General features: G+C 45.2%; 66 protein-coding genes (2 of these 66 only partly in view). 10 read left to right on the plus strand and 56 right to left on the minus strand.

What is annotated here, in order from left to right:
- Positions 1-110, minus strand: the 5' portion of a protein-coding gene (gene mce, locus BSI_RS16330; RefSeq protein WP_003236820.1) for a methylmalonyl-CoA epimerase. It extends 313 nt beyond the left edge of the window; the window shows 110 of its 423 coding nt (coding positions 1-110); it begins with the start codon at positions 108-110; its stop codon lies beyond the left edge, outside the window.
- An 89-nt stretch (positions 111-199) separates the two neighbouring features.
- Between mce and prli42 the strand changes: the two genes are divergently transcribed.
- Positions 200-292 carry a stressosome-associated protein Prli42 gene (gene prli42 / locus BSI_RS22645; protein WP_019258837.1) on the plus strand — a complete coding sequence of 31 codons (93 nt, stop codon included), beginning with the start codon at positions 200-202 and terminating at the stop codon, positions 290-292.
- Positions 293-312: 20 nt separating this feature from the next.
- On the opposite strand, the gene BSI_RS16325 is transcribed toward prli42, so the two are convergent.
- From BSI_RS16325 to brxB, 6 genes are all read right to left on the minus strand, one after another.
- On the minus strand, positions 313-846 hold the full coding sequence (locus BSI_RS16325) for a L,D-transpeptidase (RefSeq protein ID WP_003236823.1): 534 nt from the start codon (positions 844-846) through the stop codon (positions 313-315).
- A gap of 51 nt (positions 847-897) precedes the next feature.
- Positions 898-1,866 (minus strand): aromatic acid exporter family protein, encoded by a 969-nt coding sequence (locus tag BSI_RS16320; RefSeq protein WP_003236825.1) that lies wholly within the window; start codon positions 1,864-1,866, stop codon positions 898-900.
- 72 nt (positions 1,867-1,938) lie between these two features.
- Positions 1,939-2,661, minus strand: coding sequence for an arginine ABC transporter ATP-binding protein ArtM (gene artM / locus BSI_RS16315; protein ID WP_003236827.1), 723 nt, complete (start codon positions 2,659-2,661; stop codon positions 1,939-1,941).
- On the minus strand, positions 2,654-3,313 hold the full coding sequence (gene artQ / locus BSI_RS16310) for an arginine ABC transporter permease ArtQ (RefSeq protein ID WP_003236829.1): 660 nt from the start codon (positions 3,311-3,313) through the stop codon (positions 2,654-2,656). The genes artM and artQ overlap by 8 nt, the downstream gene beginning before the upstream one ends.
- An 80-nt stretch (positions 3,314-3,393) precedes the next feature.
- Positions 3,394-4,161 (minus strand): arginine ABC transporter substrate-binding protein ArtP, encoded by a 768-nt coding sequence (gene artP, locus BSI_RS16305; protein WP_003236831.1) that lies wholly within the window; start codon positions 4,159-4,161, stop codon positions 3,394-3,396.
- Positions 4,162-4,429: 268 nt separating this feature from the next.
- A complete protein-coding gene (gene brxB / locus BSI_RS16300; protein ID WP_003226477.1) occupies positions 4,430-4,867 on the minus strand; it encodes a bacilliredoxin BrxB in 438 nt (145 codons plus the stop codon).
- A gap of 160 nt (positions 4,868-5,027) precedes the next feature.
- Here brxB and BSI_RS16295 point away from each other — a divergent pair, with 160 nt between their 5' ends.
- The 3 genes from BSI_RS16295 (at position 5,028) to bmrR (ending at position 8,106) form a co-directional block, all read left to right on the plus strand.
- On the plus strand, positions 5,028-5,921 hold the full coding sequence (locus BSI_RS16295; RefSeq protein ID WP_003236833.1) for a YegS/Rv2252/BmrU family lipid kinase: 894 nt from the start codon (positions 5,028-5,030) through the stop codon (positions 5,919-5,921).
- A 106-nt stretch (positions 5,922-6,027) separates the two neighbouring features.
- Positions 6,028-7,197, plus strand: a complete 1,170-nt coding sequence (bmr, locus tag BSI_RS16290) for a multidrug efflux MFS transporter Bmr (RefSeq protein ID WP_003236835.1) — start codon at positions 6,028-6,030, stop codon at positions 7,195-7,197.
- Positions 7,198-7,269: 72 nt separating this feature from the next.
- Positions 7,270-8,106 (plus strand): multidrug efflux transcriptional regulator BmrR, encoded by an 837-nt coding sequence (gene bmrR, locus BSI_RS16285; protein WP_003236840.1) that lies wholly within the window; start codon positions 7,270-7,272, stop codon positions 8,104-8,106.
- A 61-nt stretch (positions 8,107-8,167) separates the two neighbouring features.
- Here the strand turns inward: bmrR and bfmBB are convergent, their stop codons facing one another.
- From bfmBB to BSI_RS16245, 8 genes are all read right to left on the minus strand, one after another.
- Entirely contained in the window at positions 8,168-9,439 is a 1,272-nt protein-coding gene (gene bfmBB / locus BSI_RS16280; RefSeq protein WP_003236842.1) for a branched-chain alpha-keto dehydrogenase complex dihydrolipoyllysine-residue (2-methylpropanoyl)transferase, read from the minus strand.
- Between the two features lie 21 nt (positions 9,440-9,460).
- Positions 9,461-10,444: a 3-methyl-2-oxobutanoate dehydrogenase subunit beta gene (gene bfmBAB, locus BSI_RS16275; RefSeq protein ID WP_003236844.1), complete on the minus strand. Its 984-nt coding sequence runs from the start codon at positions 10,442-10,444 to the stop codon at positions 9,461-9,463.
- Between the two features lie 13 nt (positions 10,445-10,457).
- Positions 10,458-11,450: a 3-methyl-2-oxobutanoate dehydrogenase subunit alpha gene (bfmBAA, locus tag BSI_RS22415; protein ID WP_003236846.1), complete on the minus strand. Its 993-nt coding sequence runs from the start codon at positions 11,448-11,450 to the stop codon at positions 10,458-10,460.
- Positions 11,451-11,471: 21 nt separating this feature from the next.
- Positions 11,472-12,896: a dihydrolipoyl dehydrogenase gene (gene lpdA / locus BSI_RS22420; RefSeq protein ID WP_003236848.1), complete on the minus strand. Its 1,425-nt coding sequence runs from the start codon at positions 12,894-12,896 to the stop codon at positions 11,472-11,474.
- Between the two features lie 20 nt (positions 12,897-12,916).
- Positions 12,917-14,008: a butyrate kinase gene (gene buk / locus BSI_RS16260; RefSeq protein WP_003236850.1), complete on the minus strand. Its 1,092-nt coding sequence runs from the start codon at positions 14,006-14,008 to the stop codon at positions 12,917-12,919.
- A gap of 18 nt (positions 14,009-14,026) precedes the next feature.
- Positions 14,027-15,121 (minus strand): branched-chain amino acid dehydrogenase, encoded by a 1,095-nt coding sequence (gene bcd, locus BSI_RS16255; RefSeq protein ID WP_003236852.1) that lies wholly within the window; start codon positions 15,119-15,121, stop codon positions 14,027-14,029.
- A gap of 11 nt (positions 15,122-15,132) precedes the next feature.
- On the minus strand, positions 15,133-16,032 hold the full coding sequence (gene yqiS / locus BSI_RS16250; protein WP_003236853.1) for a phosphate butyryltransferase: 900 nt from the start codon (positions 16,030-16,032) through the stop codon (positions 15,133-15,135).
- A gap of 124 nt (positions 16,033-16,156) precedes the next feature.
- Entirely contained in the window at positions 16,157-18,235 is a 2,079-nt protein-coding gene (locus BSI_RS16245) for a sigma-54 interaction domain-containing protein (protein ID WP_003236855.1), read from the minus strand.
- A 152-nt stretch (positions 18,236-18,387) separates the two neighbouring features.
- Here BSI_RS16245 and BSI_RS16240 point away from each other — a divergent pair, with 152 nt between their 5' ends.
- Positions 18,388-18,624 (plus strand): DUF2627 domain-containing protein, encoded by a 237-nt coding sequence (locus BSI_RS16240; protein WP_003236857.1) that lies wholly within the window; start codon positions 18,388-18,390, stop codon positions 18,622-18,624.
- Between the two features lie 42 nt (positions 18,625-18,666).
- Here BSI_RS16240 and prpB read toward each other — a convergent pair whose 3' ends face one another.
- The 9 genes from prpB to yqiH form a co-directional block, all read right to left on the minus strand.
- A complete protein-coding gene (gene prpB / locus BSI_RS16235; protein ID WP_003236858.1) occupies positions 18,667-19,572 on the minus strand; it encodes a methylisocitrate lyase in 906 nt (301 codons plus the stop codon).
- Between the two features lie 16 nt (positions 19,573-19,588).
- A complete protein-coding gene (locus BSI_RS16230) occupies positions 19,589-21,007 on the minus strand; it encodes a bifunctional 2-methylcitrate dehydratase/aconitate hydratase (protein WP_003236859.1) in 1,419 nt (472 codons plus the stop codon).
- Between the two features lie 21 nt (positions 21,008-21,028).
- Positions 21,029-22,147 (minus strand): citrate synthase, encoded by a 1,119-nt coding sequence (mmgD, locus tag BSI_RS16225; RefSeq protein WP_003236862.1) that lies wholly within the window; start codon positions 22,145-22,147, stop codon positions 21,029-21,031.
- Positions 22,148-22,178: 31 nt separating this feature from the next.
- On the minus strand, positions 22,179-23,318 hold the full coding sequence (locus tag BSI_RS16220) for an acyl-CoA dehydrogenase (protein ID WP_032731871.1): 1,140 nt from the start codon (positions 23,316-23,318) through the stop codon (positions 22,179-22,181).
- Between the two features lie 27 nt (positions 23,319-23,345).
- Entirely contained in the window at positions 23,346-24,209 is an 864-nt protein-coding gene (locus BSI_RS16215) for a 3-hydroxybutyryl-CoA dehydrogenase (protein WP_003236866.1), read from the minus strand.
- A 24-nt stretch (positions 24,210-24,233) separates the two neighbouring features.
- Positions 24,234-25,415, minus strand: a complete 1,182-nt coding sequence (gene mmgA / locus BSI_RS16210; RefSeq protein WP_003236867.1) for an acetyl-CoA C-acetyltransferase — start codon at positions 25,413-25,415, stop codon at positions 24,234-24,236.
- Positions 25,416-25,542: 127 nt separating this feature from the next.
- The gene (locus BSI_RS16205; RefSeq protein WP_003236869.1) at positions 25,543-26,274 is read right to left on the minus strand and encodes a glycerophosphodiester phosphodiesterase; all 732 of its coding nucleotides are present in this window, start codon (positions 26,272-26,274) and stop codon (positions 25,543-25,545) included.
- Between the two features lie 78 nt (positions 26,275-26,352).
- Positions 26,353-26,973 (minus strand): N-acetylmuramoyl-L-alanine amidase family protein, encoded by a 621-nt coding sequence (locus tag BSI_RS16200; RefSeq protein WP_080030792.1) that lies wholly within the window; start codon positions 26,971-26,973, stop codon positions 26,353-26,355.
- 19 nt (positions 26,974-26,992) lie between these two features.
- On the minus strand, positions 26,993-27,289 hold the full coding sequence (gene yqiH, locus BSI_RS16195) for a lipoprotein YqiH (protein ID WP_003236873.1): 297 nt from the start codon (positions 27,287-27,289) through the stop codon (positions 26,993-26,995).
- Between the two features lie 327 nt (positions 27,290-27,616).
- Here yqiH and BSI_RS22650 point away from each other — a divergent pair, with 327 nt between their 5' ends.
- Together BSI_RS22650 and BSI_RS16185 are read left to right on the plus strand one after the other, a co-directional pair.
- Complete coding sequence (locus BSI_RS22650; RefSeq protein ID WP_003236876.1) at positions 27,617-27,751, plus strand: hypothetical protein; 135 nt, start codon at positions 27,617-27,619, stop codon at positions 27,749-27,751.
- 72 nt (positions 27,752-27,823) lie between these two features.
- A complete protein-coding gene (locus tag BSI_RS16185; protein ID WP_003236879.1) occupies positions 27,824-28,942 on the plus strand; it encodes an NADH-dependent flavin oxidoreductase in 1,119 nt (372 codons plus the stop codon).
- A 60-nt stretch (positions 28,943-29,002) separates the two neighbouring features.
- Here BSI_RS16185 and BSI_RS22950 read toward each other — a convergent pair whose 3' ends face one another.
- The 29 genes from BSI_RS22950 to BSI_RS16035 all read right to left on the minus strand — a co-directional run bounded on the left by BSI_RS22950 (position 29,003) and on the right by BSI_RS16035 (position 52,308).
- Complete coding sequence (locus tag BSI_RS22950) at positions 29,003-29,137, minus strand: hypothetical protein (RefSeq protein WP_003236881.1); 135 nt, start codon at positions 29,135-29,137, stop codon at positions 29,003-29,005.
- 39 nt (positions 29,138-29,176) lie between these two features.
- Positions 29,177-29,356 (minus strand): hypothetical protein, encoded by a 180-nt coding sequence (locus BSI_RS16175; protein WP_003236884.1) that lies wholly within the window; start codon positions 29,354-29,356, stop codon positions 29,177-29,179.
- A 140-nt stretch (positions 29,357-29,496) separates the two neighbouring features.
- Positions 29,497-30,300 carry a sporulation transcription factor Spo0A gene (gene spo0A, locus BSI_RS16170; protein WP_003226427.1) on the minus strand — a complete coding sequence of 268 codons (804 nt, stop codon included), beginning with the start codon at positions 30,298-30,300 and terminating at the stop codon, positions 29,497-29,499.
- A gap of 275 nt (positions 30,301-30,575) precedes the next feature.
- Positions 30,576-31,856 (minus strand): SpoIVB peptidase, encoded by a 1,281-nt coding sequence (gene spoIVB, locus BSI_RS16160; protein ID WP_003236887.1) that lies wholly within the window; start codon positions 31,854-31,856, stop codon positions 30,576-30,578.
- A gap of 175 nt (positions 31,857-32,031) precedes the next feature.
- Complete coding sequence (gene recN, locus BSI_RS16155; RefSeq protein ID WP_003236888.1) at positions 32,032-33,762, minus strand: DNA repair protein RecN; 1,731 nt, start codon at positions 33,760-33,762, stop codon at positions 32,032-32,034.
- A gap of 35 nt (positions 33,763-33,797) precedes the next feature.
- A complete protein-coding gene (gene argR, locus BSI_RS16150) occupies positions 33,798-34,247 on the minus strand; it encodes an arginine repressor ArgR (protein WP_003236889.1) in 450 nt (149 codons plus the stop codon).
- 97 nt (positions 34,248-34,344) lie between these two features.
- Positions 34,345-35,190 (minus strand): TlyA family RNA methyltransferase, encoded by an 846-nt coding sequence (locus tag BSI_RS16145; protein WP_003236890.1) that lies wholly within the window; start codon positions 35,188-35,190, stop codon positions 34,345-34,347.
- On the minus strand, positions 35,187-37,088 hold the full coding sequence (gene dxs / locus BSI_RS16140) for a 1-deoxy-D-xylulose-5-phosphate synthase (protein ID WP_003236891.1): 1,902 nt from the start codon (positions 37,086-37,088) through the stop codon (positions 35,187-35,189). The genes BSI_RS16145 and dxs overlap by 4 nt, the downstream gene beginning before the upstream one ends.
- 180 nt (positions 37,089-37,268) lie before the next feature.
- Complete coding sequence (locus tag BSI_RS16135; RefSeq protein WP_003236893.1) at positions 37,269-38,159, minus strand: polyprenyl synthetase family protein; 891 nt, start codon at positions 38,157-38,159, stop codon at positions 37,269-37,271.
- Positions 38,149-38,403 (minus strand): exodeoxyribonuclease VII small subunit, encoded by a 255-nt coding sequence (locus tag BSI_RS16130; protein WP_003226409.1) that lies wholly within the window; start codon positions 38,401-38,403, stop codon positions 38,149-38,151. Before BSI_RS16130 ends, BSI_RS16135 begins: the two co-directional genes overlap by 11 nt.
- The gene (xseA, locus tag BSI_RS16125; RefSeq protein WP_003236894.1) at positions 38,400-39,746 is read right to left on the minus strand and encodes an exodeoxyribonuclease VII large subunit; all 1,347 of its coding nucleotides are present in this window, start codon (positions 39,744-39,746) and stop codon (positions 38,400-38,402) included. The genes BSI_RS16130 and xseA overlap by 4 nt, the downstream gene beginning before the upstream one ends.
- Positions 39,747-39,883: 137 nt before the next feature.
- Positions 39,884-40,735, minus strand: a complete 852-nt coding sequence (gene folD, locus BSI_RS16120) for a bifunctional methylenetetrahydrofolate dehydrogenase/methenyltetrahydrofolate cyclohydrolase FolD (RefSeq protein WP_003226403.1) — start codon at positions 40,733-40,735, stop codon at positions 39,884-39,886.
- Positions 40,736-40,746: 11 nt separating this feature from the next.
- Positions 40,747-41,142, minus strand: coding sequence for a transcription antitermination factor NusB (gene nusB, locus BSI_RS16115; RefSeq protein ID WP_003236895.1), 396 nt, complete (start codon positions 41,140-41,142; stop codon positions 40,747-40,749).
- 263 nt (positions 41,143-41,405) lie between these two features.
- Positions 41,406-41,813: a fatty acid biosynthesis protein YqhY gene (gene yqhY, locus BSI_RS16110; RefSeq protein WP_003236896.1), complete on the minus strand. Its 408-nt coding sequence runs from the start codon at positions 41,811-41,813 to the stop codon at positions 41,406-41,408.
- 20 nt (positions 41,814-41,833) lie between these two features.
- Positions 41,834-43,186 (minus strand): acetyl-CoA carboxylase biotin carboxylase subunit, encoded by a 1,353-nt coding sequence (gene accC, locus BSI_RS16105; RefSeq protein ID WP_003236897.1) that lies wholly within the window; start codon positions 43,184-43,186, stop codon positions 41,834-41,836.
- An 11-nt stretch (positions 43,187-43,197) separates the two neighbouring features.
- Positions 43,198-43,680, minus strand: a complete 483-nt coding sequence (gene accB / locus BSI_RS16100) for an acetyl-CoA carboxylase biotin carboxyl carrier protein (RefSeq protein WP_003236898.1) — start codon at positions 43,678-43,680, stop codon at positions 43,198-43,200.
- Positions 43,681-43,836: 156 nt separating this feature from the next.
- The gene (spoIIIAH, locus tag BSI_RS16095) at positions 43,837-44,499 is read right to left on the minus strand and encodes a stage III sporulation ratchet engulfment protein SpoIIIAH (protein WP_003236899.1); all 663 of its coding nucleotides are present in this window, start codon (positions 44,497-44,499) and stop codon (positions 43,837-43,839) included.
- Complete coding sequence (gene spoIIIAG / locus BSI_RS16090; protein WP_003236900.1) at positions 44,500-45,189, minus strand: stage III sporulation protein AG; 690 nt, start codon at positions 45,187-45,189, stop codon at positions 44,500-44,502.
- Complete coding sequence (gene spoIIIAF / locus BSI_RS16085; RefSeq protein WP_003236901.1) at positions 45,182-45,802, minus strand: stage III sporulation protein AF; 621 nt, start codon at positions 45,800-45,802, stop codon at positions 45,182-45,184. The genes spoIIIAG and spoIIIAF overlap by 8 nt, the downstream gene beginning before the upstream one ends.
- A gap of 13 nt (positions 45,803-45,815) precedes the next feature.
- Positions 45,816-47,015 carry a stage III sporulation protein AE gene (gene spoIIIAE / locus BSI_RS16080; protein WP_003236902.1) on the minus strand — a complete coding sequence of 400 codons (1,200 nt, stop codon included), beginning with the start codon at positions 47,013-47,015 and terminating at the stop codon, positions 45,816-45,818.
- A gap of 18 nt (positions 47,016-47,033) precedes the next feature.
- A complete protein-coding gene (gene spoIIIAD / locus BSI_RS16075; protein WP_003230228.1) occupies positions 47,034-47,435 on the minus strand; it encodes a stage III sporulation protein AD in 402 nt (133 codons plus the stop codon).
- Between the two features lie 6 nt (positions 47,436-47,441).
- Entirely contained in the window at positions 47,442-47,648 is a 207-nt protein-coding gene (gene spoIIIAC / locus BSI_RS16070; RefSeq protein ID WP_003153142.1) for a stage III sporulation protein AC, read from the minus strand.
- A 22-nt stretch (positions 47,649-47,670) separates the two neighbouring features.
- Positions 47,671-48,186 (minus strand): stage III sporulation protein SpoIIIAB, encoded by a 516-nt coding sequence (spoIIIAB, locus tag BSI_RS16065; protein WP_003236904.1) that lies wholly within the window; start codon positions 48,184-48,186, stop codon positions 47,671-47,673.
- Positions 48,180-49,097 carry a stage III sporulation protein AA gene (gene spoIIIAA, locus BSI_RS16060; RefSeq protein WP_003236905.1) on the minus strand — a complete coding sequence of 306 codons (918 nt, stop codon included), beginning with the start codon at positions 49,095-49,097 and terminating at the stop codon, positions 48,180-48,182. The genes spoIIIAB and spoIIIAA overlap by 7 nt, the downstream gene beginning before the upstream one ends.
- 75 nt (positions 49,098-49,172) lie before the next feature.
- Positions 49,173-49,454, minus strand: a complete 282-nt coding sequence (locus tag BSI_RS16055) for a YqhV family protein (protein ID WP_003226379.1) — start codon at positions 49,452-49,454, stop codon at positions 49,173-49,175.
- A gap of 143 nt (positions 49,455-49,597) precedes the next feature.
- Complete coding sequence (efp, locus tag BSI_RS16050; protein WP_003236907.1) at positions 49,598-50,155, minus strand: elongation factor P; 558 nt, start codon at positions 50,153-50,155, stop codon at positions 49,598-49,600.
- A 24-nt stretch (positions 50,156-50,179) separates the two neighbouring features.
- The gene (gene papA, locus BSI_RS16045) at positions 50,180-51,241 is read right to left on the minus strand and encodes an aminopeptidase PapA (protein WP_003236909.1); all 1,062 of its coding nucleotides are present in this window, start codon (positions 51,239-51,241) and stop codon (positions 50,180-50,182) included.
- Positions 51,242-51,243: 2 nt separating this feature from the next.
- Positions 51,244-51,684 (minus strand): type II 3-dehydroquinate dehydratase, encoded by a 441-nt coding sequence (gene aroQ, locus BSI_RS16040; protein ID WP_003236911.1) that lies wholly within the window; start codon positions 51,682-51,684, stop codon positions 51,244-51,246.
- An 87-nt stretch (positions 51,685-51,771) separates the two neighbouring features.
- Positions 51,772-52,308: a YqhR family membrane protein gene (locus tag BSI_RS16035; protein WP_003236914.1), complete on the minus strand. Its 537-nt coding sequence runs from the start codon at positions 52,306-52,308 to the stop codon at positions 51,772-51,774.
- Between the two features lie 225 nt (positions 52,309-52,533).
- On the opposite strand from BSI_RS16035, the gene BSI_RS16030 reads away from it, so the two are divergent.
- Positions 52,534-53,490, plus strand: a complete 957-nt coding sequence (locus BSI_RS16030) for a DUF1385 domain-containing protein (protein WP_003236915.1) — start codon at positions 52,534-52,536, stop codon at positions 53,488-53,490.
- A gap of 39 nt (positions 53,491-53,529) precedes the next feature.
- Complete coding sequence (locus BSI_RS16025; RefSeq protein ID WP_003226367.1) at positions 53,530-53,925, plus strand: SA1362 family protein; 396 nt, start codon at positions 53,530-53,532, stop codon at positions 53,923-53,925.
- Here the strand turns inward: BSI_RS16025 and BSI_RS16020 are convergent.
- The 3 genes from BSI_RS16020 to lipM all read right to left on the minus strand — a co-directional run bounded on the left by BSI_RS16020 (position 53,922) and on the right by lipM (position 56,286).
- A complete protein-coding gene (locus BSI_RS16020; protein WP_003236918.1) occupies positions 53,922-54,797 on the minus strand; it encodes a patatin-like phospholipase family protein in 876 nt (291 codons plus the stop codon). The genes BSI_RS16025 and BSI_RS16020 overlap by 4 nt on opposite strands.
- Before the next feature lie 124 nt (positions 54,798-54,921).
- On the minus strand, positions 54,922-55,350 hold the full coding sequence (gene mntR, locus BSI_RS16015) for a transcriptional regulator MntR (protein WP_003236923.1): 429 nt from the start codon (positions 55,348-55,350) through the stop codon (positions 54,922-54,924).
- A gap of 99 nt (positions 55,351-55,449) precedes the next feature.
- Entirely contained in the window at positions 55,450-56,286 is an 837-nt protein-coding gene (lipM, locus tag BSI_RS16010; RefSeq protein ID WP_003236924.1) for an octanoyltransferase LipM, read from the minus strand.
- Positions 56,287-56,476: 190 nt separating this feature from the next.
- Between lipM and BSI_RS16005 the strand changes: the two genes are divergently transcribed.
- A protein-coding gene (locus BSI_RS16005) for a rhodanese-like domain-containing protein (protein WP_003236926.1) crosses the window boundary here: on the plus strand, positions 56,477-56,684 show its 5' portion. Its footprint extends 170 nt past the window's final position; the window shows 208 of its 378 coding nt (coding positions 1-208); the start codon lies at positions 56,477-56,479; its stop codon lies off the right edge, out of view.

The raw sequence follows: 56,684 nt of genomic DNA on the forward strand, positions 1-56,684 counted from the left end.
TCTTCAACCGTTTCTTGATGAAGAAACGCAAGCCCCAATATATCTTCATAAAAGCTTCTCGCTTCTTCTATCGAAAAAACAGCTATCCCAATATGGTCAAGCCTGTTCATTTTCATCCCTGCCTTCCGTCAATAGATATCGCTTGTCCGCCCTTTCAAAACACGCTAAAATATAGACAGATTGTCTAAGGAGTGAAATCATGTCTCAAAAACTGATGAAAAGCGTTTTAATCGTGATTTTGGGAGTTTTTATTCTTTCAACTGTACTCTCAGGAATCGTCATGTTTTTCTAACGATAAAAAAGCAGGCAACCTTATTGATTAGGAACATCCTGCTTTTTTATCAGAGCTTTATGCTCGATAGCAATCTCTTCAAAAGAGCGGGAGTCGTCCGTAATCAGCACTCTCGTACCCACCGGAATCGTTCGAAACAGATGAACGACCTCATCGTTATGCATACGTATACAGCCGTTAGACACAAATTTCCCTATTGATTCTTCCCGGTTTGTCCCATGAATTCCGTAAATCCGCCCGTCTGTTCCTTTCGCGTCAAATCCGATCCATCTTGCCCCAAGCGGGTTGTCAGGAGATCCTCCTTCTATATTTTTCTTTCTGTAGTAAGGATTCGCCGCTTTTACTGTTACCGAAAATTCCCCTTCAGGCGTCAGATCGTCTGTTTTTCCGGTCGCCACGCTGTACACCCCTTCTACTTTGTTGTCCAAGATGACAGCCAGTTCGTTTGTTCTCTTGTTGACAATGACATAAGGATCCCCCGGCAGCGGGTTTTCGCCAAGCGGCCAAATCGGTGAAATCATCATCATAAAAATTGAACATAAGAAAAAACGCATAAGCTCCTCCTTTTTCATTAGGTTGACCAATGAAGGAAGAGCTCATGCGAATCATGCGAGTGATTTTTGCGCCTTTATTCCTTTAAAATAGCTTTTGATCACTAAATATTGTTCCATTTCGCCGAGTAGATGGAAGAGAGCGGCTCGTGCTTCAAATTCCTCTCTTGTCGCTGGAAGCGGCATCTCCTCAAATTCTTTTCTCATGTCAGCAAGTCTTTTCAGAAATTTGTGCGCCGTATTTCCCGGGTGTATCGCTTCCCGCAAATCATGAATAAATTCAGCGATCATTTTTCCCTGATCTACTGTAATGGAGATGGAAGTCACTTTAGGGAGAAGGCGTTCAATAATTTCAAATTGCTTTTCTCTCATTTTAAAATAATGATAATGCAGATTTTCGTAGCGCAGAATGTGGTTTTGCACATCTCGGTACGCCAGGTTTTTCGCCTCCGTAATGAGCTGGTGTGTTTCCGGAATTTCCTTTCCAGTCCAATCTTGCTCACCAGTTAACAAATACCGCTCTATTTCTGCAAAAATGACAGCAAAGTTATCCTCTATCTTTTTGCGATAGGCAATCAGCTTCCGGTCAAGGCTCGGCATATACAAGTTCATCAAAAGAGCGACACCGATACCAACCGTAATTAACTGAACTTCATTCCAAATGAAAGCAAGCGTAATGCCGCCGGACATGTATAAATGAAGGATAATAACGGAACTGGTAACGATCCCCTCGTTAATTTTTAACAGAACCGTTATCGGAATGAATATCAAGAGAAGCGCTCCGATAACAAACGGATGATAGCCAATCAGCTCGAAAAAGAGATAAGAAAAAAGAATTGCCAGACAGCATGCGGCAAAGCGGGCCCACGACGCCTGAAGCGACCGTTTTTGTGTGATTTGAATGCACAAAATGGTGATGATTCCTGCTGATGCGAAGTTTTGCAAATGCAATAGCTGGCTTATATAAATAGCCAAAGCTGTTCCAAGCGCGGTCTTTATTGTGCGGTAACCAATTTTAAACATGTCGGACTCCATTTCTATTTGTTTCTTCAATAAAAAAGAAGAAGCTTTAGCCTTCTTCTTTTTTTCTATATTCTATAATATTTTCTCTAAAAAGTCCTGCGCTCTTTTGGATTTTGGCGAAAGAAAAAATTCTTTCGGATTGCCGTCCTCGACAATCATTCCTTGGTCCATAAACAACACTCGGTCTGCCACTTCTTTAGCGAAGCCCATTTCATGTGTGACAATCACCATAGTCATGCCGGTTTCGACCAGCTCTTTCATAACCTGGAGCACTTCCTTAACCATCTCCGGATCAAGTGCAGAGGTCGGTTCGTCAAATAGCATGATTTCCGGATTCATCGCAAGAGCCCGGGCGATGGCGACACGCTGTTTTTGCCCGCCAGACAAGCGGTTTGGATAGTCATTTTTCTTTTCAAACAAACCGACTTTGCGAAGCAGCTCTTCAGCTTTTTCCTGTGCAGCCTGTTTTGATTCTTTTTTGACATTAACAGGCGCGTACATGATATTTTCGAGAACCGTTTTGTGCGGAAAGAGATGAAAATGCTGAAAAACCATCCCGATGTTTTCCCGGACCTTTAATGTGTTGGTTTTCGGCTTCGTGATCTCGTTGTCTTTGATTGTTATGGTTCCGCCGTTAGGTTTTTCCAACAGGTTTAAACAGCGAAGGAACGTTGATTTGCCTGAGCCTGAAGGGCCGATGACGGCAACAACCTCACCTTCAGCGATTGTTGTTGAAATGTTTTTTAATACTTCGTGTTTCCCAAATGATTTTGACAGCTTTTCAACCTTAATCATTGGATTTCAGCTTCCTTTCTACAGCCTTGCCGATAAACGTTAAAATCAGGACAAGCACATAATAAATCAATCCGGCGATAATGAGCGGCTCAAGGTAATTGTAAGTGGCGGCGCCAGCTTGATAAGCGCGTCTCATGACATCACCAAGCCCGATGACGGTGACGATCGCCGATTCTTTTGTTAACGTGATTAATTCATTCACAATTGCAGGTGATATATTTTTGAAGGCCTGCGGCAACAGCAGATCCTTCATCATTTTGCCGTACGGGACACCCAGTGCGACAGCCGCCTCTTTTTGCCCTTTATCAATGGCGTTGATTCCGGCTCTGATAATTTCCGATACATAAGCGGCGGAATTCAATGACAATGCGACTACCGCAGCCCAAAACTGGTCAATTTGAAAGCCGAGCAGCTGAGGAAGCCCGAAATAGACAATCATAAGCTGCAGCACTAAAGGTGTACCGCGGAACACTGATGTATAAAAATCAGCGATCCAGATCAGAGGGCGGAACGTGCTGATCTTGCATAAGCTTAGCACAATACCCAGTATAAGTCCGATAATGGCTGATACGATGACAATTTTCAAAGTAATTGCTAAGCCTTCTAATATAAAAGGAATTTGGGGGATCGTTGCTGAAAAATCCAAATTCATAGTCTTTGTCTCCTTTTCTTACAGGAAAAAAGATTTCCTATTCAATAAAAAGGCTCAACGAAAAGTTGAGCCGCTTTTTTTTACTTCTCGCCAGTGAACCATTTCTTCTTCAATTTCTCGAGCTCTCCGTTATCTTCCATTTCCTTGAGGGCTTTATTGAATTTGTCTGTCAGTTCACTGTCCTTTCTGAAAGCAATCGCTGAACCGGCTTCCTCCGCTTTCGCATCAGGAATCACGAAGCCTTGCAGGTCGTCATTTGATTTGAAATACCCTTCTGCTACCATGTCTTCGATAATCGCGGCATCAAAGCGGTCAGATTTGATTTCCTGCACCAAATCAGAAATTCTGTTGCGGTCTTCTGTTTTAAAAGCATATTCCGGAGAAAGCTCTTTCCCCTTCTCTTCCTGAATAGAGCCAAGCTGAACGCCGACTGTTTTTCCTTTCAGATCTTTTAAAGACTTAATGCCGCTGTCTTTTTTGCTGACAATCATATGGTTCGCTGTGTAGTACACATCGGAAAAATCAACTTGTTTTTTACGATCAGGCGTCGGTGTCATTCCGGACAGAACCAGATCCACCTGTTTTGATTTCAGCGCTGTGATTAAACTGTTGAAGTCCATATCCTGCACTTCAATTTCGTAGCCAGTCTTCTTCGCAAGCGCTTTTGCCAAATCTACATCAAAGCCGACAATATTATCGCCTTCCTTATATTCAAACGGTTTGTAATCCGCCGAAGTGCCCATAATTAACTTTTTCTTGCCGCCTTCAGAACCTGAATTGCTTGAGCCGCAAGCGGATAGTGCTAAAGTGATGCAGGCAGCTACAAGTAATAAGAGCCATTTTTTCATGATCCATTTCCCCCATATTCATTACTTTTAGTGTATTTGAATATTTATTCGTTAATTTGTATTTTAAACAGTTTCTTATTTTTATGCAATACTATTTTTGAAAATTATCTTCAAGCTTATTTTTCCAGCGATTTCTTTTTGATATTACTAGATAAACATAGATTTACTGTACAACTGGATTGAATAATCTTTTAATATTTATTCATAACCCTTTGGAATTTTATGCATAAAAAAAACCGGGGCCGTTTAGGCACCCGGGGTGTTCGTCTTATACTTCTTCACAATATTCTTCAAAGGCTTCCTGCAGCTTTGCCACAACTGCCATCGGCTCATGGCCTTCAATTTCATGGCGTTCCACCATTTTCATGATTTTTCCATCTTTCAAAATCGCAAAGGACGGAGAAGATGGCGGATATCCTTCAAAATAGTCACGCGCACGCGCTGTCGCTTCTTTATCCTGTCCGGCAAAGACGGTAACGAGCTGATCAGGTCTTTTATCATAGTGAACGGAATGGTATGCGGCCGGTCTTGCAATTCCCCCGGCGCATCCGCAAACAGAGTTTACCATGACTAACGTCGTTCCTTTTTTCGTAAGTGCCTCATCCACCTCTTCAGCAGTTTTCAGCTCAGTATATCCGGCAGCTGTAATTTCTTGTCTCGCTTGGCGGACAATGTCATTCATAAATAAATTAAAGTCCATGTTCAATGAAGACCTCTCCTTTTTCATCATCTGTTCTTATGATAGCAAGGAAACGTCCATATCGGCAAATGACATTGCTTGGCCGCACACTTTTTTTGCTCTCCGTTTACAGCTTATAGAAAAAGGGGATTATATAACCAGATGTAAAATAAAGGAGCAGTTTTGTATGAGCCACCGGAAAGCATTACTGATTCATAACGGAAATGCCGGCAACAAAAATATAGAAAAAGCATTAGGGGCTGTTGTGCCGGTTTTATCACAATCTTTAGATGAGGTGATCATTAGACAAACAAAGAAAAAGGATGATGCGTATCATTTTTGCCAATCCATTGATGATTCTGTCGACACCGTCTTTATTCTCGGCGGCGACGGCACGGTCCACCAATGCATAAACGGCATCAGTGCTTTAGAAAGAAAGCCCGCGGTCGGAATTTTGCCCGGCGGCACGTGCAATGACTTTTCAAGAGTGCTGGGCATCCCTCAAAATCTCGCAAAGGCGGCGGAAGCGCTTGTATCAGGAAAAAAAACAAGCGTAGATGTATGTCAGATGAACGATCGTTATTTTTTAAATTTCTGGGGGATTGGCCTGATTACAGAAACATCGAATCAAATTAACGAAACGGAAAAAGCATTATTGGGAAAAATCAGCTATTTTACAAGTGCATTGCGTACCGTCTCATCTGCCGGATCGTTTCCGATGACCTTAAAAATTGATGGAAAAGAAATTAAAGAAGAAGCCGTTATGCTGCTTGTCATGAACGGACAATACATTGGTACGAACCGAATTCCCCTGCCGGATGCCAGTATAGAAGACGGCTTACTCGATATCCTCATTTGCCGCAACACCAACCTCTCCGCATTGCGGGAGCTGATGAGCATGGAACAGGGCACAATTGATCGTTTTACCGGAGAGCTGTCCTATATTCAGGCCTCCCGTATCGAAATTGAAACAGACACTGTCAAAAAAGCTGATACAGATGGAGAAGTCTATACTCATACGCCTGCGGTGATTCAAGTGCTGCCGCAGCACATTGATATGCTTGTCCCGTCCAATGAATAATGATAAGGATCGAACACTGTTAGAAAGATTTTGCAAATCCGTTGACTCTCCCCTAAGAGGAGGGCTTACAGTATAAGAGATACACTTTCGAAAAAGGGGAAGTCACATGGAGAAACAAAATATCACTTTAATGATATTATTAACAAATTTATTTATTGCTTTTTTAGGAATCGGGCTTGTGATTCCGGTAACGCCTACCATTATGAATGAATTGCATTTATCGGGTACCGCGGTCGGCTATATGGTTGCCTGCTTTGCTGTTACACAGCTTATTGTATCACCAATAGGCGGACGATGGGTTGACCGCTTCGGACGTAAAATCATGATCGTGATCGGTCTGTTGTTCTTTAGTGTTTCGGAGTTTTTATTCGGCATCGGAAAAACAGTTGAGATTTTATTTATATCCCGTATGCTTGGCGGAATCAGCGCAGCCTTCATTATGCCCGGGGTCACGGCTTTTATTGCAGATATCACGACCATTAAAACACGTCCGAAAGCGCTCGGTTATATGTCAGCTGCTATTTCTACAGGCTTTATTATCGGCCCAGGCATCGGGGGATTTTTAGCGGAAATCCATTCCCGCCTGCCATTTTTCTTTGCGGCAGCCTTTGCATTGTTAGCAGCCATTTTATCAATGCTCACGCTGCGCGAGCCGGAACGAAACCCTGAAAATCAGGACATAAAAGGGCAGAAGACAGGCTTCAAACGGATTTTTGCCCCTATGTATTTCATTGCTTTTCTCATTATCTTGATTTCATCTTTTGGTTTAGCGTCATTTGAATCGTTATTTGCGTTATTCGTTGACCATAAATACGGATTTACGGCCAGCGACATTGCCGTCATGATTACAGGAGGAGCGATTGTTGGCGCCATTACGCAAGTCGTCTTATTCGACCGCTTTACAAGGTGGTTTGGCGAAATCCACTTAATTCGGTATAGCTTAATTCTCTCGACGAGTCTTGTATTCTTGATGACAATCGTGAATTCTTATGTTTCAATTCTGCTGGTTACAGTCACCGTATTTGTCGGATTTGATCTCATGCGGCCGGCGGTAACGACTTATCTGTCAAAGATTGCGGGAAATGAACAGGGGTTTGCCGGCGGTATGAATTCAATGTTTACAAGTATCGGCAATGTTTTCGGGCCTATTATCGGCGGAATGCTGTTCGATATCGATGTAAACTATCCATTCTACTTTGCAACGGTAGCTTTAGCCATAGGCATTGCGCTGACCATTGCTTGGAAAGCGCCTGCACATCTTAAAGCCAGCACGTGATAAAAAGCGTATTCTTTGTGTACTGCAAAGAATGCGCTTCTTTATTATACTGATCATAGAAGGAGTGATGGCATGAAGGAGTCGTATTACTCAATTGGAGAAGTTTCAAAACTGGCAAACGTGTCGATTAAAGCGCTCCGTTATTACGATAAAATTGATTTATTTAAACCCGCCTATGTCGATCCGGATACAAGCTACCGCTATTATACAGATTCCCAGCTCATTCATCTGGATTTGATCAAATCATTGAAATATATCGGCACACCTTTAGAAGAGATGAAAAAGGCACAGGACTTAGAGATGGAAGAACTGTTTGCTTTTTATACAGAGCAGGAGAAGCAAATCAGGGAGAAATTAGACTTTTTATCAGCATTGGAGCAAACCATTTCGTTGGTGAAAAAGCGGATGAAACGGCAGATGGAATATCCCGCGCTCGGCGAGGTGTTTGTTTTAGAAGAGGAAGAAACCCGCATCATTCAGACAGAGGCAGAGGGAATCGGGCCTGAAAACGTGCTCAATGCCTCCTACAGCAAATTAAAAAAATTTATCGAATCAGCAGATGGATTTACGAACAATAGCTACGGCGCTACTTTCTCGTTTCAGCCGTACACCAGCATTGATGAAATGACTTACCGTCATATCTTTACGCCTGTATTGACGAATAAACAAATTTCTTCCATTACGCCAGATATGGAAATCACAACGATCCCTAAAGGCAGATATGTTTGTATCGCATATAACTTTTCACCTGAGCATTATTTTCTCAACTTACAGAAGCTTATCAAGTATATCACAGACCGCCAATTAACAGTTGTCAGTGATGTTTACGAGTTAATCATACCGATTCATTACTCACCGAAAAAACAAGAAGAATACCGGGTCGAAATGAAAATTCGAATCGCTGAATAATGTTGCATAGAAAAAGAGCATTTTTTGAAGTTATGTGTCAAAAAATGCTCTTTTTGCTTATTTAGTAAACAGATGTTTTTTCGTCAATCGATTCTAAAATTTGTTTCACTCGTCCCAGGAATCGCCCGCACACAAGGCCGTCAAGCACTCTGTGATCCAAGGACAGGCACAGATTGACCATGTCTCTGACAGCAATCATGCCATGATCCATGACAACCGGGCGTTTGACGATGGATTCCACTTGAAGAATCGCAGCCTGAGGGTAGTTGATAATGCCCATCGACTGTACAGATCCGAACGAACCTGTATTGTTGACGGTAAACGTTCCTCCCTGCATGTCGTCTGCTGAAAGTTTTCCGTCTCTTACTTTTTTGGCAAGGTCAGTAATTTCTCTCGCAATGCCTTTAATTGTTTTTTCATCAGCGTTTTTAATCACCGGAACAAATAAAGAATCCTCTGTCGCAACCGCTATTGAAATATTGATATCCTTTTTCTGAATAATCTTGTCGCCCGCCCACATACTATTCATTTGCGGAAATTCTTTTAACGCCTGAGCGACCGCTTTGACGAAAAAGGCGAAGAACGTTAAATTAAACCCTTCTGTCTTCTTGAATGAATCTTTTATACTGTTGCGGTATGCCACCATATTTGTGACGTCGACTTCCATCATCGTCCAAGCATGCGGAATTTCTGTTTTGCTTCGTTTCATATTGGAAGCAATTGCTTTTCTTACGCCTGTGACAGGGATTTCTTTATCTCCGGCTGCAGACGCAGGATATGAAATCTCTTCCTTCGGCTCTGGTTTTGGTGCAGACACAGGTGCAGGAGCTGCTGTTTTCGGCTTCTCAGGCCGTTCTTGCACGCCGCCTGTCTCAATGATACGCTGAATATCTTTTCGCGTAATGCGGCCGCCGGCACCAGTTCCTGTCACTTGATCAAGATCAATGTCGTGCTCTCCGGCTAAACGGAGTACAGCTGGCGAGTAGCGCTTTTTATTTGGCTGACTGGCTGCTTCGGCGCTTTCTGCAGCAGGCGTCTCAGCAGCTTCTGATGCCACTGGCTGCTCTTGTTTTTGTTCAGCCGGATTCGCGCCTTCTGTTTCGATTTTGCAAATCACTTCTCCGACTTGCAGGGTCTGGCCTTCTTCACCCACAAGCTCTGTTATCGTCCCGGTAAAAGAAGACGGAACCTCTGCATTTACTTTATCTGTCATGACTTCCGCTATCGGATCGTACTTGTTCACTTTATCACCGGGGGAGACAAGCCATTTGCTGATCGTCCCCTCTGTCACGCTTTCTCCAAGCTGCGGCATCGTCATTTGTTCAATTGCCATGATTGTATCCTCCTTACGTCTTTAAAACTCCGCTAGTTCTCTCATCGCCGCTTCCACTTTATCAGGGTTGACCATAAAGTATTTTTCCATTGTGGGCGCATAAGGCATAGCCGGAATATCAGGACCTGCAAGCCGTTTGATCGGCGCGTCTAAGTCGAAGAGACAATGCTCGGATATAATCGCAGCTACCTCACTCATGATGCTGCCTTCTTTTGTATCTTCTGTGACCAAAAGGACCTTTCCAGTTTTGGATGCGGCTTCGATGATTGCTTCTTTATCAAGCGGGTAAACCGTTCTTAAATCCACCACATGTACTGAGATGCCATCTTTTTCGAGACGTTCTGCAGCCTGTAACGCGAAGTGGACACACAGGCCATATGTGATTACCGTGATGTCGTCGCCTTCCCGTTTTACATCAGCCTTGCCGATTGGCAGGACATAATCATCTGCCGGAACCTCTCCTTTTATCAGGCGGTACGCGCGCTTGTGCTCAAAAAACAGCACCGGATCTTCATCACGAACTGCGGCTTTTAAGAGTCCTTTCGCGTCATATGGCGTTGAAGGCATGACAATTTTCAATCCGGGCTGATTGGCGAAAATCGCTTCGACTGATTGAGAATGATAAAGGGCCCCGTGTACGCCTCCGCCGTATGGCGCTCTGACAACAATCGGACAGCTCCAGTCATTGTTGCTGCGGTAGCGGATTTTAGCCGCTTCAGAAATGATTTGGTTGACCGCTGGCATAATAAAATCAGCAAACTGCATTTCGGCAATCGGTCTCATGCCGTACATAGCCGCTCCGATCCCGACTCCGGCGATCGCTGATTCAGCAAGCGGCGTATCCATAACACGCTCTTCCCCGAATTGTTCGTACAGGCCGGCTGTGGCTTTAAATACACCGCCTTTTTTTCCTACATCTTCCCCAAGAACGAAAACGCGAGGATCTCGTTCCATTTCTTCTTTCATCGCCAAATTGATCGAATCAATATATGACATTACTGACATTTGTTCTTCCTCCCTACTTCGCATACACATAATCAAGCGCTGACTCAGGAGCTGCATAAGGGGCGTTCTCCGCTTCATCCGTCGCTTCGTTGATGATTGCCATGATCTCATCCAGCATTGTTTGTTCTGTCTCATCGGACAGCAGGCCTGTTTCCTTTAAGTAAGCTTGGTAAGTAAGCAGGGGATCACTTTTTTTCGCTTCCTCTACTTCTTCACGGCCTCTGTAGCTGCTGTCATCGTCATCACTGGAATGCGGTGTAAGGCGGTAAGAAATGGTTTCAATTAATGTCGGGCCTTCTCCTCTTCGCGCCCGTTCGCGTGCTTCTTTGACCGCTTGATAAACTTCCAGCGGATCATTTCCATTCACAGTTACGCCAGGCATCCCATAGCCTACAGCACGGTCGGAAATGTTCTCACATGCAACTTGCTTATCGTAAGGCACTGAGATTGCGTATTTGTTGTTTTCACACATGAAAATAACCGGCAGCTTATGGACAGCAGCAAAGTTTGCTCCTTCATGGAAATCGCCTTGGTTTGAAGAGCCTTCACCAAATGTAACAAAGGCTGCGATATCCTTTTTCTCCATACGTCCCGCTAGCGCAATGCCGACTGCGTGCGGCACTTGCGTTGTCACTGGAGATGATCCCGTCACGATGCGGTTTTTCTTTTGTCCAAAATGCCCCGGCATCTGGCGGCCTCCTGAGTTCGGATCTGCTGCTTTGGCAAACCCAGACATCATTAAGTCCTTTGCTGTCATGCCAAACGCCAGCACGACACCCATATCTCTGTAGTACGGCAGTACATAATCCATTTCACGGTCAAGAGCGAAAGACGCCCCTACCTGTGCTGCTTCCTGTCCTTGGCAAGAGATCACGAATGGAATTTTGCCAGAGCGGTTTAACAGCCACATTCTTTCATCGATTTTTCTTGCTAACAGCATGGTTCTATACATATCAACGGCTTCCTGATCAGTCAGCCCTAGTGCTTGATGTCGGTTTGTACTCATTCAAGCCCCTCCTTTATGCTTTTAAAAATGAATGGCTTTGCCGTCTGCGGCAAGCGCTGCTTCTCCAATCGCTTCAGAAAGCGTCGGATGCGGGTGAATCGTTTGTCCGACCTCCCACGGCGTCGCATCCAGCACTTTGGCAAGACCAGCTTCTGAAATCATGTCGGTGACATGCGGGCCGATCATATGCACGCCGAGAATATCATCCGTATCACGATCCGCCACGATTTTTACAAATCCGTCGCTTTCACCGTATACAAGCGCTTTTCCAATTGCCATAAATGGGAACTTGCCGATCTTGACATTATGCCCCTTCGCCTTTGCCTCTTCTTCAGTTAAGCCGACACTGGCAGCTTCCGGGCTAGAGTAGATGCACTTCGGTACAAGCGTTGGATCAAGCGGATGCGGATTGAGACCTGCAAAATGCTCAACGGCAATGATTCCTTCATGTGATGCAACATGGGCTAACTGAAGGCCCCCGATCACGTCTCCGATTGCATAAATATGAGATTCCTTCGTTTGGCAGTTTTCATTGACTGAAATGACGCCATTTTCAGTGACAATATCGGTGTTTTCTATGCCGATGCCTTCGATATTTGCCTGTCTGCCGATGGAAACGAGCATTTTTTCAGCAGAGTAGGTAACGGTTTCTCCGTCTTTTTCCGCTTGTATGCTGATGTCGTCTGATGTTTTTGCCATTGTGTCAGGCAGCACTTTTGTGCCTGTAACGAACTGAATGCCTTTTTTCTTAAGAAGACTTTCCATTTCTTTTGAAATGTCTTGATCTTCAGTCGGCAATATGCGGTCCGCGTATTCAATAACCGTTACCTTCACGCCAAAATCATAAAGCATAGATGCCCATTCGATACCGATAACGCCTCCGCCGACGATGATGATCGATTTTGGCAGCTCTTCCATTTGGAGAGCCTCATCTGAAGTCAATACATGCTTGCCGTCTGCTTCAAGGCCCGGAAGCATTCTCGGTCTTGATCCTGTTGCAATGATGACTTGTTTCGGGATCAGCATGTCATTTTCTTCGCCATTTCCCCGCTCAACAGAAATCGTTCCCGGCAGCGGAGAGAAGATTGAAGGTCCGAGGATACGGCCATATCCGTTATACACGTCGATTTTTCCTTTTTTCATTAAATGATTCACACCTGCTGCAAGCTTATCAACAACAGCTTGCTTACGCTGCTGCACTTTTTCAAAGTTGAGGGACACGCCTTCCGTTTCCACTCCGAATTGGTCGGCTTCACGAGCAGTCCGATATACCTCTGCACTTCTAAGCAGCGCTTTACTCGGGATACAGCCTTTATGGAGACATGTTCCCCCGAGCTTTCCCTTTTCAACAACGGCTGTTTTTAAGCCGAGCTGAGCGGCTCTGATCGCCGCAACATAACCGCCGGTACCGCCGCCCAGAATGACTACGTCATACTCAGTTGCCATGGTGACTCACTCCTGTCTGTCTATTCAATACGATATTGTTTGGATTGCTCTTCGCCCAGCAATACCCTGAGCGCCCCTTGGGCCAGAGACTGCAGTTCATTTTCTCCCGGATAGACTAAAACGTCTGAAATCCAATCTATGTATGATCTGATACTGGAAACAAAGCTTTTGCCGTACGCAAGGCCTCCCGTCAGCACAATCGCTTCAACTTCGCCTTTTAATGCCGCGCTGGCTGCTCCGATTTCCTTTGCTACCTGATACGCCATGGCATCAAAAATGAAGCGGGCTTTTTCATCGCCACCCTGAATCATCTGTTCCACTTTTACTGCGTCATTCGTACCGAGATAGCCGAAAAGCCCGCCGGTGCCCACCAGTTTTTTCATGATTTCTTCTTTTGTATACTGTCCTGAAAAACATAAATCCACAAGATCTCCCGCAGGCACTGTTCCTGCACGTTCAGGACTGAATGGCCCCTCTCCGTGAAGACCATTATTGACATCGACCACTCGCCCGTGGTCATGGACGCCAATTGTAATACCGCCGCCCATATGGGTAATAATCATTTTCATGTTCTCATATCGTTTGCCAAGAGAGGCTGCCGCCTTACGGGCGACAGCTTTTTGGTTTAACGCATGAAAAATGCTTTTCCGTTCAATCTCAGGCATGCCTGAGATTTTTGCGAGCACTGACATTTCGTCTACGACAACAGGGTCGACGATATATGAAGGAATATTCAGGCCGTCAGCGATTTCACGCGCGATAATGCCGCCTAGATTAGAAGCATGCTGGCCGGCGTAGCCGCTTTTCAAGTCCTTAATCATGTCATCGTTCACTTCGTAAGTTCCGCCTTCAATTGGCCGGAGAAGGCCGCCTCTGGCGCAGACTGCATCAAACTTTGAGATATTGATTCCCTGTTCATGAAGCGTTTCGAGAATATGGTGTTTGCGGAATTCATACTGATCAATAATATGGTCAAATCGCTGCAGCTCTTCTATGTTGTGTCTCAATGTTTTTTCAAAAATGCTTCGTTCGTTATGAAAAACACCGATTTTCGTTGAAGTTGAGCCTGGATTAATTGTGAGAATGCGTTTTTCATCATGTAGCACTTTCATAACCTCCAGATCAATTTCTTAACGTCTGCTTAATACACTGTGGCCGTTTTGTAAAAACTGGCTTCTTGAGCGGCGCATGCGTTCAATCCGTTCCTCTGCCAAGCGGTCAGCCGCTAAATACGTCGGAATGCCGTCACGCTGAGAAATTTCAAGTACACGCTCAATATTGCCGTAAATGCCTTCAACTTTCTTCAATGCGCGTTCCGCATTATAGCCGTAAAGCTCATCTGCAACGTTGATGACGCCGCCAGCGTTAATGACATAATCCGGCGCGTAAACGATGCCCATTTCATGAATTTGATCGCCATGACGTGTTTCTTTTAATTGGTTGTTCGCTGCACCCGCGATGACTTTCGCCTTCAGCTGTTTAATAGTGTCGTCGTTGATTGTCGCACCAAGGGCACACGGCGCATAAATATCGCAGTCTTGTGAATAAATCTCTTCCGGATCAACCGCACGGGCGCCAAAATCTTCAACTGCGCGCTGTACTGATTGTTTGTTGATATCCGTAACGATTAAGTTTGCCCCTTCCTCATGCAGGTGGCGGCATAGGTTGTAGGCTACGTTCCCTACACCCTGCACAGCGATCGTTTTCCCTTCAAGAGAGTCAGTTCCGAAAGCAGCTTTAGCGGCTGCTTTCATTCCTCTGTACACTCCGTACGCTGTAACTGGAGATGGATTTCCAGAAGAGCCGAAAGCAGGAGAAATCCCTGTGACATAGTCTGTTTCATCATGAATGATGTCCATATCCTCAACTGTTGTGCCCACATCTTCAGCTGTAATGTATCTGCCGTTCAGTCCTTGAATATAGCGGCCAAACGCGCGGAACATTTCTTCATTTTTGTCTTTTCGCGGATCGCCGATAATCACTGTTTTTCCGCCGCCAAGGTTTAAGCCTGCTGCCGCGTTTTTATAGGTCATGCCTCTTGCCAGTCTAAGCGCGTCTTCAATCGCCGCTTCTTCATTCTCATATGTCCACATTCTCGTTCCGCCAAGCGCCGGACCGAGCGTTGTATCATGAATCGCGATAATCGCTTTTAAGCCTGATTGTTCATCTTGACAGAACACCAATTGTTCGTAATCGTATTTCTCCATATATTTAAAAAGTTCCATGTTCGTTCCTCCTAATGTGTGTATTCTTCAGATGCGCATATTGCCAGCGCAATGGAATACAGTTTATTTTCAGCGGAGTCCGCTCTGCTCGTTAAGGCAATCGGCGCTTTTGCTCCTGTAATTACAGCCGCCACGCTGGCCTTCGCAAAATAAATCAGTGATTTATATAAAATATTGCCGGCCTCAATTGTTGGGACGAGAAGGATATCAGCGCTGCCCGCTACATCTCCCGAAATCTTTTTCTGGGCTGCGGCAATTTGTGATACTGCGTTATCCAAAGCAAGCGGTCCATCAACAATGCAGCCTTTGATTTGGCCTCTTTTGTACATTTGAGCAAGAGCAGCTGCATTCACTGTCGCTTCCATTTTCGGGTTCACCGTTTCAACTGCTGCCAGAGCTGCTGCTTTTGGCATATTGTTCCCTACTGCGTGGGCCACATGAACGGCATTTTGCAAAATCTGCCGAAGCTCTTCCAGCGAAGGGGCAATATTCATTGCCGAATCTGTCACAAACATCAATCTGTCAAAGTCCGGTATATCAAACACAGCCACGTGGGAAAGGATACTGGATGACCGAAGCCCCTCCTGTCTGTTCAACACCGCTTTAAGCAAAACAGAAGTCGGCACATTGCCTTTCATTAAAACATCCGCTGATTTGTGATGCACAGCACGAACCGCTAATTTTGCCGATTCCTCAGGCGTATCGGCATGAACGATTTCCACTTGATGCCCTTGCATAGATGCTGTCAGATCGTTCAGTTTTTTGCTGTCGCCCGTTAACAAAAAACGAGCGGATAGATGCTCGGCTGCCAGCTTTACTGCCCGGATCACTTCCTCATCCTCAGCATGGGCAACCGCAATGGTCTTGTTTTTGTACATCGACGCTTTGCCGATTAAATCTTTCAGCTTCATCTGTTACCACCTTTCTTATTTCGACTCCGCCTTTTATTATGCAAGTTCCATGCCAGCTCCTCACCTTGCTGTCATACCAGATGTAATGAAAAATCCGTGCAGATGTTTGCGTTTATTCTGCAAATTATTGCATGCCTTCATTTGCAAGGCCGTATTTATCCATTTTGTAATATAAATTCCGTATGCTGACACCGAGGGCTTTCGCTGTTTTTGTCCGGTTAAAATGATGCTTTTCGAGCGTTTGCTGGATTAAATGCGCTTCAAATTTTTCTACTGCGACAGACAGCTTTTCGCCTTCAATATCCGGAAAATCAAAACCTGTCCCCTGCTCTGTATCACTTTCTTTTTGTTCAAGTTCGAAAACAGGCAAGTGATCTTTTTCAATCCATTCCATATGCGGATTTAGAAATATCATGGCTCGTCCAAGGACATTTTCCAGCTCGCGGACATTCCCAGGCCAATGGTACGCGGATAAGGTACGCACGGCTTGCTGTGAGAGCCCCTTTACATTCCTGCCGTAATCCCGGTTGATCTTTTGGATAAGCCTGACGCTTAATGCCTCAATGTCTTCCAGCCGCTGCCGTAAAGGCGGGATGGAGATGGGATAGCGGTTGATCCTGTAATACAGGTCTTCGCGGAACGTTCCATCCGCCATCGCCTTTTCGATATTTACATTTGTCGCCGCGATTACTCTGACATTAACAGGGATTGCTTTCGTGCCGCCCACTCTGACGATTTCTTTCTCTTGAAGGACGCGGAGCAATTTCGCCTGCATATTTTGTGTCAGCTCACCGATTTCATCTAAGAAAATACTGCCGTTATTGGCTTCTTCAAATAAGCCCTTTTTACCGCCTCGCTTCGCTCCTGAAAACGCACCATCCTCATAGCCGAACAATTCAGATTCGAGAAGGTTTTCAGAAAGGGCTGCGCAATTCACGCGAATAAATTTATTGAATTTCCGGTCGCTTTCGTTATGGATGGCATGGGCGAACAGTTCTTTTCCTGTTCCTGATTCCCCGCGCAGCAAAATGGTAGCCGGCGTTTTCGCCCCTAGCTTCGCCTGCTCAAGCGCAACCAGCATTTGCTCGCTTGTGCCGATAATGTCGTCGAAAGTGTATTTCGCTTCAAGCGTGCGAATGATTTGTCTGGCCCGATTAAGCTCCGCAGTCAGCATTTTAATTTCAGACACATCATGAATCACACCGACGCTGCCTTTCAAAATCCCGTCTACAATCACCGGAGCTACATTGACGATGACTTCTTTTTCATTGGGGCCGACCTTCATTCTGACACCGCGGACAGGGCGTCTTGTTTCAAGCACCTTTAAGTGCATGCTTTCGCCTTCAGAAATATCAGTGTTTGCAGGCTTGCCGATGACTTCTTTTTCAGAAAGCCCCGTCATTTTCGTATATGCTTTATTGATCAAAAGGCCAATACCGTTTTCATCAACGACAGAAATCGCCTCATCGGAGGATTGAATAATCGCCTCCAGCATCGTACGGACCTGCTTTAAATTTGTCACTTCCTCTGCCAGCTCGACAGCATCGGTGATATCTTTAAACACACAAAGCGCCCCGAGCAGACGTCCGCCTTCATCAATAATCGGCAGCCTAGTGGTCACAATTTGCAAATGATCGCCTAAAAGCTGCTTCTGGTTATATTCAGGCTCTCTCGTTTTTAAAATCCGCGGCATCTTTGTGCTCGGAATGACTTCTTTTATCGGTCGCCCGATGACTTCCTCGCGTTTTTTCCCGACCATTTTTTCGGCCATATGGTTAAAGAGAATGATTTCTTCATTGATATCAATGAAAATCATTCCGTCATGAGTGGAATTAAAAATTCTATCGTGTTTATATGTTTGCTCTTTCAGCATTTGAATCAGATGCTGCTTTTCTTCCATCAGCTGAAAAACGATGTACGCCATTTTTCCCGGCATGACAATGGTCTCTTCATGCTTTTCCTGAAGGAGTGCGTCAAACACGGCTTGATCGCCGGTGGTATGAATGACGATATCCGGTTTTTGTTGTATGTAAGGTTTCCAATCAGATGAAACGGCAATTCCATACCGTTCTGCTTCTTTCAATCCCGGCGCCTCGGGGTCTTTGTCAACCACGGCAATGATTTCTATGACGGCTGTTTTGATCAAAATATGTAATAACGCCGTTCCCCTTTTGCCGGCACCTACAATCAGTACCTTTTGCATCCCGTTACCCCTTTGTATGAAAAAATTTGCACACCTATTTATTCCGTTGCAATAATTTGCACAACCCTATGTTACCACGTTTTCTTCTCTTGACAAAATATTTTTTCCGCTGGACAATAAAGGAAATGAAAAGATAAAGGAGTTTTCTGAGGATGAGCCGACTTCTTGCGCTTTTGATATTAGTCCTCCCCGGCGCCATTTCCGCTTTAGGCATTAAACTGATGAGAGATACGCTTTTCGGCCATACGATAAAGCCATTTGCAGCTCTTTGGCTCCAAGGTTTGTCAGGATTCATCTTTTTTGCGTTCGGCCTTTATGTGCTGGCCGGGTTCATTTTATACAGAGACAGAAAACGCAATCAAGTCAGCCCGCGATTCAGAAAACGATAGCTGCAAAAAAGCCGGAGAACGCCCCGGCTTTTTTGATCAAAACTATTCGTCAGGCAAAACGGTTTTGGCAATCGTTTTATCTAACGCTTCATAGTCATAGTAAGAAATCGTATCGTACAGTTCTTTTCGTGTCTGCATATCATGCAGGCCTTCTTTTTGCGAGCCGTGCTCCTGAATCAAACCAAACATCCGCTCATAAGCTTTTGCCGCCGCTCGAAGCGATGTGACAGGATAAATCACCATGTGAAACCCCATATCTTCGAATTCATCGGCACGATAATACGGCGTTTTCCCAAACTCGGTCATATTCGCAAGGAGCGGAACGGAGATGCGCTCAGCAAACTGGCGGAATTCGTCCTCCTCCTGAAGCGCTTCCGGGAAAATCGCGTCCGCTCCAGCCTCAATGTAAGCCGCTGACCGTTTCATCGCGGCATCAAGCCCTTCCTGCGCCCTGGCATCAGTACGGGCAACAACGACAAGGGAGGGCGCCGCTTGTTTGATCGCTTTTATTTTTTGCGCCATCTCCTTTATCGGAACAAGCTGTTTGCCATTTAAATGCCCGCATTTTTTCGGAAGCTGCTGGTCCTCTATTTGAACGGCGGCTACTCTGGCTTCTAGCATCTCACGGGCGGTTCGGGCGGCATTTAACACACCGCCAAATCCCGTATCGATATCAACAAGCAGAGGCAGATCAGCTGCGCGCACAAGATCCTTGGCCCGATCAGCCATCTCTGCCGACGTGATGATCCCTAAATCAGGAAGCCCCCTGCTGGCTGTATATGCCGCACCTGACAAATAAATAGCAGAAAAACCGGCCTCCTTCGCAAGCAAGGCGGCCATTCCGTCATGAGCGCCGGGAATTTGCAGAATGTCCGGTGCTGACATCAGCTTGCGGAAACGTCCGGCAAGCTCCTCTTGTGACGATTGCTTATTGACGATCCACGACATGACACAAGTCCTCCTTTTACATGCAGAACATATCTACGAATTCATTTACGCGCATCGTTTGTAATGTCTCATAGTTAGTACAGTGCTCATAAATGTGTTTGTACTGTTTATCAGAAAAATGGGTTTTGAGATTGGCAGAAAACTTTTCCATCAGTTTCGGCACTGCCTCGTCTCTTCGAAAACGGTGGCCGAGCGGAAATTCACATTCCACCATCTCCGTGCTCGTTCCGTCTTTAAAATGAATTTGAACGGCGTTTGAAATGGAACGCTTGTCGGGTTTCAGGTAATCCTCGGTATATACTTTATTTTCAGTCACTTCCATTTTACCCCGAAGTTTATCTATTCTCGGATCAATCGCTGTTTCAGCCTCATAATGCTGCGCTGTGATATCACCAAAAAGCAAACCGATTGCTGTGATGTATTGAAGGCAGTGATCACGATCTGCCGGATTGTGAAGCGGGCCTTTTTTATCAATGATTCGGATAGCGGATTCATGCGTTCTGATGACAACACGGTCAATCTCATCAATCCGGTCCTTTACCTGCGGATGAAGAATGACAGCACACTCTGCCGCTGTCTGAGCGTGAAATTCCGCAGGATAAGACACTTTAAATAACACATTTTCCATAACATAAGCGTCTAGCGGGCGGGCGAGTTTGATCTCTTGCTTATTGAATAGAACGTCTTGGAAGCCCCATCCCGGTGCGCTCAAAGCTGTCGGATAACCCATTTCCCCTTTTAACGCCATCAGCGCCAAATGAACACCTCTGCTCGTTGCGTCTCCTGCCGCCCACGATTTGCGCGAGCCGGTATTCGGTGAATGCCGGTATGTCCTCAAGGCTGCATTGTCAATCCATGCATTCGAAAGCGCATTTTTGATTTCTTCCCTTCCGCCGCCCAAAAGCTTAGCTGCAACAGCAGCTGTCGCAACTTTAACAAACAGAACATGATCAAGGCCAACTCGGTTTAAGCTGTTTTCTAATGCCAGCACACCTTGAATCTCGTGTGCTTTGATCATCATTTCAAGTACGTCTCGTACCGTTAAAGGCTCTTTTCCTTCAGACAGTCTTACTCTCGATACATAATCGGCAACGGCAAGGATTCCTCCCAGATTATCGGACGGATGCCCCCACTCCGCCGCCAGCCACGTATCATTGTAATCGAGCCAGCGGATCATGCAGCCGATATTAAACGCTGCCCTCACAGGATCGAGAACATATGACGTTCCCGGTACTTTGCTTCCATTCGGCACAATCGTTCCGGGAACAATCGGGCCGAGCAGCTTTGTGCATTCGGGATACCGGAGCGCCAAAATCCCGCAGCCCAGCGTATCCAGCAACACATGCCCTGCTGTTGTATACGCCTCGGAGCTTGTAATCTCTTTCTCAAGCACATAGTCTGTGATTTCTTCAATGATATGATCCGTTTTCAGCATTCTACCAGTTCCTTTCATCATTTATGATTCGGCCTGATGGCGCGGGCCCATATAGCTGACACGAGGACGGAAAAGGCGGTTATTGGAATGCTGCTCAATTACATGGGCGCATAAACCGGACGTTCTCGCGCTGAAAAAGACAGGCGTATACAAAGGAATCGGTATGCCAAGCATCCAGTACACCGGGGCAGCATAGTAATCCAAATTCGGGTAAAGCCCTTTTTCCTTCTCCATCAGCCGCTCGCCCGCTTCACACATCTCGTATAAACGATAGTCTCCGGCTTTATCGCATAATTGCTGCAGCGCTTCTTTCATTATGAGTGCTCTCGGGTCCATTTTTTTCATATACACCCGGTGGCCGAATCCCATAATTTTTTCTTTTCTTTTCAGTTTCGTTTGCAGAAGCTGCTCAAACTCGGACGGTGTTTTCGCATCCAAAAGCATATACATCACGGCTTCGTTTGCTCCTCCGTGAAGATTCCCTTTCAGGGAGGCGACAGCTCCTGTTAAAGCGCCATAAAGATCTGAATGTGTAGAAGCGATGACCCTGGCCGCAAATGTTGAATTCGGCATCTCATGCTCACTGTACAAGACGAGGGACCGATCAAAAATCTGCTCTTCCAGTGAGGACGGCAATTTCCCTGTCATCATGTATAGAAAATTTGCACTGTAGGATAGGGTTTGAAGCGGAAGAATCGGCTCTTTCTTATTGATGATCCTGTAGCTGGCAGCAGTGAGGGCAGGCATTTTCCCCAGAAGCTGATAGGCGCGTTCTTTGTTTGCAGAAGGAGACCGATCATCAATTTGCCGATCATAGCCGGCAAGTGCTGACAGTCCGGTCCGCAGGCTATCCATTGGATGAGTGTGCTCAGGGAGCAGCTCAAGCAGGCGGAGATGATCAGCCGGCAAGCTTGATGCGCTGTTTATTTTTCTTTCCAGCGTTTCCGTTTCACTTTCTTCCGGCAGCCTGCCCTCCAGCAATAAATGGACAAGCTCCAGGTAGCTTTTTGTTTTAGAAAGATCAATTAAATCATAACCTCGTATCAAAATCTGGCTGAACTGCGTGTCAAGATAAGAAATATGAGTTTCTGCCGCGATCACACCGTCCAAACCTGGAGAATAATGCTGTTTCTCCTCCATATCCTCAACCTCCGTTTTGCGTTTTTGTCTATCAGATTCCGCCAAGCAAATGCTTGGAAATAATCAGTCTTTGAATTTCGTTCGTCCCTTCATAGATTTGCGTCACCTTTGCATCGCGAAGCAGCCGCTCGACCGGATAATCCTTCATATAGCCGTATCCCCCGTAAATTTGGACGGCGTCTAACGCCGCCTTTACCGCGGAATCGGATGCAAATTGTTTAGCCATAGATGCTTCTTTTCCGCAGGCCAAGCCGCGGTTATGAAGGTCTGCCGCGTGATAAACAAGATGCCTTGCCGCCTCAGCCCTTGTCGCCATGTCAGCCAGCTTAAACGATATGCCTTGATTGGCTGCGATAGGCCTTCCAAATTGCATTCTCTGTTTCGCGTAATGAACGGCATGCTCAAGCGCCGCCTCTGCAATCCCAAGCGCCTGTGCCCCAATGCCGATGCGGCCGACATTTAAATTCGCCATGGCAATGTGAAATCCATCCCCCTCTTTGCCAAGCAAATTTTCTTCAGGCACTTCTGCATTGTCAAAAATCAGTTCCGTCGTATTGGAGCCATAGAGCCCCAGCTTTTTTTCTTTTTTTCCAACGGTAAAACCAGGGGTGTTTTTTTCAACGATAAAAGCCGAAATCCCGTGCCTGCCTTGATCTGGAGCTGTTAAAGCAAACGTGATATAGATATCGGCGGCTCCGCCGTTCGTAATAAATATTTTCGATCCGTTTAATAGGTATTTGCCGTTCTTTTTGATTGCTACTGTGCGAAGGCTTCCGGCATCCGACCCCGAGTGAGGCTCCGTCAGCGCAAATGCGCCCAAATGGTCTCCTGAAGCGAGCTTCGGTATATATTTCATCTTCTGTTCTTCGTTGCCGAAGTACAGAATCGGATTTGTGCCGACTGAGGTATGAACGGAAAGAATGACACCGACAGCCGCGCTGATTTTAGAAATCTCATGAATCGCCAAAATATAAGAAACAATATCCGCCCCAGCGCCGCCGTATTGCTCCGGTACCGGTATTCCCATCAGACCATGTTCACCCATTTTTTTGATCAGCTGAGACGGAAATTCGTCCGTTTTCTCCATGATTTCCGCAGCAGGAGCAATTTCTTTTCGGGCAAAATCACGCACCATTTTTCGCATCATGACCTGCTCTTGGGTTATATGCAACTCGGCCACCCCCGGATGGAATTGACTTCAGGAAGTCCTCTCCTCATATTGATAAAAACCGCGTCCGCTCTTTTTGCCAAGCCAGCCCGCTTTGACATATTTGCGAAGCAGCGGGCAAGGACGGTATTTGGAATCACCAAGGCCGGAATGAAGAACTTCCATAATCGATAAACACGTATCAAGCCCGATAAAATCCGCTAATGTAAGCGGCCCCATCGGATGATTCATGCCCAGCTTCATCACCTCGTCTATTGCCTCCGGCTTCGCCACTCCCTCATACACACAATAGATCGCTTCATTAATCATCGGAAGAAGAACGCGATTGGAAACAAACCCCGGAAAATCATTAACTTCTACCGGTGTTTTCCCCATCTTTTCCGCTAATCCCATAACATCTAAGGCTGTTTCTTCTGACGTAGCCAAGCCGCGTATCACTTCTACCAGCTTCATCACAGGAACGGGATTCATAAAGTGCATGCCAATGACTCGGTCAGGCCGGTTTGTCACAGCAGCGATTTCTGTAATAGGCAAGGAGGATGTATTGCTGGCCAAAATCGTATGAGGCGGGCAAATGTGATCAAGTGTTTTAAACATCTCGGTTTTCGCTGTCATGTTTTCTGCGATAGCCTCAATCACAATGTCCGCATGCTTTGCCTCCTCAAGCGTTTGAGAGAGCGAAATGCGGCTGATCACACTCTTTAATTCCGCTTCGGTCTTTCTTCCTTTCTCAGCATCACGGGTCAGCTGTTTCTTCAACCGCTTCAATCCTGCCTCCGCAGCCTCCGGGTTCACATCGTACATTCGCACATAAAAGCCTGCGTCAGCAGCTGTTTGAGCAATTCCGCTTCCCATCTGTCCTGCGCCAGCTACCATGATTTGTTTCATTTCCATTCAAATCCCCTTTTTCGTCATGTTTTAATGGACCTGCACTAAGACGGCGTCCCCCTGAGCCGCACCGCTGCAAATGGCGGCAACGCCCAGTCCCCCTCCCCGGCGCTTTAATTCGTAAACAAGCGTCATGAGAATTCTCGCCCCGCTTGCGCCAATCGGGTGGCCGAGCGCGATCGCACCGCCGTTCACATTTACTTTTTCAAGATCGAAACCGACGATTTTTTTGCATGTCAAAACAACAGAAGCAAACGCTTCATTTACTTCAAACAAGTCAATATCTCGGACGGTTAAACCGGTCTTTTTCAGCAGCTTATTGATTGCAAACCCCGGTGCTGCCGCTAGCTCGTGCGCTTGCATTCCCATAGTAGAAAAACCAAGAATTGTAGCCAGAGGCCGTTTGCCAAGCGCAGCAGCTTTGTCCTCAGACATCAGCACGAACGCACCGGCTCCGTCATTGACTCCGGGAGCATTTCCGGCTGTGACGGAACCGTCACTTGTATAAATCGGAGAAAGTTGTGCAAGCTGATCCAGACTTGTGTCACGCCGAATCGCTTCATCTTTGTCAACAATGTTTGTTTTTCCTTTTCGTCCGATCCAGCTGACAGGAACAATTTCATCCTGAAGCTTTCCTTCATCAGCTGCCTTAGCTGCCCGCGCATGACTTCTTAGCGCCCATTCATCCTGCTCCCTGCGTGAGATTCCATATTCCTTGGCCGCTGTATTTCCGTGAACAGCCATATGCACCTCGTCAAACGCGCACGTTAACCCGTCATAAACCATTAAATCTCTAAGCTCCCCATCTCCCATCCGCGCTCCCCAGCGCCCGGCGGGAACAGCATACGGAATATTGCTCATGCTTTCCATTCCCCCGGCAACAAGAATGTCCGCATCTTGCGCCCGGATCATTTGATCACATAGGGTGACCGCTCGAAGTCCGGATGCGCAGACTTTATTCAGCGTTTCTGACGGCACACTCCAAGGCATTCCAGCCAGACGGGCAGCTTGCCGGGAAGGTATCTGCCCTGAGCCGGCTTGAACAACCATGCCCATGACAGTTCCTTCCGCATCGTCTCCAGAGACTCCAGCGCGATGTAACGCCTCCTTCATCGCAACGCCCCCAAGCTCAGCAGCTTTCACCTCTTTCAACGCCCCGCCGAATTTGCCAAATGGTGTTCTTGCGGCACTTACAATGACTGTTTTCCTCATGGTTTCACCTCATTCAGAAGATAGACAGCGCTTACAATTTCTAGTTGTCTTTTATGAATGTATGCTTTGAAACGGGCATGAATGAATGAAAAAAGAAGGCTGCGCCAACAGCCTCCTTCTAAAACAACTATTTATTTTTTAACAATGCCAAAGCCTTTGCAGGAAAATCGGTGAAAATGCCGTCTTCTCCCGCTTCAAAGAGGCGCTTCATATCTTCCGGCCGATTGACTGTATACGGCCTTACCTTGATCGAACTGTTCCTCATTTTCTTCAGTACTTTATCCGCTGTTGCCGGGCTGTTTAGCTTGGGGTGATAGCCAGAAGCCGGAATTGATGTGATATACCGATCTGCCTGATATAGCACATCTGAAGTCAATGCCGCCCGTTCGATATGGGGTGCAAGCCGGGCGCATAGCGCCAAGCTTTCATGGTTAAATGTGGACAGGATGACTCTTTCCTCTATATTGAATCGTTTCACTGCCTCCAGCACTTTTTCTTCCATTCCTTCATAACGGATCACGCTGTTTTTTAATTCAATGTTGATGAGAAAATTCTTTTTTTCTGCCCACGAGAGCACGTCTTCAAGCAGCGGCACTTTGATATCATTGTCCATTTGATTGTGATTTGCTGCCGCATTTGCCGTTTTTATCACATCATACGCTGTATCCTTCACGAATCCTTTGAGCGATGTCGTCCGGTCGAGTCTTTCATCATGGATCACAACAATGCGTCCGTCTTTTGTCAGCTGTACATCAAGCTCTATTCCGTCTGCTCCGGCTTCAATTCCTTTTTCAAATGCAAGCATTGTATTTTCGGGAAATTGACCTGATGCCCCCCGATGGGCAAAAATCTTTGTCATCGTTTCACCTCAAGCCCTAACGTTTTCTCCATTATACTGATTTTGGCGTTTCCACTCTAGGATTAAGGCTATATCAATCTACTGTTCGTAATAAGAATCAATACCGTTGACAATCGCATCCGCGGCCTTTTGCTGGTATTCTTCGCTTCCGAGCTTGTCCGCGTCAGAGCTGTTTGTGATAAATCCAAGCTCCGCCAGCACACTCGGCATTTGTGAATATGTAATGACGTAAAAGTCTGATTCCTTCACGCCTCTGTCTCTTGTCTGTAAGGATGAGACGAGCTGTGATTGAATATCGGCGGCCAGACGCCGGCTGTTTTCCCCTTCATAATCAGATTGAAAATACGTTTCTGTTCCTGAAGCTGAAGCAACCCCGGAATTCACATGAATGCTGACAAAAAGATCGGCGTGATTGGCACTTGCCTTTGCCACTCTGTCCTCCAAGGTCAGAAAATGATCGTCTGACCTAGACGCAACAGGATTGGCTCCCTCCGCTTTTAGCTTGTCCGTCACATGCTCGGAAACTGCTAAATTAATATCCTTTTCAAAGAGCCCGTTCCCGACTGCTCCGCTGTCTTCACCGCCGTGTCCGGCATCAATGTATACTGTTTTCCCTTCTATCGGCTCTGCAGCCTGTGCACAAGGCGCGAGCGTCAAAGCCAATCCGCATAGCGCCAAGCTCCTCCATAACATTCTCAACTTTCTCCCTCCGGTCTTTTTATGACGAATTCTTCTGCAGCTGAATATCTTCCAGTTGTAAGGTTCCATTACCCTTTTTTATATATTTCACCTGGACATTTGTGTGATCTGGCAGTGATTCACATTCATCACGTTTATCCTTCGGAACTTGTATCATGGTTTCTTCTCCGTTAAGGGAAACCGCGATCGTATGAGGATCAGCCGAGCCAATGTATTTTCCCTCTTCGGTAAACCTTGGGGCTGAGTCATCCGCACTTGCAATACTGCACCCTGAGAGAAGGAGCACAGTAAACAGCAAAAGAGCCGTTTGTTTCACATGATCACCTCTTCCTGATGTTTGGCTTTTATCTTTGACCAGAATGGCAGATTTGTAAAGATGTTGTGAAAGCAGGCGATGAAGTTCCATGATTTTCAAAAGGGCTATCCGACCTGATCATTTCCTGTTGTTAGAAAGAAAGCAATCGCATTTGTCTATGAGGATGGCTCTAATTGAGGCACATATTAGAAAAAATTAACGGAAAGAAGCAACTTTTTATTCATTTTGAAAAAATGTGAGGAATGAGGTGAGCAAATCGTTTGACGGCTGAATCAGCCAGGCGTAACCTTTTAAAGGATATTCACTTTACAGAAAGAAGTTACACCCATGAAAAAATTCGTTCTGCTGCTCGCTGCAGCAGTCATCACTTGCACCATCGGCCACCAAATCAGCGGCGGCTACAAAGCCCCCGAAAAAGAGCGCAGAAAACATCACTCTGTACTCAAGATATTCAGCCGGTAAAGCAGATCAATTGCATTAATTTTTACATATAGGCTAGAATATGTGCGAATCCAAACGAAAGAAGATGATTAAATGAACCCTAAATATAAACCGCTGTTTGAACCATTTACGTTTAAAAGCGGCGTTACAATTGACAACCGGATCACAGTAGCACCAATGACTCATTACGCTTCTAATGATGACGGTACGATATCTCAAGCAGAGCTTGATTACATCATCCCCCGTTCAAAAGAAATGGGAATGGTGATTACAGCCTGCGCAAATGTCACACCGGATGGAAAAGCATTTCCCGGGCAGCCGGCCATCCATGATGATGCCAACATTCCAGGTTTAAAAAAATTAGCGCAAGCCATTCAGGCGCAAGACGCTAAAGCCGTTGTACAAATTCATCACGGCGGCATTGAATGTCCGTCTGAGCTCGTTCCGCAACAAGATGTTGTAGGGCCAAGTGACATGTTTGATAACGGCAAGCAAATTGCCCGCGCCTTAACAGAGGAAGAAGTAGATAACATTGTGAAGGCATTTGGAGAAGCGACAAGACGCGCCATTGAAGCCGGCTTTGACGGTGTCGAAATTCACGGCGCAAACGGCTACTTGATTCAGCAGTTTTATTCTCCGAAAACCAATCAGCGCACAGACCGCTGGGGAGGTAGCGACGAAAAACGATTAGCCTTCCCGCTTGCTATTGTCGATGAAGTGAAAAAAGCCGCTGCAGAACATGCGAAGGGTGCGTTCTTAGTCGGCTACCGCCTGTCTCCGGAAGAACCTGAAACACCAGGATTGACAATGACTGAAACCTTTACGCTTGTTGACGCTTTAGGGGATAAAGAATTGGATTACCTTCATATCTCACTGATGGACGTGAGCTCAAAAGCGCGCCGCGGTGCAGATCCGACTCGCACACGCATGGACTTGTTGAATGAACGTGTCGGAAACAAAGTGCCACTTATCGCCGTCGGTTCCATTCATTCCGCAGATGACGCGCTGGCTGTAATCGAAAACGGTATTCCGCTAGTCGCGATGGGACGCGAAATTCTAGTTGACCCCGACTGGACGGTGAAAGTAAAAGAAGGCCGGGAAAAACAAATCGAAACAGTGATCAAAGGCACAGATAAAGAAAAATATCACTTGCCTGAACCGCTATGGCAAGCAATTGTGAACACGCCTGGCTGGGTGCCTTATAAAGATTAATGTGTGGAGACTGCCGAAACGATATTTTTAAAAAAGCCCCTTGTATAAGGGGCTTTTTCTCTAATCAAACAGTTTGTGTAAAAACCTAAATGGCAGGAACAGCAATAGGTCTGCCGCTTCAGAAAGCAAATCCAACAGCAATCCGTCACGTTTTCCGGCTTTTTTCTTTTTCATTCGTACGTCTTCTTTGTTCATGAATACGTCCTTATCTTACGAGTTTGCAGGGGAAAGGTTTCAATTTGATCCTGATTGTTTGTTTTTGATAATCCAAGCAGCGAAAACACATGAAACCATGACTGTAAATGAGATGAAGTCGATCAGGGTGCCTGCCATGTGTGATTCTGTAATGATGTTCGAATTGACGCAAAGCGCAAGAATAAATAACGCAATCAGCAGTCCGTACTTTTCAAACACATTATCACTCCCTCCGGAAAATGTGCTTCCTATCATCATCCATTATAATAAATGTCCCTAAAACAAAACGCCTCCTATTTATCAGCGCGAACTAATAAATAAAAGACGTTTGATTTAATCATCGCTTAATATACTCATGCTTAAGAAGCCTTATGCTCTAATCTCAGCTTATCCGCAACCATTGCAATGAACTCTGAATTTGTCGGTTTAGCTTTTGTCATGCTGACTGTATAGCCGAACAATGAGGAAATGGAGTCAATGTTTCCTCTGCTCCACGCCACTTCAATTGCATGGCGGATCGCTCTTTCTACACGGCTTGCGGTTGTGTTGAATTTTTTGGCGATGTCCGGATAGAGGACTTTTGTAATGCTGCCGAGCAATTCGATGTCATTGTATACCATTGAGATTGCTTCGCGCAGATAGAGATAGCCTTTAATATGCGCCGGGACGCCGATTTCATGGATAATGCTTGTGATGCTCGCGTCGAGATTTTTCTTTTTTGGTTCAGGCTGGCTGCTGCGTATAATGCTGCTTTGCGATGATGGCGCACGGTGCGTCACGCTGCTGGCATTTCCGCTGACCTGACGGATATGTCCGACAAGGTTTTCCATATCAAACGGTTTGAGAATAAAGTAGGACGCGCCTAAATCGACGGCCTTTTTCGTGACATCTTCCTGTCCAAAGGCTGTCAGCATAATGACATTCGGCTGTTTTTTCAGATCTGATTCCCTCAGCCGCTCTAAAACCGCAAGTCCGTCCAAATGCGGCATAATAATATCCAATACGAGCACATCGGGATCTTTTTCTTTAAACAACGACAGGCATTCCTGTCCGTTATAAGCTACACCGATCACTTCCATGTCTTCCTGTCCTTCTATATATTCACTCAACAGGCTTACCAGCTCTCGATTATCATCAGCAACACAAACTTTAATTTTCTCCACGTTTCTTCCTCCCCAAATGTAGTTAACAGGATTCACCCTTGCTACATGTTTACATTCGACAAAACCGCTATATACCCTCTAAAAAAATCATAATCACCAATATTAGTGGCATATCTTTGTTATTCTATGTTTTTCTCCGTTTTTCGACTAAAAATGAAATTTGACAAACAAGGAAACGTGAATTTGTCGAAAAATCTTCTTTTGTACATTTTACCGTATGTATTCTGAGAAGTGAAGAGGAATAAAAACAAAAAAACTGCCGGAAATTCCGGCAGTCAGCTTGCTTTTTCTTTTCCATAAATATCGATTCCTGCTTCTGACAGCATCCATTCAATATGAACGCCGTATCCGCTTGTCGGATCATTTACAAACACATGGGTGACAGCGCCGATCACTTTTCCATTTTGAATGATCGGGCTTCCGCTCATCCCCTGTACGATGCCCCCTGTTTCTTTCAACAGCCTCGGATCGGTTATTTTTAAGACCATTCCTTTTGTCGCCGGGAATTTTTGCGGCGTCGTGCTGACGATTTCAATATCAAATTTTTCTACCTTGTCATCATCAATGACCGTTAAAATTTCAGCCGGCCCTTTTTTGACTTCATTAGAAAACGCAACCGGCAATGCTTGATCTGAAATGTTGTTTTGAATTGGCTGATGCAGTGTGCCGAAAATCCCAAATGGGCTGTTTCTGTTAATATCCCCGATCGTTTTGCGTTCTGAGGAAAATCGCGCCAGTTTTTCTCCCGGATTTCCGCCTGTCCCTTTTTCAATTGATGTTACAGTGGATTTGACGATTTCTCCATTCTCCACTACGATTGGTTTCTTTGTGTCCATATCGGAAATCACGTGGCCAAGTGCTCCGTATTTTTTTGTTTTCGGTTCATAAAAGGTCATGGTGCCGATGCCAGCAGCCGAATCCCTGATATATAATCCGATTCTGTACTTGCCTTCTGCTTCATCTTTTTCTGGAATGAGCTTTGTTTTGATTTTTTGCTTATCACGTTTAATCAGCAAATCTAACGATTCTCCGGTTTTACCTGCCTTCTGGATAAATGGGGCTACATCATTCATTTTTTCAATTTTCTGTCCATTCATCTCAATAATGATGTCGCCCGCTTCAATACCGGCCGTTTCTCCCGGAGATTTTTTGCCTTCACTTGTGTTGATTTGATGAAACCCGACGACAAGAACACCGACGGAATGAAGTTTAACACCGATTGATTGTCCGCCAGGTATGACTTTTAAATCAGGAAGAACTTGCACTTTTGTTTTTTTGATTGGAAATCCGGCAAGATCGTATACTAATTCTGATTCACCTGATTTTTTGCCTGTCACCTTGATTTCATGCGGGTCTTTTTTTACTGTAAACGCTTCTGACGATTCTTGTGCATGAGCGTTTACCGATAAGCTCGTTTCAATCGCTTGTGTTTGGGTTTCAAATACTCTCATTTGCGTTGGAATCAGTAAATACTCTTTTAGCGGTTTGCATAAACCTACACTTAATAACGAAACAAGGAGAATTAAACCTACTGCTTTTCTGATGTTATCGGGCATTCACTACTTCACTCTCCTCGCTCCTATCCCACACCTTCTTTATGACTTGCTGCTACATCATTTAATTTTGCCTTCTGACGCCTTATTTATAACTGTCATATAAAGAAAAACATTGGATATACTGATGAACGAATGGATGTGTGCGAAAAAAAATAAGCTGCGCTTCTCGCGCAGCTTACCCAGTTGTTTTGACTTGATCCGCTTGTTTTAAAAGTTCTTTCGCATGGCGTTTCGTCAAGTCTGTTACTTCGACTCCTGCAATCATGCGCCCGATTTCCACTACCTTTTCCTGCTTAGACAGCGGCTTGACATGTGTCGTCGTTCTGCCGTCTTTTAACTCCTTCGCAATATAAAGGTGCATATCGGCCATGGCAGCCACCTGAGGCAAGTGTGTAATACACAGCACTTGTGATCCTATTGACACTTTATGGATCTTCTCAGCGATTGCCTGGGCGACTCTGCCGCTTACACCGGTATCGACCTCATCGAATATAATCGACGTCACATCCTGCTGAGAGGAAAAAATGCTTTTTATGGCAAGCATTACCCGAGACAACTCTCCCCCGGAAGCGACTTTCGAAAGAGATTTTAGCGGTTCACCTGTATTGGTTGAAATTAAAAACTTCACCAGATCTATCCCTTGTTCAGTCAGCTGAACAGGCTGGCCGTTTACAATCGGCGCCTCCTCATTGCGGGACGCTGTTCTGACCTTAAATTCCGTATCAAACGTTGACTTTTCCATGTACAGGCTTTTTAATTCCCGATGAATCTCATCGGCCAGCTTTTTCGCCCATGCTTTCCTGATTTGTGAAACATTTGCCGCTTCCACTGCGACATCTTTGCCGACTGAGTCAAGCTCCTTCTTCAAGCTTTGAAGGTGACTGTCCCTGTTTTCAATTTGGTCAATCTCTTCTTCAATTTTAGAAGCGTATTCTAAAATGTCCTCAACAGATGCACCATATTTTCGTTTCAGCTGTTTGATTTCATTAAGACGTGTTTCAATATAATTCAGGCGTTCCGGATCATACTCAAGCTCGTCCAGCATATTTCTCATCTGAAATGTAGCGTCCTCCAGAAGATAGTAGGAGTTCGAAACACTTTCAGACAGTTTTTTCAGCGGTTCATTAATATCGGATATATCTTCAAGTTGCGCTGATGCCATTCCGACCCAGTCCAGTCCGCCTTGCTCACTGCGAAGCGCGTTATACGCATTTTGCAGCGATTCATATATCTTCTCAAAGTTTGAAATTTGCTGGCGTTCTTCTTGGAGCTGTTCATCCTCATTAAGCTCAAGCTTTGCCGATTCGATTTCTTCGAGCTGAAATTGAATGAGATCAAGGCGGTGGGCCATTTCCTGTTCGCTTTCAGAAAGCTGTTTTAGCTTTTTAAGCAGCTTCATGTAACGCTGGTATCCTTCCTGATATGCTTGGAGCGCACTTTCCACTTCGGCTCCGGCAAACTTGTCCAAAAGCTGGAGATGATTTTCGTCCTCCATTAACAGCTGGTTATCGTGCTGCCCGTGAATATCTAATAAAAGCCTGCCGATCTCTCTTAACGAGGCAATCGTGACAAGCTTGCCATTAACCCGGCAAACGCTTTTTCCACTCGTGCTGATATCCCTTCTCATAACGATCATTTCGTCTGAAACGTCGATTCCCTGCTCAGCGCATATATCAAAAACGGGATGGCCGCTCTCCAACAGAAACAGCCCTTCAAGCTCGGCTTTTGCTTCTCCATATCTGACAAATTCAGATGATCCTCGGCCTCCGACTAAAAGAGAAATGGCATCTATGATGATGGATTTGCCGGCTCCGGTTTCTCCTGTTAAAACCGTGAGCCCGCGTTCAAAAGAAACCGTCAGTTCCTCAATAATGGCAAAGTTTTTAATCGATAGTTCAGCTAACAAACAGCATTACACCTCTTATCTTTGTTAGATTTCTGTTACAGCAGCTCAAGCAGTCTGTTTTTTACGCCGTCTGTATCTTCAGGAGTCCGGCAAATAATTAAAATCGTGTCATCTCCGCAAATGGTCCCCATAATTTCATCCCAGTCCAAATTGTCCATCAGCGCCCCGATTGCCTGGGCATTGCCCGGCATCGTTTTCAGCACAATCATATGGCTTGCAGAGTCTACTTTCACAAATGCGTCCATCAGTGCCCGCTTCAGCTTGGACAGCGGATTGAAACGCTGGTCTGCCGGAAGACTGTATTTGTAAGAGCCGTTATTCGTAGGGACTTTTACAAGGTGAAGTTCTTTAATATCCCGTGAAACCGTGGCTTGCGTTACTTTGTATCCATCCTGCTTCAGCATGTCGACCAATTCATCTTGCGTTTCGATTTCATTGCTTGTAATGATCTCTCTGATTTTAATATGCCTCTGGCCTTTGTTCATGTAAGCACCTCTATTTCCAGCTTATCTGTTCTTTTATGTTATATGATTCTCTGCAAATTGTACATGAATGCAGAAAAAAGGAATAATAGTCGCCCTATTATTCCGGTACATCTGCTTTTTTTTCTTTTAACGTCTTATGTGCCTCTTCTACAATGCGGGTGATCTCTTCTTCCGGCAGCTCCTGTCCTTCCTGTCCCTCTCCCGGCCAATGCAAATGAAGGAGAAATTCAATATTTCCGTCTCCTCCCGTGATAGGAGAAAATGACAGGCCTTGGCAGATATAGCCTTCAGCCGCAGAAAAACTGATCATTCGCTTGAGAACATCAGCATGCACTTTAGGATCTCTGACAATCCCTTTTTTGCCGACGGATTCCCGTCCCGCTTCAAACTGCGGCTTAACAAGAGCCATGCAGTCACTGCCCGGTACAAGCAATGTTTTGAGAACAGGCAGGATAAGCCGCAGTGAAATAAAGGATACATCAATCGTAGCAAACTCCGGCATGCCCTTTGTAAAGTCTGCCGGTGTTGCGTAACGGAAGTTGGTCCGTTCCATTACGACGACCCGTTCATCTTGTCTGAGCTTCCACGCAAGCTGATTGTAGCCTACATCCACCGCGTATGACTGTTTAGCTCCGTTTTGCAGAGCGCAGTCCGTAAAACCGCCGGTGGAGGAGCCAATATCAATCATGATTTTATCCTTAACAGAGACGGGAAACTCCTTCAGCGCTTTTTCAAGCTTTAAGCCGCCTCTGCTCACATATTTTAGCGGGTTTCCTTTGACGGTTAACGGTAAGTCACGGTCAATTTTTTCCCCGGGCTTGTCCAAGCGGTTTTCGTTTGAATAGACGATCCCCGCCATAATAGCTCTCTTGGCTTTTTCCCGCGTTTCCGCCAGCCCTCTTTCCACTAGTAATACATCTAAACGTTCTTTCTTTGACGTCATGATCCAATTCCTTTATGTGTCTTCGGCGGCATCAGTAATCTAATCCGGTCTGCCGCCTGCTGTTTTGTTAGTCCAATTTCTTCAAGAAGCGCCGTTACGCTTCCGTGTTCAATAAAACGATCCGGGATACCCATTCTGTCAATTGGTGTAAGATATTCACCTTGATCATGAGCGAATTCTAAAATCGAGCTTCCGAAACCGCCTTCTAAGACCGCTTCTTCAATCGTTAAAATCGGCAAGCCTTCTTTTAGGATATCCTTCATCATCTTTTCATCAATCGGCTTAATAAAGCGCGCATTCACAACGCGCACGGAAAGGCCTTCTTTTTGCAGCTCTTCAGCTGCTTCAAGCGCCATTTCGATTGTTGTTCCAAACGTTAAGATGACAGCGTCGTTCCCTGGACGCAGCACCTCCCACGTGCCGATCGGAATCGTTTTCAGCTGTTCATCCATTTTTACGCCGAGTCCGTTTCCGCGCGGAAAACGCATCGCAATCGGGCCTTCATTATAGCTGAGTGCTGTATGAACCATGTGCTGTCCTTCATTTTCATCTTTTGGCATCATTAAGACGATGTTTGGAATGTGACGCATAAACGCAATATCAAACACGCCTTGATGTGTCTCTCCGTCAGCGCCGACGAGCCCTGCACGGTCAATGCCAATAAACACATTGGCGTTTTGACGGCAGATGTCATGAACAACTTGGTCATATGCCCTTTGCAGGAAGGTTGAATAAATCGCCAAAAACGGCTTCATCCCCTGCATTGCCATAGCTGCTGCCATCGTAGCGGCATGCTGTTCTGCGATTCCTACGTCGAACATGCGGTCAGGGAATTCCTTTGCAAAGCCTTCAAGCTTAGAGCCGACAGGCATAGCCGGCGTAATGGCTACAATGCGTCCGTCCTCGCGCGCCATTCGCTGCACAGTGCTGCTGACTAGGCCGCTCCATGAAGGAGCTGCGGCTTTCGGTTTTACAAAGTCACCGGTATTAATTTTATATGGTCCGGTACCATGCCATGTTCCAACCGTATCGGTTTCAGCCGGTTTGTACCCCTTCCCTTTTTTCGTAATGACATGCAGGAGAACAGGGCCTTTCGTTTTTTTGGCGTATTGAAGATTCTCAATCAGCTCATGATAAGAATGTCCGTCCACCGGGCCTAAATACGTAAAACCAAGCTCTTCAAAAAACATTCCCGAGACGAGCATGTATTTCAGGCTGTCTTTGACTCGTTCCGCCGTGGCGGCAAGTTTGCCCCCGACTGCCGGAATCTTTTTAAACAAGTATTCGAGCTCGTCTTTTACCCACTGGTATTTCCCTGCAGTGCGCAGTCGTCCGAGCATAGAATGAATGGCGCCGACATTCGGTGCAATACTCATTTCATTATCATTCAGGATGACAATCATATCTTTTTTCTCGTCGCCGATGTGGTTCAGCGCTTCGAGCGCCATTCCGCCAGTCAGCGCGCCATCACCAATGATCGGAATAATAAATTCATCCGTACCTTTAATATCACGCGCAGCAGCCATCCCCATCGCACCTGACAGAGAAGTTGAGCTGTGCCCGGTTTCCCAAACATCATGCTCGCTTTCACTCCGCTTTGGGAATCCGCAAAGCCCTTTGTACTGGCGAAGCGTCGAAAATTCTTTTCCGCGTCCTGTCAGCAGCTTGTGGACGTAAGACTGGTGGCCTACATCCCACAAAAATTTGTCTTTCGGGCTGTTAAATTCCTTATGCAGCGCAACAGTAAGCTCTACGACACCTAAGTTTGGGCCGATGTGGCCGCCGGAAGCAGATAAAGTTGTAATTAAAAATTGACGGATTTCATCACTTAATTTCTCTAATTCATCAATGGACATGTTTTTTAAAAACGACGGGTCCTGTATTGATAAAAGATCCAAAGCGGATCAACTCACTTTCAGCATGAATTTCTGCAATGATACATGTCTTCTACAAGCCGAGCTGGACAATGGCCAGTTCTCAGACATAAAAAAAGACAAACACGCTTTTCCTTTTCATTTTTCATATAAACTGCTTACATTTTACCATATCTCGTGCAGCCGCTTCAAATTAGGATCGTTTCAGTGATCTCTTGCCGCAATTAAATCACAAAGCTCAAATAAAAGATCTTTTTGAAGAGAGAGTCCGCCGATTAAACGCTTCGCCTCATTGATGTGAACATCCAATTTATGTTTGGCCCCTTCCAGTGAAAGAAGTGACGGGTAAGTCGATTTGTCGTTTGTTGTATCCGAGCCGACACGTTTGCCGATTTTCTCTTCACTGCCTTCTAAATCTAAAATATCGTCTCTGATTTGAAAACCGATTCCAATGTGACTGCTGAAGGTACGCAGCGTTTCAATGTCTTCCTCAGGCGCATCCGCCAAAATAGCACCGGCAATGACGCAAAAACCGAGGAGCTTGGCTGTTTTCCGTTCATGAATGGATTCGAGCTCTTCAAGCGTGACTTGGCGGTTTTCCGCTTCCATATCAGCTACTTGCCCCCCGACCATGCCTTCAGTGCCTGCCGCTGAAATCAGTTCATTCACAAGCCGAAGCCGCTTTTCTGCTGACACCTCGTCTGACACGTGGGAGGTGATCAGCTTAAAGCTTTCCGTAAGGAGCCCGTCACCGGCTAATACTGCTGTCGCTTCACCGAATACTTTATGGTTTGTCGGCTTCCCGCGGCGCAAATCGTCATCATCCATACAAGGAAGGTCATCATGAATTAACGAATATGTGTGAATCATTTCGACAGCACACCCAACTGGAATGCCGTCCTTTTCACTTTTCCCATAGGCGTTTAATACAGCCAGTACAATGAGAGGACGCAGCCGCTTTCCGCCAGCCTCAAGGGAATACAGCATAGACTTTTTTAATGAGTCCGGCATATCAAGCTTCTCTGTATAGACAGAAAGCTGATTTTCAATCGTTTTTTTCCGCTCCGCCAGAAAGCTCGTTAATTTATTTGTCACCTTCGTCTTCCTCCTGAACACTAAAAGGTGCCAGTTCGCCGTCTTCTTTTAAAATGAAATCCATTTGTTTTTCGACTTTTTGCAGCTTTTCGTGGCACATTTTTGAAAGAGCCATGCCTTCTTGGAAATAGTTAATCGCTTGCTCTAAAGGCACATCGCCCTCTTCAAGCTTTGACACAATGCTTTCAAGCCCTTTCATCGCTTCTTCAAATGTCATGTTTTCATTTTTTTTCACGTCTGTCATTTTTCTTCCCCTCTCTTTTCTAATACTTCACAGGTCAGCACGCCATCCTTCAGCTTGACCTCAACCTGGTCCTTCTCTTCTATCTGACTGACACTTTTAATGAGTTCGTCTTCTTTATAAGCCAAGCTGTATCCTCTTTCCATCACTTGAAGAGGACTTAACGCATTCAGCTTGCCAAGAACAGTTTGAAATTGGGAATGCAGCTGCTTCATTTGGATATTCATATTTTTTCTCAGCTGATTTGTTTGTTCCTCGTATCGTGTTCTCGCTTGCTTCAGCTGTTCATGAGGATGCAGCGCCTCTAATCTGTACGTTTCACGCTCAAGCTGTCTGCTTTTTCGATCTAAAAGAGCGGTAAGCTGTGCTTGAAACTGTTGATAGGCAAGGTCAAACTGCTGCTCTTTTTGCGCATACAAACGCTTTGGAAAACGAAAGGCATACGAGGATTGCAGCGTTTGAATCCGCTCTTTTTTCTGGCCGAGATGCTGCTGCATCGCTCTTGTCATCCTGACTTCCGCTGTTTTTGTCCGTTCGATTAAATCAGTGGTATGCGGTACGGCAATCTCAGCTGCTCCTGTCGGCGTTGCGGCTCTGATATCAGCGACAAAATCACTGATCGTAAAGTCCGTCTCATGCCCGACTGCCGATATAATCGGAATGTTAGAAGCGAAGATCGCACGTGCTACAATTTCTTCATTAAATGCCCACAGTTCTTCAATCGAACCGCCGCCTCTCCCAACAATTAATACGTCGCAAACCTCTTTTTCATTTGCCTCTTCAATGCGCTGAACGATGGATCTGCTCGCATTTTCGCCTTGTACGAGCGCTGGAAGAACAATAACTTTTACAAGGGGATATCTTCTTTTTAGAGTTGTAATGACGTCTCTGACAGCGGCACCCGTTGGAGATGTCACAACCCCGATTGTGGCTGGAAATGCGGGGATTTGTTTTTTGTAGCGGTTATCAAATAAACCTTCTCCGGCAAGCTTCTTTTTTAGCTCTTCGTACGCTAAATAAAGCGCTCCGACCCCGTCAGGCTGCATTTCTTTGGCATATAATTGGTAGTTTCCGCTCGGTTCATATACGGAAATTCCGCCTCTGACCAGCACCTTCATGCCGTTTTCAGGTTTAAAAGCCAGACGCTCGCTCTGTCTCGCGAACATCACCGACTGCATTCTGGCATTTTCGTCTTTCAATGTGAAATAAATGTGGCCTCTTGTGTGTATTTTTACATTCGATAATTCGCCTTTAATCCAAATATTTTCAAGATGAGGATCTACATCGAATTTTCGTTTTATATACTTTGTCAGCGCTGAGACAGTAACATACGCTGTTTCGCCCATGTCTCAAACTCCTCTCATAAGCATTCCTGCACCATAACTAAAGAAAACCCGCCCTGGCTTTAGGAGCCTGAAGAAGCGGGTATCGTGCTCATATTCACAGCGGGCAAAACGTCCCGCCTGTGAATATCTCCAATTATCTATGATAACGTACGTTTCGCAGATTTAACAGTATTATGCGCAAGCATCGTGATGGTCATCGGACCTACTCCGCCAGGAACCGGCGTGATGAAGGACGCTTTTTCTTTTGCCCCTTCAAATTCAACGTCTCCGCAAAGCTTTCCGCTTTCCAGACGGTTAACGCCGACGTCAATGACAACAGCGCCCTCTTTGATCTGGTCTGCACTGATGAAGTTAGCTCTGCCGACTGCCACCACCAAGATGTCCGCTTTTTTCGTATGTTCGGTAATATTTTCCGTTCTTGAATGACAGTAAGTAACCGTCGCGTTTTCATTTAATAAAAGCTGGCCGACAGGTTTGCCGACAATATTGCTTCGGCCGACTACAACAACCTCTTTACCGGAAAGGTCGATATTGGTTTTCTTCAAAAGCTCAACAATTCCATGAGGCGTACAAGGAAGAAACGTATCTTCGCCAAGGAGCATTTTCCCTACGTTTAATGGATGAAAACCGTCTACATCTTTATCAGGAGAGATACGTTCGATCACCGCTTTTTCAGAAATATGGTCTGGAAGCGGGAGCTGAACGAGAATGCCGTGAAACTCAGGGTCTTGATTGTATTGATCGATTATGGATAGCAGTTCAGCTTCTGTGAGGCTGCTGTCAAATTGATCGAGCTTGAAATTCATTCCCATTGTTTCAGCCGCTTTTTTCTTTCCTCGCACGTAAGAGTGAGAAGCAGGATCATCTCCAATCAAAATAACCGCCAGTCCAGGAGTGACGCCTTGCTTTTTAAGCTCTTCTACCTCTTTTGCCAATTGTTCGCGTTTTTCTCTAGCCGTTTCTTTTCCGTCGATGATTGTTGCAGTCATTTTCTTTCCTCCTATGATTGTTCAATATCAGATTTAATGTTAGAAAGAACCCCGTTTACAAACTTTGTCGCTTTGTCATCACCAAACCGTTTTGCCAGCTCAATCGCTTCGTTCATGGAGACATTCACCGGAATGTCTTCGACATATGCCATTTCGTATGCTGCCAGACGCAAAATCGCGCGGTCAACATTGGCAATCCGATCGAGCTTCCAATTCACCAGATGCTTGGAAATCATTTCATCCAGCTGGACTTGGTGTTCCAATACCCCGTGTACAAGCTGTTCAAAGAAAGGATCTGTTTTTTCTTCATCCAATGCGTGTTCAATGGCTTCATTTACTGCGATATCGCTGACATCAATTTGAAATAGTGCCTGCAAAGCTTTTTCTCTTGCTGTTCTTCTTTTCATTTTCTTTCTCCTTTGATCCTCTTTATCCGCTTGTCGTTAAGCCACAAAGAGATCATAACATATTTTTTTCGTATCCGCATATTGAAATCAAGGTTTTTTACCCTATTACCGAATATTTTCACACACCTTGATATGATCATTCGGATTTCACGTTCATGAAGAAACTCGGCTGCCTTGAGCCGGCTTTCTTCATGCTTTGAAATAAAGGGTAACGTGTAAAAAAACCAAAGGGCCGCCCTCCCCTTGGTTTTTTGTTAAGCCATTTACATTTCTTCGTCGATTTGGACTTCTTGGGCTTTTGTGTCAAATTGAATGCCGACGATGTGAATATTGATCTCGTTAATCGAAAGAGACGTCATATTTAATAAGGTTTGACGAATGTTTTCCTGAACGGACGCTGCAACTTTCGGAATCGAAACGCCGAATGTAACAACGCAGTATACATCGATCGTAATTCCGTCATCCGCCAGGTCGACTTTGACACCTTTGCCATGATTCACTTTACCGAAGCGCTCGACGACGCCTGTCGCAAAGTTTCCGCGCATTTCGGCAACACCGTCAACTTCTGAAGCTGCTATGCCGGCAATGACCTCAATGACTTCCGGTGCAATCTCAACCTTACCTAAATGCGTATCTTCTTGATCCATTTTAAGCAAGCTGTTGTCTTTCATTCAATTCACCTCCGTAAAAATTATGAGCCCATTACATCATATGTTTCTAAAAATTTCGTATTAAACTCTCCGCTAACAAATGTTTCGTGTTCAAGCAGTTTTAAGTGGAACGGGATTGTTGTCTCAATGCCTTCGATCACGAATTCGCTCAATGCGCGCTTCATTCGGGCAATCGCTTCATCTCTCGTTTTTCCATATGTGATCACTTTTGCAATCATGCTGTCATAGTACGGAGGGATGGAATAGCCCGGATACGCAGCTGAATCTACACGGACACCAAGACCGCCAGGAGGCAGGTACATTTTAATTTCACCAGGTGACGGCATGAAATTTTTACTTGGGTTTTCTGCGTTGATTCGGCATTCGATAGCCCAGCCTTCAAATTCGACATCTTCCTGCTTGAGGCTCAGTTCCATTCCTGATGCAACTTTGATCTGTTCCTTAATCAGGTCGGTTCCCGTTACCATTTCTGTGACTGGGTGCTCTACCTGGATTCTCGTATTCATTTCCATGAAGTAGTAGCGCTGTTCTTTGTAGTCATAAATAAATTCAACAGTTCCCGCGCCTGTATAGCCAACTGCTGTTGCAGCCTTAACCGCTGCATCTCCCATCTGCTCCCTGATTTCTGAATCAAGCGCCGGAGACGGCGTTTCTTCCAAAAGCTTTTGCAGGCGTCTTTGAATCGAGCAGTCGCGTTCGCCCAAATGGATCGTATTTCCGTAGTTATCGGCAAGCACTTGGATCTCAACATGACGAAAATCTTCTATGTATTTTTCGATGTAAACACCTGGATTTCCGAATGCTGTTGCAGCTTCCTGCTGTGTAATCTTAATGCCTTTGACCAATTCCTCTTCGGTGCGGGCAACCCTGATTCCTTTTCCGCCTCCGCCTGCGGTGGCTTTTATAATTACAGGATACCCAATTTCATTAGCAAGCGAAACCGCTTCTTCCACATTTTCTATAATTCCTTGTGAACCCGGTACGATCGGTACGCCGGCCTGTTTCATCGTTTCCCGCGCAACATCCTTTGTTCCCATTTTTGAAATGGCGTCAGCGCTCGGGCCGACAAACGTGACGTTAACTTCTTCACATAATTCCGCGAAATCAGCATTTTCAGCTAAAAATCCATATCCCGGATGAATAGCGTCTGTGCCTGTCAGCTTTGCAACACTTACTATATTTGTAACGTTTAAGTAGCTGTCTTTTGATGCTTTCGGTCCGATACAAAAAGCTTCATCGGCCATTTGAACATGAAGGGCATCTTTATCAGCTTCTGAATAAACAGCGACAGTCTCAATTCCGAGCTCTTTGCAGGCTCTGATGATTCTGACAGCAATTTCTCCTCGGTTGGCGATCAATAGCTTTTTAATCATGTTAAGTCTCCTTACTCTGCTTTTACAAGAAATAGAGGTTGTCCGTATTCGACCAGCTGGCCGTTTTCTACTAATACTTCAACGATTTCACCTTTTACTTCCGCTTCGATTTCGTTGAATAGCTTCATTGCTTCTACAATGCAGACAACTGTGTTTTCATTTACTTTTGAACCAGCCGTTACATAAGGGCCCGCTTCCGGTGATGAAGATGCATAAAACGTTCCTACCATTGGCGAAGTGATTTTATGCAGATTTTCATCTTGCTTCGGTGCTTCTTGGGCAGGTGCCGGCGCTGCTTGCTGCGCTTGCGGCTGAACTGCCTGCGGAGCCTGAGCTTGTACAGGTGCTGCCGGCGCCTGCTGCATCACTTGAACAGTGCCTGCTTCATGTTTTTTCAGTTTTAAGGATACACCTTCATTTTCATATACGAATTCGTCAATTGTAGACTCGTCAATTGCTTTAATCAGCTCGTGGATTTCTTTAATATTTAACATTCAATCGCACTCCTATGTATGAAATTTCTTTTTTATAGGTTACTACTAAAAGTACATACTATGTTTATCTTACAGGAGCGGACTTTTGAATTCAACTCTAATATGATTGGCACGCAAAAAGCCCGCTGCTTAAGCGGGCGTGTTTTTCCTCTTTTTTCACTTGGATGGCTCAAATGTGACAGCGACGTCTTTCATTGTTTTGATTTCTTTTGCCACAAGGTCTATGATGGCTGTCGCCTTCGATTTGGAGTGTTTGTCTGATTTGACAGTAATGTTGATTTTATCTCCTTCAGCATTGACGAGCGCGTCTTCGTAGCCTTGTGTTTTAATAAGGGTTTCCAGCTGTTTTTCTGTTCCTTCTACTTCACTGAGAGCCGTCATTTTATCATATGCTTCGCTCTTTTCCTTTGCTGTTGCATCATCGCTTGACACAATGGCATTCAGCTCTTCTCTTTCTTTGCTTCTGGCATCTTCTAAATCAAGACGGTACGTCGTAAACAGATCATCATCAGCTGTTTCTGTTACAACAGTTCCTTTTTCACTAGCTTCAGCTGATGTTTCCTTGTCTCCAGATGAATCTTTCGTGCCCTTTGTTCCATCTTCTTTTTCCGTTTCTGTTTCAGTTTCTGTACCGTTTTTTTCCTTCGTGTCTTGCTTGGCAGGCGCTTTTTCAGTTGCAACCTCTCCGCTGTCAGACGCGCTTTTTTCACTTTGCATTTGCACGGCATTTTTACTTTCCGGCGACATGATATAGTAGACGCTTAACACCACGACAAGACTGAGCATTGTTAATAGCCAAACGGTTTGTTTTTTAAGCATTTATGAATCCTCCTTTATTTTTTTAGGGGCAACCGCAACCCGGTGGCTTGGTACATCCAGGACCCGTGTCACCGCTTCAATAATGGTTTGTTTTATTTGAACGTTGTCCACTCCTTGAGCAACAACGAGTACACCGCGTATATCAGGCTTTTTCGTTTGGACGACGACGGGCGTTTCCTTATCGCCGTTTTTGATCATGACAATTTCTTCTTCTGACGTCTGGTCTGTAACGCTTCTTGTTCCGCCTTCTTTGTCTGTTTCTTCAGTGGTTGTATTTTTGTTTGATTTGTTTTTTTCGTATACTTTCAGCGACGTTGCATCAACATTCACGACAACAGAGACATCGTCCACACCTATGATCGTTTCAAGAATTTCTTTCAGCTGATTTTCGTATTCTTTTTCATAATCATCGATCGAGTGCTTAGGTTCATCAGATTTTGAGGCTTTAAACACTTCGGCTGTTTTCTCTTTGCTGTCTTTGGTATCTTGTGATGGTACTGCCGTTATCGTTTTGGCGTTTTCTGTTTTCTCAGGTGAAGAAAACAGCTGGCTGACAAGCATAAAGGAAACTCCGAGAACAAAAACGAACAGAAAGTAATGATATTTGGTCAGCTTCGGCTTTTCACCGTCCTTCGTTTGCCCCGGAAGAAACTGCTTTTTCAATACATTCCATAATCCGTTTTTATTCATTGCCGACACTCTCCCCGCCTTCCATATGAACCGTAATTTTCTCACTTCCGATTTCCCAAATGTCCGCAAGCTGTGACTGGATCTGTTTGGCTTCTTTTTGTTCGGCTGCTTCTTTCGTTACGTATGCATGATCTGTATCAATGTTGACCGGCGCGACCGTTTGGACCGTTTTTTCAGAAGACGGGGCCATATACACGCTGATTGTTTTAATATCCTCTTCTGAATCTACCTTTTCTCCTGCCGTGAGTTTGATGTTGTCTACTTTGTATTCATCATGACTGAATCTCTCCTCTGCTTTCTTTTTTAGTTGGACAGCCATTTCTTCTAAAATATATGCGCGCTGGGAAGCTTGTATTTCTATTTTTTTTGAATTGATTTGATTTTTTATGTCGGCAGACTCCGACTGCCCGTTTTTTGTGAGGTACTCAAAGATGACTGCAGGGTCTGTATTGAAAAGCTTAAAAATCGGCGTGAGCATGACGACAATCAAGAGCAGGCTGACTACCATTTTTGCGTACTTTTGCATACTGGAGCTCGGCAGCAGCATATCAATTACAATTGCAAATAGGATAAACAACACGATGGTGGTCAGCCATTCAGTTAAAAAACTCATCCGCCAGCCTCCTTTATTTCATCATCATCGTGAGGTTTCCGGCTGTGATTATGACGGTAAGGCTTAAAAAAAACATGAGAGATACAATGGCGAGAGCTGCAAAAATATAAATGACGCTTTTGCTGATGACATCGAGGCAAGTAATGACGGGCCCGCCTCCAAGCGGCTGAAGAATCGCGGCTGCCAGCTTATAAATAAAAGCGAGGGAAAGCACTTTGATTGCCGGAAAGGCCGCAATACAGATCAAAATAGCGACACCGAGAATCCCTACTGTATTTTTCAGCAATAAGGAAGCACTGATCACTGTATCTGTCGCGTCTGTAAACATCCGGCCAAGCACAGGAATAAAGTTTCCGGTTATAAATTTAGCCGTCCTGAGCGTAATGCCGTCTGTCACTGCAGCTGAGGCTCCCTGAACAGAGATGACGCCGAGAAAGATGGTGAGAAAGACGGCCAGTGCGCCGATGGCGATATTTCTAAGCAGATTGGCCAGCTGCGTTACTTTGTATTGTTCGGTCATTGTACTGACAATGCTCAGAATCGCTGATAAGAAAATGAGCGGCATAACAATATTCTGAATCAAGAGACCGCTTGTATTCATCAGAAAGAGGATAACAGGATGAAAGAAGGCTGCAGATACAGCTCCGCCCGAGGAAGCCAAAAGCGCCAAGAGGAGCGGAATGAGCGCCAATATAAAGCTGGTCATCGTCTGAATGGCCTCTGTCGCATAATTGATTGCCACATGAAAACTGTTTAGCGCAAGGATAATCAACACCATGTACACAATTGAGTAAGCGACTTTGCTGACGGTGCTTTGCTGAAACGCATTTTGCAGAAGCTGCAGGATGACGCAAAATATCGTGAGCAAAATCAATGTGCCCAGCAGTTTTCCGTTGGCAAGCACTTCATGAAACAAATAAGAAAAAAGAGCTTTCAGCCATTCTTGCGGTGAAAATGATTTATCGCCGTTGATAAACTCCATTAAGCTGCCTTTTTGGCTTTCCGGCAGCAGTCCGCCGTACTCTGTCATAATGTCATTCCAAAATTCACCGATCTTGTCTGTTTCAAGCGAGTCCGCTGTCCTTTCCGCTAATTGTTCAGCCGTTTCAGCATGGTCTTCCGTTTGTTCGGCGTCACCAGCTGCTTGTACCATTTCTGCACGGCCTGCTATGAGCAGCACGGCCAGAAGCAAAGCCCATTGAAAACGCTTCAATCTACCGCCTCCTTTCGGTTATGACATAGAAGGTATAAGTCCGAGAATCGTTTCGATAATGACTGTTAAAATAGGCACAGCCATAACGAGAATTAAAATTTTCCCCGCCAATTCTATTTTCGAGGCGATGGCCCCTTGACCGGCATCCTTGGTGAGCTGCGCCCCGAATTCAGCAATATAGGCGATTCCGATAATCTTTAAAATGGTTTCAACATAAACCATGTTGACGTTTGCATTAATCGCGATTTTTTCTATCATTCGAATAATGTCGTAGATTTGATCTACTAAATAAAGAAAAATGGCACAGCCGGCAAACACGACGATTAAAAACGCAAAAGTCGGCTTTTGTTCTTTTACAATCAAAGAAAGGAAGGTGGCGATCAGCCCTAAACCTACAATTTGAACAATGTCAATCTGCAAGCCCCCCTATCCTTGGAATAAAAACACAGCTTTTATCTTTTTAAAAAGGTCATCTACGATCGTGGCGACCATAAATAAAATATAGATAAAACCTAACAGCGTCACCCACTGGGCATATTCTTTTTTGCCCATCTGATCCAAAATCGTGTGTAAAAAAGCAACCACGATTCCCACTCCGGCGATTTGAAATATGACATTCACGTCTACTCCCATTTTATTTTTGCTCCCCTCACGTTTACATCAATAGAAGAATGAGTAACAAGCCCGCTAAAAAGCCCAAACTTTTTATCATCTTTTCATTTTTTGCTTGTGCCTGCTCAGCATCCGCTTCAGAGGCTTCCAAGTGTGTCAGCGCCAGCTTGATGTGCTTTTGCTGCGAGATTCGATCATGAATCCCGAGCGTCTCACCAAATTGCTTTAGCACTTCATATTCGCTTTTTTTCAAAGACATGCTGTCCCACACTTTCTTTAAGCTTTGCTCCCACGCCGTTTTCGCGGAATCACTGCCCTTGTCCAGCTGATCACTAAACGTGATAAAAAGAGCCGAAACAGGCTGTGCCAGCTGCTTGGCAATCTGCTGTGAAGCGGTATGAAGCGGTGTATGGCCGTACATGATTTCTGCCTCGAGAGATTGGAGCGCCGCACGCAGCTGGCGGATTTGCCGCGGACGTTCTGTATAAATCTTCGCCATCTCAAAACCTGTCCATGTTGTCGCTACCACAATGAATACAGCGCCCAGCAGCTTCAACATTTCTTCATCGTCCCAGACAGCACATTTCCGTCTTTGTCATAAATCCGGCTTACTGTGCCCGGCCCCTTCGCTCTCGATAATTCCAAATAGCGGTCAAAGGCTCTTTCTTCCCACAAACGCTTCAATGAAGGCCGCTTCATCAGGTCGGATATGCTCCAGCCATGCGCCGAGACGATTACTGAAACACCGGCATGCAAGGCCTCAAGAAGTGCATCTGTATCTTCCACGCGCCCGATTTCATCGACAATGATCACCTCAGGGCTCATCGATCGAATCATCATCATCAGACCCTCAGCCTTTGGACAGGCGTCTAATACGTCAATCCTCTGTCCAAATTGGTGCTGCGGAATGCCGCGCAGGCACCCGGCAATTTCTGACCGTTCATCGACGATTCCTGTCTTTACGGGCAACATGAGATTTTTGCCGGTGCTCGAGAGTCTCGCAAGATCCCGGAGAAGTGTTGTTTTGCCGGTTTGCGGCGGACCGATAATCAGCGTATTCAGCCAGCTGTCTTGATACAAGTATGGAAGCAGCGGCTCCGCAATCCCCAGCTTTTGCCGGGCAATTCGTATATTAAAAGATGTGATGTCACGGAGGCCTTTCACACCTCCGTTTTCCGTAATGACTCTGCCTGCCAGTCCGACTCTGTGGCCGCCTCTGATCGTGACATACCCTTTCTTCAGCTCTTCTTCGAGCGTATACATACTATAGTTGCTGAGCCGGCTAAGGATCAGATGGGCATCCTCGGCCGTGCCCGTATAGGACAAAAAAACAGGTTGTCCTTTTCGAATTAATTCAACAGGGCGGTTGACCCGAATTCTGACTTCTTCGATTTCCAGCCATTGATGTTCCGGTATTTCAGAAAGGGCGTTTTTCATGGATTCTGGGAGAACCTCAGCGATTTCATTCAACAGAGCCTCCTCCTTTCTACCGATTGGCTTCTTTAAAATGTATGATGTGAGGCAGACTTTATGACAAGCCTCTCTTTATTTATGAACACCCGCTAAAATCAAAACAACACCCGTAAAAATCAGTATCAGCTTTGCATACGACAGCTGCCCGGCAATTTGATAGATTCCGACAGTCATGGTAATGATAAATATCAGCGGACCGACAATAGCGAGAATGCTGTTAACCACAACCGCCTTCCGGACATCATTTGTCACAAGCATGATAATCGCTGCCGTCAGCTCAATCATCGAGGATAAAACTCGCAATCCGGCCATTGTTAAAACAGTAGAATTGATATTTCCAAGTAAAAATTTCATAGCACTCTCCCAACCTCCCATTTTTTTATATGATATGCTCTAGCTTGCAGAAGTAGTCTTGTCATTTTCGTATAAAAGAAAGATTCTGTTTTTGGGCAAAAAAAAAGCCTGCTCCCATTCGGGAACAGACTTCTTATTTCTTTCTACGCTCTTGAAACGTAAGAACCGTCTGATGTATTGACAACAAGTGTGTCGCCTTCATTCACAAAGAACGGCACGTTGACAACAAGGCCGGTTTCAGTTTTCGCAGGTTTTGTACCACCTGATGCTGTATCACCTTTAATACCAGGTTCAGTCTCAACAACTTTCAGCTCAACTGTGTTTGGAAGTTCGATACCGAGCGTTTCATCTTGGTACATCATGATATGCACAGACATGTTTTCAAGCAGGTATTTTAATTCCTCTTCGATTTGAGCCTCGCCCAGTTCAAGCTGCTCATAAGAAGAAGTATCCATAAATACGTGCTGATCTCCGTTTGCATATAGGTATTGCATTGTTTTTGTTTCGATTTGCGCTTTTGCTACTTTTTCACCAGCGCGGAAAGTTTTTTCCTGAATCGCGCCCGTACGAAGGTTGCGGAGTTTAGAGCGGACAAACGCCGCGCCTTTACCAGGTTTTACGTGCTGGAAGTCAACGACGCGCCAAATGCCGCCGTCTACTTCGATTGTTAATCCTGTACGGAAATCGTTAACTGAAATCATGTTTAATGTCCTCCTATATTCCAATCACAAAATAATAAGTTCTTTTGGGGAATGGGTGATTGTCCGGTTGCCGTTTTCTGTAATCACGATGTCATCTTCTATGCGGACACCGCCTGTTTCTGGTATGTAAATGCCCGGCTCCACTGTGACCACCATGCCCGGTTCAAGGATAGCTGAAGATCTGACGGACAATCCCGGCGATTCATGAACTTCCATACCGAGCCCGTGCCCGGTTGAATGGCCGAAATATTCACCGTAGCCTTTTGTAGCAATGTGATCCCTTGTGAGGGCGTCAGCCTCTTTTCCTGTCATGCCCGGCTTAATATGTGCGACGCCGAGTGCCTGAGCATCAAATACGACCTGATAAATCTCCTTCAATCGATCACTGGGCTGACCGACAGCGACCGTACGGGTAATATCAGAACAATATCCTTTATAATAAGCGCCAAAATCAAGTGTAACAAGGTCTCCGCTTTCAATCAGCTTGTCACTGGCCACACCGTGCGGAAGGCTTGACCGAAGGCCCGAGGCGACAATCATATCAAAAGAAGAGCTATCAGCTCCCTGGCTTCTCATATAAAACTCCAGCTCATTGGCAACAGCTATTTCAGAAATGCCGGGTTTCATAAACGTCAAGATATGTTTGAAGGCATCATCTGCAATCTTCGCAGCTTCCTCTAATATCTTAATCTCTTCACTAGACTTAATCAAGCGCAACTTTTCTACGGATTCAGCCACAGGCACTAATTCAGCCTCACTGATAACCGCGCTGTATGATGCGTATGTGCCGTATGTCATGCTGTTCTGCTCAAAGCCGACACGCTTGATGCCGAACGCTTCAACCGTGTCGGCTGTAGTCTGAATCAAGCTGCCGCCATGCTCAATGATCTCAAAGCCCTTTACCTGAACCTTCGCCTGCTCTGTATAACGAAAATCCGTAATAAACGCTGCCCTGTCACCTGATATAACAGCCAGGCCAGCTGAACCTGTAAATCCTGTCATATAGCGTACATTTGTGCTGCTTGTAATCAGCATTCCGTCAATCCCCAGCTGTCCAAACAGGTTTCTTAATTTCTCTAGCTTCATCTTTATTCTCCCCCTTGCTGGCTTATTAAGTAGCGGAGAGCAAGCTTGTAGCCTTCAGATCCAAGACCGACAATCTGCCCTTTCGCAACCGGAGCGATGACCGACTGATGCCTGAATTCCTCCCTGGCGTATAAGTTTGATAAATGCACCTCAATCACTGGAAGATTAATGCTTGAAACAGCATCCCTGATCGCATAGCTGTAATGGCTCAAGGCACCAGGGTTCAGAACAATCCCGTCGTATTGCTCCTCAGCCTCATGTATCGCATCTATCAAATCACCTTCGTGGTTAGACTGGAAGAAAGTGAGCTGGATATGTAAGGCTTCAGCAAAATGAAAAAGGTCTGTTTCGATATTGGTCAGTGTCCGGCGGCCGAATACCTCCGGCTCACGCTTCCCCAGCCGATTGACATTCGGCCCGTTCAAAATCAAAAAATGAGGCACATGAATCTCTCCTTTTCGCGAGGGTCTCTCATGTAAAAAATGTTCACTTCTCGTGAACATTTTACCATACTGGAAATGGATAATACACTATTCTCTATGCGTTCCCAGCGCACGTGCCAGCTTTTCCGAATTCAGCTCATTGTATTCAAATGAAATGGAATAACCGACAAACAGCCCGTAAAGCAAATAAATGCAAATGGTTGTAATAATTGTATCTGGTTTCAGTTCGGTCACCGCGCGCACATCAGGAAAAATCGGATTAAAAACAAAAAACACGAGTAGCCAAAGCAGCAAGCCGTATAAAATACCCGGCCACATTGTTTTTAAACGTTTCAATAGAAGAAAATATAGAAATGCTGCGCCAATTGAAATCATTCCGATCAAAATGATGCTGATTATGGTTCCAAGTCCATGTTTTTTCCACTCTCCAAGCACAAACGGCTGCAAAATCATATTCGGACTGACTTCAGAAAAATGAAACAAATACGCAATATAAGCGATAAAACTCCATAATACGCCGCCGCAAAAACCTGTTGCCGCCACCCTGCCGGCCATCGGAACAGGCGGTCCTTGCTTCTCAGTCGATTCTTGATTTTGTTCTGTATTTTTTTCGCTTGTCATCATGGCACCTCCAGTTAAAGTGTGCCCAAAAAATGAAATGTCAATAAAAAAGCTCACACTTTTTGGCAGCTGCGAGTAAAATTTGAAAATAACGGGTATAATGCATGAAGAAAAAGCAAGGCTATGGCAACTTTTCAGCCTGTCAATCTAGAGGTTTAGCGCTGTTTCCTGTACAATAGAGTGAAAGGAAATGGTTAGCAATCCTAAAGAAATAGGCAGGTTGATAATATGTCAAAACATAAAATTCCGCCCGCTTACGGCGGGCAGGCAGTTGTGGAAGGCGTTATGTTTGGCGGAAAGCATCATTACGTTACGGCGATCAGAAGAACGGATGGGAGCATTGACTTTTTTAAGCTTCCCCGCAAACACAATCCGAAACTGAACATCGTAAAAAAGATACCGTTTTTACGAGGAATCGCAGCCATTATTGAAGCGAGCGCAAACGGCACCAAACATTTGAATTTTTCAAGCGAACGTTACGGGCTCGATCCATCGGAAGACGAGACACTTGAGCAGGAAGAAAAAAAATCCTCCGGTCTGTCTATGTATCTCAGCCTCGCGGTAATCGGCGTCTTATCATTTTTGTTCAGTAAATTCGTATTTACATTGGTTCCTGTTTTCTTAGCTGAACTGACAAGGCCGATTTTTTCATCGGACACAGCGCAAATCGCGGTTGAAAGCCTGTTTAAGTTGATTTTGCTGCTCGGCTATATTTATTTTTTGTCCATGACACCGCTCATTAAAAGAGTGTTTCAATATCATGGAGCCGAACATAAAGTCATAAACTGTTACGAACAGAATTTGCCAATTACAGTGCAGAATGTTCAAAACCAATCTCGGCTTCATTACCGCTGCGGATCAAGCTTTATATTATTTACGATTATTGTCGGCATGTTTGTCTATTTGCTCGTTCCGACAGATCCGCTTTGGCTGCGTGTTATAGATCGTGTCGCGCTGATACCAGTCGTACTCGGCATATCCTTTGAAGTTCTGCAGCTGACTAACAAAGTGCGTGATATTCCCGGACTGAAATTTCTTGGATACCCGGGCCTCTGGCTTCAGCTGTTAACAACAAAAGAACCTAAGGATGACCAGGTTCAAGTTGCCATCGAAAGCTTTAACGAGCTTCTCAGACTCGAAGAAATGTCTGAACAAAATCAGAAGCCTTCTCACAACGTCATCTAAAATCCGTTGCCCTGCTATTACTTTCGGAGGTGGACAGTTATGAATCATCGTGTACAACCTATTATTGCTGTATTAATCGCGCTGGGAGCGTTCGGTTTCCTCTATGTGCTGGTAACCAATCCCGGAGAAATGGCAAAAATGGCGGTAACCGTCATCGTGGCAGGTATCATTATTTATTTTATTGTGAAATATGTAATGAATCGAAATGCGGGCAGCGAAGGAGCAGCCTTCAAAAAAGCGGCGAAACAGTCGCGGCGCCGGATGAAAGAACAAAAAGCAAAGCATCGCGCCGGACATAAGGGACGTGTGAGCCACCTGCGAAGCGTTCCGAGCGCCAGCAAGCCTAAGCCGATGATTCTCAAGAAAAAAAGCCAGACTCAGCTGACTGTTATAGAAGGGAAAAAAAATAAAAAGAAAAACAGAGCGCTTTTTTAATAGGTCCATTGTTTTAAAAACAGCTCTGTCCGTCTTTTACCTAGCTCTATCAGGGCTAGTTTTTTTTGTTGTGTTAATTGAAAATCAGTTGCCATTACGTCATCAACCGGCAGAAAAATGATGTTTTGTTCATAGCGTGACGCAATATGCCTTGCGTCATGTGCATCCTTCATCGTTTCAAATAGGGCGCCAAACAGTTCGAAAGCGTTGCGGATATTTTTTTTCGGGCGCTCCCTTTCACGCGGCGCAAGCGTCACACCGATCACAGGGCGTTTTCTTTCCTTTGAAAACAGCCATATTGGAAAATTACTTAACACGCCTCCGTCAACCACCGTGGCAGTGCCTGTGTCCGTTTTTAATTTTATCGGTTCAAAGAAATACGGAATGCTGCAGCTCATTCTCACCGCCCTGGCAACCGGAAACATATCGGGATTTAACCCGTAACGGACCAAATCGTCCGGCAAAACAATCATGGTGCCGTTTGTCAGATCAGAAGCGATAAGGCGCAGAGACCCTTTCTGCAAATCACCGAAAACCCTTATGCCTTTCGCTCTTAACAGGTCAGCAATCCATTTTTCTATCGTGTCGCCTTTGTATAAGCCAAGACGCCAGTAGATGGACACCCACTGGAGCATTTTTAAGGGGAGAAATGAGTACCGCTGGTCCAGCAATTTCTCTCCATCCACTTCTTCAATTAAAGCGTGGATTTCCTTACTGGTGTAACCTGACGCAATGAAAGCGGCAATAATTGCGCCCGCGCTTGTACCCGCAAGCCTTTTAAAGCGGAAACCTTTTTCCTCAAGCGCTTCATAAGCGCCTGCAAGCGCAATGCCTTTTACTCCTCCGCCGGAAAACACACCGTCAATATACATCTCATTCCCTCCCCCTCCATCCGATCGTTTACTATCATTTTAAGAAAACACGCGAAGAAATAGACCAACGAATGACACGCGGCCCGACGCATCAAAAAAGACGGCCTCCTTCGAGACCGCCTTTTTACTGATTATGATGTTCTGTTTTCTTTTGGATTGATTTCAGATCTTTTTTACGAGCATCATCTTCTTCAAAATATTGAACAAGATCCCCGATGCGATCAATGCTGTTCCAGCTTAAATGATGTTCGATTCCTTCGACATCGTTATATATTTTCTCTTCATCAACACCAATGATTCTTAAAAACTGCTCAAGCAATTCATGTCTGTATACCAGCCGTTTGCCTATTTTTTTCCCTTTAGACGTTAACACGAGACCGCGATATTTTTCATAAATTAAATATTCGTCTTTATCTAGTTTTTGAACCATTTTCGTTACAGAGGAGGGATGGACTGCCAATGCTTCCGCGATATCGGAAACCCGTGCATATCCTTTTTCTTCAATCAGCATATAAATCTGTTCAATATAATCTTCCATACTTGGTGTTGTCATCGAAACCCTCCCAAAAAGCACCTTAACTTTATAAACCATTACAAGTTTACACTAATGAACTTGAAAAAACAAGGATGCTCCGCAGGCCAAAAGCCCTTTTTACCGCTTATAATTCCATTCATCTGAAGCATATTTTGTTTCTGCCAAATGATGAACAAAATCAAGCTCTTCCTGAGTTAGTTCGTACGGCTCTAAATGAATGTTAAGACCAGTTTCAAATCCTTCTTTAAAGGCTTTACGGGCCTCATCCATCGTCACCCGCTTATCGGTGAGTTCATTAATGGCAACCGCTTTATTTTTGAAATTGCGCTGCATCCGCTCTCTGACTCTTTCACTCGGATACAAGAACAGATCGAACAGCTTGTCCTCATCCAAATCAAGCAGAATGGAGCCATGCTGAAGAATCACGCCTTTTTGTCTCGTTTGCGCACTTCCCGCCACTTTGCGTCCCTCGACCACCAGCTCATACCACGAAGGCGCGTCAAAACAAACGGATGACCGCGGATTTTTTAAGCTTTCTTTTTCTTTTTCAGTTCTCGGGATGGCAAAGTAAGCGTCCAGACCGAGATTTCTAAAGCCTTGGAGTATGCCTTCTGAAATGACCCGGTATGCCTCAGTAACAGTCGCCGGCATTTCGGGGTGCTCTTCCGAAACAATCACGCTGTATGTCAATTCCTGATCGTGCAGAACACCTCTCCCGCCGGTCGGGCGTCTGACAAATCCGAGATTATACTTATGTACTGCTTCAAAATTGATTTCCTTTTTAATATTTTGAAAATAGCCTACAGAAAGAGTCGCCGGATTCCAACCGTAAAAACGGATAACCGGAGGAATTTTCTTTTCGCTGTGCCAATATAAAAGCGCTTCATCAAGCGCCATATTGAATGCAGGACTTGCATTGCCTGAGTCTATAAACCGCCAAGTTTCTTTTTCCATTTTGAGACCTTCCTTACCGTTTTAATAGAATCAGTTTATCAAACTGCAGGGAAAATGAAAAATATTTTAGTTCCATTATGGATGACAATCGCGCCGTGCTTTACTATAATAGTATTTGTCGAAAACGGCTCTATGGCCTTGTTTTATGAAGCAGGGTTTTGATTTTATATGCTAAAGGAGTAGAATCACATTGTCTAATATGATCGTCTTAATTATTTTTGCTGCGTTTCTCGTCTATATGATTGCTTCATATGTCTATCAGCAGCGAATTATGAAAACACTTACGGAAGAAGAGTTCCGCGCAGGTTACCGAAAAGCGCAGCTCATTGACGTTCGTGAACCGAATGAGTTTGAGGGCGGACATATTTTAGGTGCCCGCAACATCCCGCTTTCCCAGC

The organism is Bacillus inaquosorum KCTC 13429 (genome assembly GCF_000332645.1).
Taxonomy (GTDB): domain Bacteria; phylum Bacillota; class Bacilli; order Bacillales; family Bacillaceae; genus Bacillus; species Bacillus inaquosorum.

Coding starts and splice junctions, on each gene's coding strand:
- prli42 (WP_019258837.1), top strand. CDS start 200: ATGTCTCAAAAACTGATGAAAAGCGTTTTAATCGTGATTTTGGGAGTT.
- BSI_RS16325 (WP_003236823.1), bottom strand. CDS start 846: ATGCGTTTTTTCTTATGTTCAATTTTTATGATGATGATTTCACCGATT.
- BSI_RS16320 (WP_003236825.1), bottom strand. CDS start 1,866: ATGTTTAAAATTGGTTACCGCACAATAAAGACCGCGCTTGGAACAGCT.
- artM (WP_003236827.1), bottom strand. CDS start 2,661: ATGATTAAGGTTGAAAAGCTGTCAAAATCATTTGGGAAACACGAAGTA.
- artQ (WP_003236829.1), bottom strand. CDS start 3,313: ATGAATTTGGATTTTTCAGCAACGATCCCCCAAATTCCTTTTATATTA.
- artP (WP_003236831.1), bottom strand. CDS start 4,161: ATGAAAAAATGGCTCTTATTACTTGTAGCTGCCTGCATCACTTTAGCA.
- BSI_RS16295 (WP_003236833.1), top strand. CDS start 5,028: ATGAGCCACCGGAAAGCATTACTGATTCATAACGGAAATGCCGGCAAC.
- bmr (WP_003236835.1), top strand. CDS start 6,028: ATGGAGAAACAAAATATCACTTTAATGATATTATTAACAAATTTATTT.
- bmrR (WP_003236840.1), top strand. CDS start 7,270: ATGAAGGAGTCGTATTACTCAATTGGAGAAGTTTCAAAACTGGCAAAC.
- bfmBB (WP_003236842.1), bottom strand. CDS start 9,439: ATGGCAATTGAACAAATGACGATGCCGCAGCTTGGAGAAAGCGTGACA.
- bfmBAB (WP_003236844.1), bottom strand. CDS start 10,444: ATGTCAGTAATGTCATATATTGATTCGATCAATTTGGCGATGAAAGAA.
- bfmBAA (WP_003236846.1), bottom strand. CDS start 11,450: ATGAGTACAAACCGACATCAAGCACTAGGGCTGACTGATCAGGAAGCC.
- lpdA (WP_003236848.1), bottom strand. CDS start 12,896: ATGGCAACTGAGTATGACGTAGTCATTCTGGGCGGCGGTACCGGCGGT.
- buk (WP_003236850.1), bottom strand. CDS start 14,008: ATGAAAGTGCTACATGATGAAAAACGCATTCTCACAATTAATCCAGGC.
- bcd (WP_003236852.1), bottom strand. CDS start 15,121: ATGGAACTTTTTAAATATATGGAGAAATACGATTACGAACAATTGGTG.
- yqiS (WP_003236853.1), bottom strand. CDS start 16,032: ATGAAGCTGAAAGATTTAATCGGCAAAGCGTCGATGTACAAAAACAAG.
- BSI_RS16245 (WP_003236855.1), bottom strand. CDS start 18,235: ATGCAAAAGGTACTGATTGTAGGTGCCGGCAAAAGGGGAACGGCGTTA.
- BSI_RS16240 (WP_003236857.1), top strand. CDS start 18,388: ATGAGCCGACTTCTTGCGCTTTTGATATTAGTCCTCCCCGGCGCCATT.
- prpB (WP_003236858.1), bottom strand. CDS start 19,572: ATGTCGTGGATCGTCAATAAGCAATCGTCACAAGAGGAGCTTGCCGGA.
- BSI_RS16230 (WP_003236859.1), bottom strand. CDS start 21,007: ATGCTGAAAACGGATCATATCATTGAAGAAATCACAGACTATGTGCTT.
- mmgD (WP_003236862.1), bottom strand. CDS start 22,147: ATGGAGGAGAAACAGCATTATTCTCCAGGTTTGGACGGTGTGATCGCG.
- BSI_RS16215 (WP_003236866.1), bottom strand. CDS start 24,209: ATGGAAATGAAACAAATCATGGTAGCTGGCGCAGGACAGATGGGAAGC.
- mmgA (WP_003236867.1), bottom strand. CDS start 25,415: ATGAGGAAAACAGTCATTGTAAGTGCCGCAAGAACACCATTTGGCAAA.
- BSI_RS16205 (WP_003236869.1), bottom strand. CDS start 26,274: ATGACAAAGATTTTTGCCCATCGGGGGGCATCAGGTCAATTTCCCGAA.
- BSI_RS22650 (WP_003236876.1), top strand. CDS start 27,617: ATGAAAAAATTCGTTCTGCTGCTCGCTGCAGCAGTCATCACTTGCACC.
- BSI_RS16185 (WP_003236879.1), top strand. CDS start 27,824: ATGAACCCTAAATATAAACCGCTGTTTGAACCATTTACGTTTAAAAGC.
- BSI_RS22950 (WP_003236881.1), bottom strand. CDS start 29,137: ATGAACAAAGAAGACGTACGAATGAAAAAGAAAAAAGCCGGAAAACGT.
- spoIVB (WP_003236887.1), bottom strand. CDS start 31,856: ATGCCCGATAACATCAGAAAAGCAGTAGGTTTAATTCTCCTTGTTTCG.
- argR (WP_003236889.1), bottom strand. CDS start 34,247: ATGAACAAAGGCCAGAGGCATATTAAAATCAGAGAGATCATTACAAGC.
- BSI_RS16145 (WP_003236890.1), bottom strand. CDS start 35,190: ATGACGTCAAAGAAAGAACGTTTAGATGTATTACTAGTGGAAAGAGGG.
- BSI_RS16130 (WP_003226409.1), bottom strand. CDS start 38,403: ATGACAGACGTGAAAAAAAATGAAAACATGACATTTGAAGAAGCGATG.
- xseA (WP_003236894.1), bottom strand. CDS start 39,746: ATGGGCGAAACAGCGTATGTTACTGTCTCAGCGCTGACAAAGTATATA.
- folD (WP_003226403.1), bottom strand. CDS start 40,735: ATGACTGCAACAATCATCGACGGAAAAGAAACGGCTAGAGAAAAACGC.
- nusB (WP_003236895.1), bottom strand. CDS start 41,142: ATGAAAAGAAGAACAGCAAGAGAAAAAGCTTTGCAGGCACTATTTCAA.
- yqhY (WP_003236896.1), bottom strand. CDS start 41,813: ATGAAAGACAACAGCTTGCTTAAAATGGATCAAGAAGATACGCATTTA.
- accC (WP_003236897.1), bottom strand. CDS start 43,186: ATGATTAAAAAGCTATTGATCGCCAACCGAGGAGAAATTGCTGTCAGA.
- accB (WP_003236898.1), bottom strand. CDS start 43,680: ATGTTAAATATTAAAGAAATCCACGAGCTGATTAAAGCAATTGACGAG.
- spoIIIAH (WP_003236899.1), bottom strand. CDS start 44,499: ATGCTTAAAAAACAAACCGTTTGGCTATTAACAATGCTCAGTCTTGTC.
- spoIIIAG (WP_003236900.1), bottom strand. CDS start 45,189: ATGAATAAAAACGGATTATGGAATGTATTGAAAAAGCAGTTTCTTCCG.
- spoIIIAF (WP_003236901.1), bottom strand. CDS start 45,802: ATGAGTTTTTTAACTGAATGGCTGACCACCATCGTGTTGTTTATCCTA.
- spoIIIAC (WP_003153142.1), bottom strand. CDS start 47,648: ATGGGAGTAGACGTGAATGTCATATTTCAAATCGCCGGAGTGGGAATC.
- spoIIIAB (WP_003236904.1), bottom strand. CDS start 48,186: ATGTTGAAGCTGCTGGGCGCTGTATTCATTGTGGTAGCGACAACATGG.
- BSI_RS16055 (WP_003226379.1), bottom strand. CDS start 49,454: ATGAAATTTTTACTTGGAAATATCAATTCTACTGTTTTAACAATGGCC.
- efp (WP_003236907.1), bottom strand. CDS start 50,155: ATGATTTCAGTTAACGATTTCCGTACAGGATTAACAATCGAAGTAGAC.
- papA (WP_003236909.1), bottom strand. CDS start 51,241: ATGAAGCTAGAGAAATTAAGAAACCTGTTTGGACAGCTGGGGATTGAC.
- BSI_RS16035 (WP_003236914.1), bottom strand. CDS start 52,308: ATGATGACAAGCGAAAAAAATACAGAACAAAATCAAGAATCGACTGAG.
- BSI_RS16030 (WP_003236915.1), top strand. CDS start 52,534: ATGTCAAAACATAAAATTCCGCCCGCTTACGGCGGGCAGGCAGTTGTG.
- BSI_RS16025 (WP_003226367.1), top strand. CDS start 53,530: ATGAATCATCGTGTACAACCTATTATTGCTGTATTAATCGCGCTGGGA.
- BSI_RS16020 (WP_003236918.1), bottom strand. CDS start 54,797: ATGTATATTGACGGTGTGTTTTCCGGCGGAGGAGTAAAAGGCATTGCG.
- mntR (WP_003236923.1), bottom strand. CDS start 55,350: ATGACAACACCAAGTATGGAAGATTATATTGAACAGATTTATATGCTG.
- lipM (WP_003236924.1), bottom strand. CDS start 56,286: ATGGAAAAAGAAACTTGGCGGTTTATAGACTCAGGCAATGCAAGTCCT.